The organism is Enterobacter sp. 03-F-07-AD-ECC (assembly GCF_047530935.1).
Taxonomy (GTDB): Bacteria; Pseudomonadota; Gammaproteobacteria; order Enterobacterales; family Enterobacteriaceae; genus Enterobacter; species Enterobacter cloacae.
In genome coordinates, this window is record NZ_JBLKBZ010000007.1 from 235,559 (window position 1) to 288,664 (window position 53,106).

The following is a 53,106-nucleotide window of genomic DNA, read 5'->3' on the forward strand; positions in this document are numbered from 1 at the left end:
GGGCTCTTCCGGTGCGATTCTGTCCTACATCATGTGTAAGGCGATGAACCGCTCATTCATCAGCGTTATCGCCGGTGGTTTTGGCTCTGACGGCTCCTCGACCGGTTCTGACGAAGAAGTGGGCGAGCACCGTGAGATCAGCGCAGAAGATACGGCAGAGATGCTGAAAAACTCGCACTCGGTCATCATCACCCCAGGCTATGGCATGGCGGTGGCGCAGGCGCAGTATCCGGTCGCTGAAATCACCGAGAAGCTGCGCGCGCGCGGCATCAAGGTGCGCTTTGGCATCCACCCGGTAGCGGGGCGTCTGCCAGGCCACATGAACGTGCTGCTGGCAGAAGCGAAAGTGCCTTACGACATCGTGCTGGAGATGGACGAGATCAACGATGATTTCGCCGACACCGACACCGTGCTGGTCATTGGCGCCAACGACACCGTTAACCCGGCGGCGCAGGACGATCCACGCAGCCCAATCGCCGGGATGCCGGTTCTGGAAGTGTGGAAGGCGCAGAACGTGATTGTCTTCAAACGTTCCATGAACACCGGCTACGCTGGCGTTCAGAACCCGCTGTTCTTCAAAGAGAACACCCACATGCTGTTTGGCGATGCCAAAGCCAGCGTGGATGCGATCCTGAAAGCACTGTAATTCGCGTTCTCCTCAAAAACCGCTCTTCGGGGCGGTTTTCTTATTTCTGCGGTCAGCGTTTCTCCTCTGTCTATACTTTACCCTTTGTGTACTACGAGGAGGTGAAATGCAATTTTTGTCCCGCTTCGACATCCTGGAGCTGATGATGACGCCGACATTCTGGGTAAGCGTCGCCACGGTTATCGTCGTGACGCTGCTGGTCTACTGGCTTCTGACGCGCCTGATCGCATTCGTTAAGAGAGGGATCACAACCTGGGGAGATAAGCACCCAACCACAAACAGGATGCGTTTTATCCTGACCGATATGCTTAACCGCACCAGTCGCTTCCTGCTTTTTGTCGTGGCGCTGCTCATCAGCCTGCGTTTTGTTGACTTACCCGACCGGCTCTTTAGCACCGTAAGCCACGCCTGGTTCCTGGTCTTCGCGATACAGGTGGCGCTCTGGCTGGATCAGGGCGTGGTGTCGTGGCTGCGACACGTTATGCTGGCCCCCGGCAGTCATAAAAATCCGGTTACCCTGGTGATCACCGGTCTTATCCTTCGCGCTATCGTCTGGTCTGTGATGCTGCTGTCGATTCTCGCTAACGCGGGCGTCAACATCACCGCGCTGGTGGCAAGCCTGGGGGTAGGGGGTATTGCTATCGCCCTCGCCGTACAAACCATTCTGAGCGACGTCTTCGCTTCGCTTTCTATCGGCTTTGATAAACCGTTTGAAATTGGTGATTTCGTGGTGTTCAACGACGTGGCGGGAACGGTGGAACACATAGGCTTAAAAACGACCCGTATTCGTAGCCTGAGTGGGGAGCAGATCGTTTGCGGTAACGCCATTTTGCTTCAGCAGACGCTCCACAACTATAAACGTATGCAGACCCGTCGCATCGTCTTCACGTTTGGCGTCGCCAGCGACACGCCGCCTGAAAAGCTGCGCTATGTGGGGGATATGGTCAGGCAGATCATCACCGATGTGGGTGAGACAAAGTTCGATCGCGCCCATTTCCTCGGGTTTGACCGTGACCGCCTGACGTTTGAAGTGGTTCATATTGTCAATACGGCGGATTACAACAAATACATGGATATCCAGCAGGAGATTAATATCCGTATTCTCGAAGGGCTGAACGCCCAGGAGATTAAGCTGGCGCTGCCCAGCATGGTGTTGCACGCACCGTGGATGCAGGATCGATCAACTGAAGAGACACAGACAGCGATCGAGAGCTGATAAGAAAAGCCCGCCGGGGAGGCGGGCGAGTAGATTGACGTTAATCGTCTTCCGGGTCATCCAGCTCAACCGGCGTCTGGTACTCATCCGGCTTAATGACCAGCAGGTCGCAGCGCAGATGGTCAATCACCTGTTCCGCGGTATTGCCCAGGAACGCGGCAGAAATACCGGTCCGTCCGATGGTGCCCAGCACCACAATCCCTGCCTGCAGATGTTCGGCTAAATCCGGGATCACCTCTTCAGGCAACCCTTTCTCGACATGCGTCATGTTCTCATCAATGCTGAACTTCTGGCGCAACGCTTTCATGGCCAGCAGGTGCTGTCCGCGGATCGCGTCGTTATATACGCTCGGGTCAAATTCAGGCAGTTCGATGGCAATATTGATAGGGGTAACCGGGTAAGCGCCGACCAGATGCACTTCGGTGTGGTTAACCTGCTCGGCAAGCAGCAGCGTCTCTTTGACCAGCTTTTCATTCAGCGAATTGTGATAATCCTCTTCGCTTGCCAGGTTTACTGCCACGACGGCTTTGCCGCCTTCAGGCCACGGCTGATCTTTCACCATCCAGACCGGGCACGGGCATTTACGCAGCAAGTGCCAGTCTGTCGGCGTGAAAATCACGGATTCCAGCTTGTCGTGCTGGTGCGCCATTTTCAGCAGCAGATCGTGCCCACCGGCGACGACTTCCTGGATAATCGCTTCAAAGGGGCGGTTATGCCAGACCACTTTAATATCGATAGGCACACCCGCTTCAAGGTAGTACTTCGCCTGTTCGCGGATCCACGCGGTACGTTGGCTGATCACTCCCTGACGCATAGCGGTACGCTCGTCAGGCGACAGAAGGGTGGTCATCTCATACGAGAAGTCATAGATCGGCAAAAACGCTTTGATTTTGCCACCAATCCGTTGATGTAAATACACAGCACGTCGTAATGCCGGCTGATCGTCCTGATTAGGATCGATAGCTACCAGCATGTTTTGATACTTTGCCATACAGGTCTCCTTACTACTGTCACCACAGTCTGTAATTAAAAGAGTAACCTATATATCCTGAATGAAACAGAGGTAAGGTTTTGCCAGATCAATAATTCATGAAAATATCTCAGAAGAATAGCACCGTCGTTGTCACCGCGATAAACGCGATCAACAGCAGCACCATCACCACGATGGCAAACGTGGTGGAGTCCTGAACGTAGGTTTTTTCCTCTCCCTTCATTGGGCCGACAAGCATGATCCAGATGAAGAGGAAGGTCACGGAGGCAATAACAACTGAAACGAAAAATAAACTTTCTCTCAATTTAACCTCAACGAGAACCTTTCAGGAGCGGGGGATGTCTGTCGCAGGGGCGGGAAGTGGTGTGCTTACCTGCCAGACCAATAAATCATAAAAATTTATCGGCCTGGCATCAATCATTCGTGGGGTTTATGCCACGTTGCGGGCGTGGCCGGCAAGAACAGCCAGCGCTTCACCGTTTTCGATGGTGATGTATTTACCTTTAACGGCCAGCATACCGCTTTTCTGGAAACGGCCCAGCAGACGGCTGATGGTTTCCACGGTCAGGCCCAGGTAGTTACCAATATCGCCACGGGTCATGGTGAGACGGAACTCACGTGGAGAGAAACCACGTTCGGCGAAACGGCGGGAGAGGTTATAGATAAATGCAGCCAGGCGCTCTTCCGCATTCTTTTTGGACAGCAGCAGGATCATGTCCTGATCGCCTTTGATCTCACCGCTCATCAGACGCATCATCTGCTGACGCAGGTTTGGCATTTTGCCTGACAGATCGTCCAGCGTTTCAAACGGGATTTCGCAGACCATTGAGGTTTCCAGCGCCTGCGCAAAGCTCGGGTGATGGCCAGTACCGATGGCGTCAAAGCCGACCAGATCACCTGCCAGATGGAAGCCGGTGATCTGCTCATCACCCTGTTCGGTGATGGTATAGCTTTTGATGGTGCCAGAACGGATAGCATAGAGCGATTTCAGTTCGTCTCCCGCTTTAAACAGCGTCTGCCCTTTCTGAATAGGCTTTTTGCGCTCGATGATGTTATCAAGCTGGTCAAGCTCATGCTCATTCAGGGTAAACGGGATACAGAGCTGGCTGATGCTGCAATCCTGGCAATGGATAGCACAACCGCCAGACTGAATGCGTCGTATAATTCGCTTTTCTGGGATCATAGGTTTGCTCAAGCCTTAATTGATATTGGTCAATTTTAACATCTTTTTGGTAAGTACGTAAGCCTGGCAAACCATCAATAAGGACAAGAGACGGCAACGTGTTGCCATCTTCTTGAAATTCCACAGCTTGATTATGGATTTTTAGCCTAACCGGTAGAAAATTAAGCACAAAAAGCCTGGGAACTACAGCAAAAGATACCCTTCGTGACGCAGTAACCACTCCTTGCGCTGCACACCGCCGGCATAGCCGGTCATGGTGCCGTTGCGGCCGATCACACGATGGCAGGGCACCACGATACTGACGGGGTTAGAACCGTTCGCGGCACCCACCGCCCGCGCCGCGCCCGCGCGGCCTAACTGTTCTGCGAGCTGGCCGTAGTGCATAACCTGACCACACGGAATATCGCGTAGCGCCTGCCAGACTTCACGCTGGAATGGCGTACCGGCCGTGGCGGTTGGCAGGTCATTGATGATGCTGAGATCGCCCTCGAAGTACGCCGCCAGCTTGTCGCTCAGCCCACCTGGATTGGTGGCACTGATGCGCTCAAAACCCTGGGCGCGGTAATGGATGTTGAGCAGCTCTTCCATGCGATCGCTGTGCTCTTCCCATTCCACGGCACGCAGATGGAACTGCTCGTCGGCGATAACCCACAGCGGCCCAAGCGGCGTTGCAATTTTATCTTCGAGTAATCTCAGCATCCTCTTTCCTTTAATTCAGCCTCGGGTAGATACCCGGTCCTATCGGCAGGCCGACAAGATACCATGCCACCAGCATCACCAGCCATACCCCTAAAAAGATAAGCGGATAGGGTAAAACCAGCGAATAGTAGGTACCCAGCTTCGCCTCCGGTTTATAGCGCTGCAGGAAGCCCAAAAACAGCGGTACGAATGGCGAAACCGGCGCCAGCGGGATCACCGAGGAGTCGGCGATACGGAACAGGATCTGCGCAAAGGCCGGATGGAAGCCCAGCATCATAAACATCGGCACGAAAATGGGGGCCAGAATCGACCAGATGGCGGATCCGCTGGCGATAAACATGCACAGCAGTGACGACAGCAGCGCCAGACCCACAAACGCCGGGACGCCGCTTAACCCGGCGGCTTCCAGCGCATCGGTCAGGCCAACGGCCATAAATTTGCCCATGTTGCTCCAGTTAAACATGGCGACGAACTGGGCCAGCGGGAAGACCATCACGATAAAGCCCGCCATCTCCTTCATCGGCTCAATCATCAGTTGCGGCAGATCGGCCTGGCGGCGGATTTTGCCGGTGGCGATGCCATACGCGAGCGACACGACAAAGAAAAACAGAATGATCAGCGGCACAATGCCCTGTATAAACGGCGAGGGCAGGACGGTATGTTTCACCGGGTCGCGCAGGATACCGTTCTCCGGCACTACCATCAGCGCCACCATCGCGATAAATACCAGCGAGACTATCCCGGCGACACGCAGGCCAAAGCGTTGCTCTTTGCTCAGCGTTTCCAGCTTTTCGTCACTACGGCCTTCCCATTTCCCTAACCGCGGCTCGATGATCTTATCGGTAATCAGCCCGCCAACAAGCGTCAGGACGATGACCGAACTGGCCATAAAGTACCAGTTGTCGATCACGCTGACGTGCATGGCCGCATCGATTGTTTTCGCCGCCTCGGTGCTAATCCCCGAAAGCAGGACATCGGTGGTGACGATCAGCAGATTGGCAGTGAAACCGCATCCCACACCGGCAATTGCCGACAACAGACCCGCCACGGGGTGACGCCCGACGGCAAGGAAGATCAGCGCCCCCATCGGCGGCATGATTACCAGCGCGGCATCAGAAGAGATGTGGCTGAAAAACGCAATAAACAGCACCATATAGCTGGCGTAGCGTGCGCTGACGTGAGAAGCCATTTTCACCATCAGCGCGGGGAGCAGGCCAACGCGCTCAGCCAGACCGGCCCCCAGCACCAGCGCCAGAATGGCGCCCAGCGGCGCAAAACCGCTGAAGTTTTTAATCACATTCGGTAAAAACCAGTGCAACCCTTCAATGCTCAGCAGGTTCTTTACGCTTACCATGCTGCCATCGGCCGGGCTGCGCACGCTCACCCCTAAGGCGGACAGCACGGCTGTCGCCACCATCAAAACCACGATCAACCAGATAAAAAGCAGGAAAGGGTGTGGCACTTTATTGCCGATCCTTTCAACCCAGCCATAGAGCTTACCGGATGGGGAATGCGAAGGTATGGATGACATACTCATGGGCGTTCCTCGGGACTGTTGTGTTGTGTTGTGTTGTGTTTTTTTATTTTAAAGGTGACGGTGTCACGCCTGCAGGGATCGGACACACGTACGGTTTTTCTTGTGTTTGTTGTTCGAACTCTTCACGACATTTTTTCAGCAGGTCTGCGTCCTGCAGCAGATGTAGCGCGGTGGCACCCATCACTTTCCCGGCCAGCAGCATGCCTTTATGGGCAATGGACGTTCGCCCCTGAGCCACCAGTTGCCAGGTGTGCAGCGGCGTGCCGACGGTAAAGCAGGGGCTGAAACACTGGGCGACGGGCATCTTCCAGCTAACATCACCCACGTCCGTGGAGCCAGCCAGCACGTTATCGGTGATAGCGTAAGGCGCGACCTCGTCCACCAGCAGGGTCTCCTGGTGGCGGCGGGCAAAGGCTTTACCTTCGTTCCCCCCGGTTGCAGCAATGTTTCTGAGGCTGTTTTGCAGATCGTTTGCCGTCAGGGTGGCGCGGATCTCCCGGGCAAAGGCGCGTTCCTCCTCCGTCCAGGCTGGCGTGCCGTAATGTTGCAGGGCGCGATACATCGCCGCTTCGAGCGTGCGGTTTGGCAGGTAGCTGGAGCAGGCTTTATCAAAGCGACACTCGACGGTAGTTTCGGTCATCAACGCCGCACCCTGAGCGATCTTCTCAATGCGCGCGTAGATTTGCTGCGCGTCGGCCATCTCCGGGGCGCGGATCAGGTACAGCACTTCGGCCTGCGCCTGCACCACGTTGGGGGAGATGCCGCCGGTATCGGTTATGGCGTAATGGACGCGTGCTTTCTCGATGATATGTTCGTTGAGGAAGTTGGTGCCGGTGGTCATCAGCGTCACCGCATCCAGCGCGCTGCGCCCCAGATGCGGCGAGTTTGCCGCATGCGCCGCCACGCCCTTAAAGCGCCAGGCGGCCTGGATATTGGCCAGCGTACTGACGTTAAACATGCCGGCAAACGCTTCCGGGTGCCAGGTGACCGCGGCGTCAACATCGTCAAACAAGCCCTCACGGACCATAAACGTTTTACCGGAACCGCCTTCTTCGCCGGGACAACCGTAAAAACGCACGGTTCCACTCCCGCCGTGCTGCTCCAGCCAGCTTTTCACCGCAACGGCACCTGCAAACGCCGCGGTGCCGAGCAGGTTATGCCCGCAGCCATGGCCGTTAGCACCGGGCGTGGTGGCGTGTGCCGTCGCGCAGTGTGCCTGCTGGCTTAATCCGGCCAGCGCGTCATATTCGCCGAGCAGGGCAATCACCGGTTTACCGCTACCGAAGCTGGCGATAAAGGCATTCGGAATGCCGCCAGCCTCACGGGTCAGGATGAAGCCTTCCGCTTCCAGCGCGCTGGCCAGCCGCTCTGCGGACCAGAACTCTTCAAAGCGGGTTTCCGGGTGATCCCAGATTTCGTCGGCAATGTCGGTGAACGTCTGACATCGCGTGTCGATTGCATCGGCAATAAAAGCGTAGTTCTCCTGCATTACACACCTCGCGTCCAGGGGAAATTCAGCGCAGTGCGCGCCAGCGTTTCGATAGCGACGGTCATGACGCGCTCATCAAAGTCGAATTTTTCATTGTGATGTCCGGCGCTCAAATCTGTGCCAAACACCATGTAGGAGGCCATGCCGCCGTTTTCTTGCACCCGGGCCATCATCAGCGTGGCGTCTTCGGAACCGGCCGGGGCTTTAACCTTATCAATGGCCTGTTCCACACCGGGCACCTGGCTTGCCTGCTGGCGCAGATAATCCACCCAGGCAGGTGTCGGAGCGCTGGCGGTGGCTGCCCCCATCAGGCGCATCTCAGCCGTCACGCCGTACAGCGCGGCGGCACCGGTAATGACGGACTGCGCGCGTTCGAACACATACTGATTGATCGCCTCGCTCTCGCCGCGGGTTTCGACCTTAAGCAGGGCATGGGCGGGTACCACGTTGCGTCCGCTGCCGGCCTGCATCACTCCCACATTCACCCGAGAAGCCCCTTCGCTGTGTGGCGCAGTGCTGTGCAGCGCGAGCGCGGCCTGGGCGGCGGCGAGCAGGGCGTTACGGCCTTCTTCCGGTTTACCGCCTGCGTGTGCGGCAACGCCGGTAAACGTTGCGTCAAACTTGGTTGTCGCCATAAAGTTATCGCTGCCGCAGATCACCGTCCCGGCAGGCACCCCGGTACCAATGTGAATGGCGGTGAAATAGTCCACCCCGTCCAGTGCCCCGGCGGCCACCATGGCGCGTGCGCCGCGAGTGCCTTCTTCGGCAGGCTGGAAGATCAGCCTGATGGTGCCGTTCAGCTGCGCTTTGTTGTGCATGAGCACGTGCGCCAGCCCAAGGCCAATCGTGGTGTGGCCGTCGTGCGCGCAGGCGTGCATCATGCCCGGATTGCAGGAGGCAAAGCCGTCGCGGAACGGGCGGTGGCTGTCGTCGAGCGCTTCGCTCAGGTCGAGAGCGTCCATGTCCACGCGAAACGCCAGCGTCGGGCCGGGACGGCCGGTGTTAAGCGTGGCAACCAGGCCGGTGAAGCCGCCTTCAAACGGCGCGAGCCATTTTTCGGGCGCGCCCTGCGCACGGGCGCGGGCAAATTCTCGCGTCAGGGTAGCGTTATCCGGCAACCCCATACGGCTTTCGGCATCCACCACGTCGCGGCCCATCGCCAGGTCATAACCCAGGCTATCCAGGATCTCCGCGACCTTCGCGGCAGTCCGAAATTCCACCCAGCCGGATTCGGCAAAATGGTGAAAATCGCGACGCCATGCGCTCAGTTGCGGGGCTAAGGTTTGGATGTACTGTGCCAGTGAGTCCATATCTGTTCCTGTCATCATTAAAATATGTGAACTGCTTCACGCTGTGATAGTTTTTACTTATCACTAACCGATTTTTCACAGTTTTAACCGTTCAGGAATTACCCTCGCACATCCCTTTCCATTAAAGTAGATGACAGTTTCTTTACTCTGATAAACAACGGTTATCGGTCGGGCTATGTCATTTCAGATTAAATTTCATCAAATTCGGGCGTTCGTTGAAGTGGCGCGTCAGGGCAGCATTCGCGGCGCCAGCAGGACGCTGAATCTTTCGCAACCGGCGTTGACCAAATCGATCAAAGAGCTGGAAGAGGGCATGGCGGCGCAGCTCTTTGTGCGCCGAAGCAAAGGCGTGGCGTTAACCGAGTGTGGCGAAGGCTTCTATCAGCGCGCCAGGCTGATTCTGGAAGAGCTGCGCGCGGCGCAGGATGACATTCGCCAGCGGCAGGGCGAGCTGGCCGGGCAGATCAATATCGGGATGGGAGCGAGTATTTCGCGAAGCCTTATGCCTGCGGTTATCACCCGCTTTCATGCGCAGCATCCGCAGGTTAAGGTGCGAATTATGGAAGGGCAGCTGGTATCGATGATCAATGAATTACGCCAGGGCGAACTGGACTTCACCATCAATACCTATTATCAGGGACCTTACGATCATGAATTTACGTTTGAAAAGCTATTAGAAAAACCGTTTGCCGTATTTTGCCGGGAGGGACATCCGGCGACGGGAGCAACCTCCATTAACGATCTGCTGCATTATAACTGGACCATGCCAACGCCCCGGGGAAGTTATTATAAGCAGTTAGAGGATGTATTTAGCCATCGCTCGCAAATACCCCGCATTGGCGTGGTCTGCGAAACATTTTCGTCGTGTATCAGCCTTGTCGCACAAAGCGATTTTTTAAGCATATTGCCGCAGGAGCTGGGTTGTGACCCCCTGTTGGCGGGGCGTCTGGTTATGCTGCCGGTTGTCGAATCACTTCCAAAAGCGACGTATTATTTAATTCAGCGTCGGGATTCACGCCAGACCCCGCTTACGGAGTCGTTAATTACGCAGTTCAGACGAGAGGCGCGGGCAATCGTCTCTGCGTGAAACATCATCCATAAAAAACAGGGCCTGTCCGACATCAGACAGACCCTTCAGTACACACAGCAGTGCATCCCTTCGCATATCCTGGATGTTATATCCATGAGGCAGGTTAATTAAGTTATAACAGCTTTCTCTCAAAATGAAAGGCGGTTGAGTGTTTGATTTTATGGATGTTTAAGCCAAATTGCGTGTTTTATTTACGCTGAAGTTTGAGTTAAGTGATGTTTAATTTTTCCCCGGCTGTCGATTGATATTCATCAGCTTGCTTTCAGCGCCACCCTGCCCGGGGGAACGGCTGTTGAGGCACACCCCCCGCGAAGGTATAGTACAGGCTCAGATGTAGCCGGAGGATTTCCATGAACCCTGACGACAAATCACTGTTTCTTGACGCCATGGAGGATGTCCAGCCCCTGAAGCGCTGCGCAGATATTCACTGGCAGCCGAGCCGCAACACGCGGGCGCGCCAGGAGATTGATACCGAGCAGCTGGATAACTTCCTCACCCTGGGCTTTCTGGAACTTCTGCCCCTGGATGAGCCGCTGGCATTTCAGCGTGAAGGGATACAACAGGGCGTAATGGATAAGCTGCGCTCGGGGAAATACTCCCGCGAAGCCAGCCTGAACCTGTTACGTCAGCCCGCCGAGCGTTGCCGCCAGATGCTGTACGCCTTTATTCGCCAGGCCGGACGCGACGGATTACGCAATCTGATTATCATTCATGGAAAAGGGCGCGAACAGAATGCTCATCCTAACGTGATACGTAGCTATCTGGCGCGCTGGTTAACAGAGTTTGAGGAAGTGCAGGCCTTCTGCGTGGCGCTGCCGCATCACGGCGGCAGCGGGGCCTGTTATGTTTCACTGCGAAAATCCAACGACGCGAAACAGGAGAACTGGGAACGGCACGCCAAGCGCAGCCGTTAACGGGATTAGCGCGGGGGAGGTGCTCGCCCGCGCTGAACTCAGAAGGTTTCCCAGTTGCTGTCGGTGGCGGTGCCTGCCGTGGCCGGGCGCAACAGCTGTGGTGTTTTCACATGCGTTGTACGGGGCGCGGTGGCCTGTTGTTTACCGTTCAGACGAAATGCCGCCACCGCCTGGCGCAGCTGTTCGGACTGATCTTCCAGCGCCGCTGCCGCCGTGGCGGACTGCTGCACCAGCGCGGCGTTTTGCTGGGTGACGCTGTCCATCTGCGAAACGGCCAGGCTCACCTGTTCAATACCGCGACTCTGCTCATCGGACGCAGATGAAATCTCGCCCATGATATCGGTCACGCGGGTGACCGCCGCCACAATTTCCTTCATCGTTGCACCGGCTTCGCTGACCTGCTCAGAGCCGGTATTCACGCGGCTGACAGAGTTCTCGATAAGGCCCTTGATCTCTTTTGCCGCCTGCGCGCTGCGGCTCGCCAGGGTACGAACTTCCCCGGCGACCACCGCAAAGCCACGACCCTGTTCCCCGGCGCGTGCGGCTTCTACCGCGGCATTCAGCGCCAGAATGTTGGTCTGGAAGGCAATGCTGTCAATCACGCCGGTGATGTGGGCAATTTGCTGCGAACTGTCGGCAATTTCCGTCATCGTGCGGACAACGTTATCCACCACATGACCGCCGCGCGCCGCGGTCTCAGACGCGTTCTTCGCCAGCAGGGTCGCCTGACGGGCGTTGTCGGAGTTCTGTTTCACCGTGGCGGTCAGCTCTTCCATGCTGGCTGCGGTCTCTTCCAGCGAGGCGGCCTGTTCTTCCGTACGGGCGGAAAGATCGTTGCTCCCGGCGGCAATTTCGCCTGCGCCGGTGTAGATGGAGTCGGTACTGCCGCGTACGGCGCTGACCGTGGTGACCAGAGATTGCTGCATCTCATGCAGACCGGCCGCCAGCTGGCCCATCTCATTGCGGCCAGAGAGGGTAATATCCTGCGTCAGGTCGCCCGCCGCAATGGTACGAATATGGTTCATAATGGTTTGCAGCGGTTTTAACAGCAGGTGCTGTAAACCCTGCCAGATCACCACCAGCACGGCGATAACGGCCAGGAATATAGCCGCCAGCGTCCATTGCATCTGGGTAAAGCTGCTCTGGTTCTCTTCGGCCGCGGCTTTCAGCAGCGTGTTGTTTTCGGCGCGCCAGCGGTTATAGACCGCTTCCATATCGTCCTGTGCCTGCTGCGCATCCAGATCGCCATAGGCCTGATAGTTGTCGGCACGCAGATACTCAATCGACAGACGCATCACTTCGTGCATCTGGTTCCAGGATTTCAGCATCTCGTCGGTTAGCGCCGCACTCTGGCCGTTAACCTGCGGCAGGGCCTGCCACTGTTTGTTATAGGCTTCTGCTTTAGCCAGAGAGTTACCCGCGGTGCCAAGCAGTTTGTTGATCGCCTCAAGGGACGCCGGATCGCGCTGATTTTTCAGATAGCGGATGGCCACGCGCGTCACGGTAACGCGCGTTTTGATGAGGGTGTTAACGCTGTCACTCAGGCTCTCCTGCTGGGCATTAAGCACCCCGGAGTTCTGGAAGTTATGGCGATCGTTGCTGACGGCAGAGTAGAACAACCCTCCCGTGACAACTTGTAGCAGGCAGAATATGGTGAGAGCAAAGATAATACCGGTAATCACGTGCAGATTTTTCAGCATAGCGGTCGTCCGTAAGAAAGTGCAGGGGTACACAAATACTATCGTCGTCTAAAATTTAAACTTTAATTTAACTCGCGCTTAACTATGGGTTCTGGTCGGGAACCTGTTGTAAATCCGGATCTTTTTTATGAGGAAGGTGAACATGAGCAGCATCGATAAAAGCGGGACATACGCGCTGGGCACACGCACGGTTAAACGGCTGGGTTACGGCGCAATGCAGCTGGCCGGGCCGGGCGTTTTTGGGCCACCGAAGGACAAAAATGCCGCGCTGGAAGTGCTCCGGGAAGCCGTGGCGGCGGGCGTGAATCATATCGATACCAGCGATTTTTATGGTCCGCATGTGACTAACCAGCTGATCCGCGAGGCGCTGCATCCGTACCGGGACGATCTTACCCTCGTCACCAAAATCGGTGCGCGCCGCGACGATAAAGGCGCCTGGCTGCCGGCCTTTTCCGCCCAGGAGCTGACCCAGGCGGTACACGACAACCTGCGCAATCTGCAGCTGGATGTGCTGGACGTGGTGAACCTGCGGATTATGTTTAGCGCACACGGACCGGCGGAAGGCTCGATCGCTGAACCGCTGTCCACCCTGGCAGAGCTACAGCAGCAAGGGCTGGTGCGACATATTGGTCTGAGCAATGTCACCGCCACGCAGGTTGCCGAGGCGCAGAAGATGGTGCCCGTGGTGTGTGTGCAAAACATGTACAACATCGTGAACCGTAGTGACGATGCGCTGGTGGATTCGCTTGCGCAGCAGGGGATTGCTTATGTGCCGTTCTTCCCGCTGGGCGGTTTTACGCCGCTGCAATCTTCCGGGCTGCAGGCGGTGGCGGACGACCTGGGGGCGACACCGATGCAGGTTGCGCTGGCCTGGCTGCTGCAACGTTCTCCGAACATTCTGCTGATCCCGGGAACCTCTTCCGTGGCGCATCTGCGGCAAAACCTCGCGGCAGGGGAGCTGGTGTTACCGCCTGACGCGCTGGCTACGCTGAATGCGCTGGTGTAATCACGTATAAACAGAGCCCGGAGGGATCCGGGCTTTGTTATTTAACGATCGGCAAATCGGAATAGCGCGTGGTGTAGCAGGGCGACAGCATATCCCGCTTCATCGCCCAGGATTTCACCGCCCCCTGGCCCGCAAACCACACAGACCCCCGGCCTGAACGGTTAAGGCGGTCGATAACCTGCATCAGGGCTGTACTGTCTGGCCGCGGTGGGTGTTCATCGAACAGGCTAAGTTGCGCCACGCCCTGACTGAAAAAGTCACTGAGCATGACGCCCGCTTTCATATAGCGATGCCCGTCTTTCCAGATTCGGTTTAATGACTCGATAGCTACCCTGATAATATCCCGCGTATCGTTGGTGGGGATCGTCAGCTTGCCGGAGGCCTGGTTACCATAAAAAACCTCGTCCTCCGCATGCGGGCTGGTGCGAATAAAGACGCTGATATAGCAGCAAAACTGTTTCTCTTCGCGCAGCTTCTCGGCGGCGCGTTCGGCATAGGCGCAGATCGCCTGGTGCATATCGTCATACCGGGTGATACGGCTGCCGAAGGAGCGGCTGCAGATGATTTGTTGCTTTGTTGGCGAAAACTCTTCCAGCGCCAGACACGGTTCACCGCGTAACTCGCGGGCGGTTCTTTCCAGCACGACATTAAAGTGTTTACGGATCACCCAGCTTGAACATTCCGCCAGATGCAGGGCAGTCTCGATCCCCATCAGATTCAGTTTTTTGCTGATCCTGCGCCCGACGCCCCACACTTCGCTGACCGGTACCAGTGACAGCAGTTTACGCTGACGATCGATATTCGATAAATCCACCACACCGTTGGTTTTCTTCCAGGTTTTGGCGGCATGGTTAGCCAGCTTGGCTAAGGTTTTGGTGGGCGCGATACCGACCCCGACCAGCAGGCCGGTCTCTTTGTACAGGCGCTGGCGGATAGCCTGACCGAACGCCTCCAGAGGCATACACTGGCTGACGCCCGTCAGATCCAGAAAGGCTTCATCAATCGAGTAGATCTCTACTCTCGGAGCCATCTCTTCGAGAATGGTCATCACCCGGCGGCTCATATCCGCATACAGCGCATAATTGGAGCTAAAGACGTGTACCTTCTGGCGTCTCAGCTCATCCTTCAGCTTGAAGTAGGGACCGGCCATGCCGATCCCCAATGCTTTTGCTTCTGCTGAACGTGAAATGATACAGCCGTCGTTATTTGAAACGACCACCACGGGTTTCCCCTTAAGGTCGGGCCGAAACGCCGTCTCGCAGGAGGTGTAAAAACTGTTTACGTCAACGAGCGCGAACATGGCGGTTAGCTTTCAGGGTAAACGTCACAACGCCGAAGATCTCCAGCTCGTCTTCTGCGGCAAAAACGACCGGCGCGTAGTCAGGATTATGGGGGATGAGCTGAAGACGCGGATGCGTTTGCAACTCCTTCACGGTAAATTCGCCCGCGACCGCCGCAATCACAATATCGCCATGAACGGCGTTTAACGAACGGTCAACCACCAGCAGGTCACCATGGCTGATGCCTGCGCCGATCATCGAATCACCGCTCACCCTGACAAAATAGGTCGCGCTGGGATGTTTGATCACCAGCTTGTTCAGATCAAGGCTATCCTCGACATAATCCTGAGCAGGGCTGGGGAAGCCACAGGGCACCCGCTCCATAAACAACGGAAGCAATAGCGTGGCATCAGGCCCCAAAGGAGAGATCAACTGCATAATGGTTAACTCATATTACTGTGTTTATATACAGTATTCATGATTAACCAGAACGATCAAGAGACGGGAGGGGAATTTTCCGGAACTCGTTGAAAGTCGAAAATTTTTAGTTCAACAAGGCGCGCTGGCGAGTATGCATCCTGGAAAGTTTAATTTTTCTTAATTATTTCAGGCAGTAGCTGTTCTATAACCCCCACAACGCTTCTGACCCTGTGTGGAATAAAGCGAGCGTCCGGATAAACCGCATAGAGAAAGCGGTCGGGTAACCGCCACGCGGGGAGTACCTGCACCAGCGTGCCGGTTTGCAACGCCCGTGCCGCGAGCGGTAACTGCATACCGCCAATACCCATGCCTGCCTCCAGCGCCTGTAACAGGGCGTCGCTGGTATTGGCGCGGAAAACGGTATTCACTGCAATATCAATCGTTTCGTCATCAGAAACCAGGCGTAAGGGAGCGTCCAGCGGAATACCGCTGAATCGCACGTGGGGAAGCGCCGCCAGCGCGTACACGGACTCTACCGGCGGGAATGACGGGGCGGCAAAGAGCGGCGTTTCAATGCGTGCCAGTACGCGTGCGGCATGGGTTTGCGGAGGCTCCGCGCTCAGCCGAAGCGCCACATCCACCCCTTCGGTGACCAGATCGGCGATGCGGTCATCAAGCGAAACCTGCAGATGTAATTCAGGATTCATGCGCTGTAGCGTCAGCAGGCGCGGCAACACGATCTGGCCCAGGCCGCTCGGCAACTGCACATGTACGGCCCCCTGATATTGATGCTCAACCGGGTTCAGGCGTCGCTCTGCTTCCTGCATGGCCTCCAGCACAAGCTGCATATCCCGCCGGTAACGCTCACCCTGCGCGGTGAGCTTCATCCTGCGCGTTGTACGATGCAGCAATACCACACCGAGCTCTTCCTCAAGGGCGGCGATCTGCTGGCTGACGGCGGACTGCTTGATCCCGGCCAGGCGAGCGGCAGCGGAAAAGGAGCCCGCTTCGGCGACGCGCAAAAAGGTGGAAATGGCGTTGAGCTTATTATTCATTTCGTGATTCTGCTTATAAATGCCATCGGATTTGGGGGATATATCAGGAAAAAATAATAGATCACACTGTGTCTGTCACCCCTTTCGGAGAAACACCATGAATACGACGCAGCAACACAGGGTCGCGCTGGTCGCTGGCGCCAGCGGGATTGTTGGCAACCAGCTGGTCAAAACGCTTTTGCGTAATCAGTGGGAGGTTATTGGCCTGAGCCGCCAGGCGGTATCTCACCCTGAAGGCATTGCGATGGTTAATGTTGATTTACTGGATGCACAGGACAGCGCGCGGGCACTGTCATCGCTCAGCGGGATCACTCATGTGTTTTACAGCGCCTGGGTCAATGCCGCGAACTGGACAGAGATGGTTGAACCGAACGTCACCATGCTGCGCCATCTGGTCAGTAACCTCGAAAACACGGCGCCCCTTGAGACGGTCAGCCTGATGCAGGGCTACAAAGTCTACGGCGCGCATCTTGGCCCGTTCAAAACCCCGGCACGTGAAAGCGATCCCGGCGTACCGGGCGCGGAGTTTAACGCGGCCCAGCTCAGGTGGCTTAGCGATTTTCAGCGGGGAAAAGCGTGGCACTGGAGCGCCATCCGGCCGGGCGTGGTGGGCAGCACGGTGCCGGGTAACGCCATGAATCTTGCCCTGAGCATCGCGCTGTACGCATCGCTGTGTAAGGCGCTGAATTTACCGCTGCGTTTTCCCGGCGCCGAACAGACCTGGCACAGCATTGTTGATCATACAGACGGCGAATTGCTGGCAGAGGCGACCGTGTGGGCCGCCACGTCGCCGGTAGCAGAGAACCAGGCATTCAATGTGAATAACGGTGACATCTGGCGCTGGAGCGAGCTGTGGCCACGCATTGCACACTGGTTTGAACTGGAGTCTGCCCCCCCGGTCCGGCTCTCATTTCAGCAGCTGTTTACGGACTACCGCGCGGTATGGCGCGAACTCGCCGCAGCTCGCGGGCTGGTGGAAAGCGATATTTTGCAGCTGAATGACGGACAGTTTGCCGACTTCGTGTTTGGCTGGGATTACGATATGTTTGGCGATGGCAGCAAGCTGCGTCGGGCCGGATTCACCGCCATGCGGGCCACCGACGAGATGTTTTTCAGCCTGTTTACGCAGCTCAGGGCGGCACGGATCATTCCCTGAAATGCATGGTGATAACCTGAAAAACAGCCCAAAGATAAAGCCTCTTTGGCTGTTTTTCATTATAAATCAGTGGATAAAAAATTATTTCTTCTTCGCCATCATCGCTTTCAAATCAGCAAACGGATTAAAGGTGGCCACACCCACATCTTTTTGCGCGTCTTCTCCCGCGACAACGGTGGTGCCGTACTGATCTGCTTCGGTGTACTTCGAGTGTTCATGATCGTGGCAAAACAGGCACAACAGCTCCCAGTTACTGCCATCTTCCGGGTTATTGGTATGGTCGTGATCGATATGGTGAACCGTCAGTTCCCGAAGGTTGGAATAGACAAATTCCCGTGAGCAGCGCCCACAGACCCATGGATAAATTTTTAATGCTTTTTCACGGTAGCCGCTTTCCAGCCGCGCGTAGTTTTTAGGGATCAGAGCCATTGCCGGTTTTACCTGCCAGGAAAAGAGTGAGCGAAATTATATCCCATTATGGAACGCAATAGCGATCTGCTCAGGTCAGTCAATTTATTTGACGCTTTCCGTTAAATAAACGGCATTTATTGTTGCCCGGTAATGCGTAGAGTAGAAGAAACGCAACACATTCTCAGGATTACCTCTTATGAAAAAGATCGGATTTTTATCATTTGGTCACTGGACACCGTCGCCACAGTCCGGTACCCGAACCGCAGCGGACACGCTGCTGCAGTCCATCGACCTGGCCGTGGCCGCTGAAGAACTGGGTGCCGATGGCGCTTATTTCCGTGTGCACCACTTTGCCCGGCAGCTCAGCTCGCCGTTCCCCTTGCTGGCGGCGATAGGCGCAAAAACCAAAACCATCGAAATCGGTACCGGCGTGATCGACATGCGGTATGAAAACCCAATGTACATGGCGGAGGATGCCGGGGCGGCGGATCTGATCTCTGGCGGGCGTTTGCAGCTGGGAATTAGCCGCGGCTCGCCGGAGCAGGTGATTGATGGCTGGCGTCACTTTGGCTATGTCCCGCAGGAAGGGGAAAACGAATCGGATATGGCGCGTCGTCATACCGAGGTGCTGCTTGAGGTGCTGCGCGGAGAAGGGTTTGCGAAACCAAACCCGCAACCGATGTTCCCGAACCCGCCGGGTCTGCTGCGCCTGGAGCCTCATTCCGAAGGTTTACGCGACCGCATCTGGTGGGGTGCCGGTTCAAATGCAACGGCGGTCTGGGCCGCCAGACTGGGCATGAACCTGCAAAGCTCAACGCTGAAAGACGATGAAACCGGCGAGCCGTTCCATATTCAGCAGGCAAAACAGATCCACGCGTATCGTCAGGCCTGGGCTGAGGCGGGCCATACCCGTCAGCCGCGCGTGTCGGTGAGCCGCAGCATCTTTGCCCTGATGGACGATCGTGACCGGATGTATTTCGGGGCCAGCCGCAACGACAGCGATAGCGTGGGCTATCTGGATGAAAAAACGCGGGCGATTTTCGGGCGCAGCTATGCGGCAGAGCCCGACAAGCTGGTTGAACAATTGAAGCAGGACGACGCGATAGCCGAAGCGGATACCCTGTTACTGACCGTACCGAATCAGCTTGGTGTGGACTACAACGCGCATGTGATTGAGTCGATCCTCAAACATGTGGCGCCAGCAATGGGCTGGCGCGAGTAGGTAAACTAACGGTTGCTCAGCCTCTGTGACTCATATCGCTCAGCAGTACGGCGATACTTTGCCCGCCCGCCGTCTGCTCAAGCGCAATCTTGACGATGATGGTCAGCGGAACGGAGAGCAGCATGCCAACGGGGCCGAGCAGCCAACCCCAGAATATCAGGGATAAAAACACCACCAGGGTCGAAAGCCCGAGCCCGCGTCCCATCATGCGCGGTTCAAGAATGTTTCCGAAGACCAGGTTAATCACCAGATAACCGGCCAGCAGAATCAGGGCATCATACAAACCACTGAAAACCAGCACCTGCAGAATAGGCGGGATGGCCGCCAGCACGGAACCGATGTTGGGAATATAGTTAAGCGCAAAGGCGAGCAGTCCCCAGACGAACGCAAACCGCACATCCAGCGCAACCAGCATGCCCCAGACAACGCACCCGGTGACGAGACTGATCGCCGTTTTCAGCACCAGATAGCGGGAAACACTGTCCAGTGCACGCTGAATCGCGCCCATGCCTTCCACCGGCCGAACCATTATATGCTGTAGTTTGGCAGGCAGTTGCGGCACCTCCAGCAGCATAAACACCACGGTTAAAAACAGCAGGAAAATAGAGGTCATGGCGTTGGAGAGTTGCGCCAGCAGGCTGGTGACGAGGGTCATGGCTGCGTTGGGGTCGATATACTTCAGCAGTTCCTCCACGGAGACCTCAATGCCCGCGCGCTGCAGCCAGGGTTCAATCTGCAACAGGGGGATCACCAGCGACGAGCGGTATTTCGGCAGCGTGCGCGCCAGTTCATTCAGGGACGTGCCCAGATAAGCGACCAGCAGCACCATCGCGATAATAATGATGCTGATGAGCAGGGTGATCGCCAGCACGCGCGGTATGCGTATCCGCACCATGCGCTGAACCAGCGGGTTAAGGATCACTGCAATAAACAGCGCCAGAATAAAAGGCACGATAATATCGGCGGCAAAACGAACGCCCGTCAGGATGATCACCAGCATACCGAGCATGATGACAATCTTGAGGCCGTTCAGGGTAATGATGGGTTTAGCCATGGCAATTCCTGCGTATTTTTTTATTTATAATAAAGGCGAAAGGCGTTTAATAAACTAACCAAAATCAAACGGCCTCGGTAAAGAATTGAAAAGACTTTGAGTAAAATCCTGGCTTATGGTACAAATTTAGCGTGTTTAACTACCGAGGACAATTTTGATCCGCAAAGACGAGAAGCAACACCGCGGATAATTGTAATTTTATGGACAATTTGTTCAGGACGTATTCTTCAAACCATACTGCTGTATTCTCCACCTCTTTCTTCCTTCTGTCCGGTGAGCAACACTGGCGCAACGCGCTATAGTCACGTCTTCTGCCTGAGCTGGCGCCATGCGCTTAGCTATCTGATTTAATTTCCTTTTTTGGGTTTGCTGTTCGCAGCGAGCCGCGATGGATTATATTCTCAAGCAGGAGAAAAACATGTTTTACTGGATTTTATTAGCCCTGGCTATTCTCGCTGAAATTACCGGCACGCTGTCTATGAAATGGGCAAGCGTCAGCGATGGCAACACCGGTTTTATTTTAATGCTGGTGATGATTTCGCTTTCCTATATTTTCCTCTCGTTTGCGGTGAAGAAAATCGCGCTGGGGGTGGCTTATGCCCTCTGGGAAGGTATCGGTATTTTGTTGATTACGCTGTTCAGCGTTTTGTTATTTGACGAAACCTTATCAACAATGAAGATCGCCGGATTGACGACGCTGGTAGTCGGGATTGTGCTGATTAAATCGGGTACACGTAAGCCGACAAAACCGCAGAAGGAGCAGACCCATGCAGCAGTTTGAATGGATCCACGCGGCCTGGCTGGGGTTCGCCATTGTTCTGGAAATTCTGGCGAACGTGTTTCTGAAATTCTCTGATGGTTTTCGCCGTAAAGTTTACGGTCTGATGTCGATTGCCGCTGTGCTGGGGGCGTTTAGCGCCCTGTCTCAGGCGGTCAAAGGTATCGATCTGTCTGTGGCCTATGCCCTGTGGGGCGGGTTTGGTATTGCCGCGACCCTGGCAGCAGGGTGGGTGCTCTTCGGCCAACGGTTAAATAATAAAGGCTGGATCGGCCTGGTATTGCTGCTGGCCGGTATGATTATGATAAAACTCGCCTGATGACGTCAGGCGAGGCGGCGCTGGCCTGTTATTGTGCCAGCGCTTCCAGCTTGTCGCGAAAACCGGTCACCGAGAGAGCACGGTTATCCGCGCGCCATCGGTCTTTGGCCGCCGGGGCTGAACTCTGCACACCAATCAACTGCCAGCCGTTATCCGTTTTCAGCATCAGCGGTGAGCCACTGTCGCCCGGTAACGTATCGCACTGGTGAGAGAGTACGCTGTTTTGCGCCCAGCCGGTCACAATGCAGTCGGTGTGGGTATACAGCGTATCCAAATGATCGACCGGATAACCGGATTGCGTCACCTTGCGATCGACGGCTTTCAGCGCGGCGGTCAGCGCGGCTTTATCGCCATCAAACAGGGGCAGAGGAGTGATACCAGAAGGCGGGTAGCGCAAAATGATGAGACCGAAATCCCAGGAGGCCGCAGCGGGCGGGACTATCCAGCCGTCGCCGTCCGGTTTCAGGCGCTTACCCAGCGAAGGGTCAACCCGGCCTTCAATCCCGTGAATTTCATAGCGCCACATCCCTTTCTGAGACACAAATCGCAGTACCACGGCTTTGTCGGGTTTGCCGTCCGGCGGCGTCAACAGGCAATGGCCTGCGGTCAGGGCAAGCTGAGGGGTAATCAGCGTGGCGGTGCATAAGTTACCGCTGGCGGTTTCCAGTTGCCCGATGGCATCCCACGGGGCCTGGGTAGGATCGGCGACACGCGTACGATCATCATGACCGAAAAACAGCGTTTTAAGCTCTTTCGCGCTAATGGTGTCATCATCGCCATCATCCGCATGCGCGAATCCAGAAAAAAGAGCAAACGTTCCCAGTAATAACACAACAGATTTACGCATATCACACTCTGGTGGGGGTAATTATGATTATTAAAAGTGAACCCTATGAAAATACTATAGACGGGACAGCGCTAAAGTGGGAGTAAAATCAGCGTGCTACGATCAGGAAAGATAAAACTGGCTTGCGATGAGCGCGCATAAAATAAGCAGGATAAGGATCAACTCAAACCGATAGCGTCGCAGCATACGCCCTCCGGATAAAAAAACGGCGCTGTATTGAAAGGTTCAGCGCCGGTTTACCAACGTGCCCCGAAGGGCACGGTTTAGCTTGTACTCTTACGCAGCTGGCTGAGCAGCTGGTTTAGCAGCTTCGTGTTTTACTGCTTTTTTGTGATGCTTTTTAGCGGCCTGAGCTTTCTGCTCTACAGCGGGTTTAGTCGCTTTTTTGTGGTGCTTTTTGGCGGCCTGTGCTTTCTGCTCAACAGCAGGTTTAGCGGCGTCTTGTTTTACGGCTTTTTTGTGGTGCTTTTTAGCCGCCTGCGCTTTTTGCTCAGCAGCAGGTTTAGCGGCTTTGTGATGTTTCTTGTGGTGTACCGTTTTTGCCGGTGCAGCGGTGGTTGCAGCAGGTGCAGCGGCAGCAGGAGCAGTTGCAGTAGTCTCAGCAGCGAACGCAGCAGAAGACAGACCCATAGCAGCGGCAACAACCAGAGCTAATACTTTATTCATGTTCATACCCTCGAATTTGGTTTTTCATTTAACCCCACTGCGGGGCCGTTGAAATAACTATATCCCTGTAAATTCGGGGTTTCCGTGAGTGATTGGTATCGGCGTGTAACCGTTTGTACAACGCCGGGGGCTTTCCCCGGCGTGGGTCATTACAGGTAACGCGAGGTCAGGTGTTCACGGAAGTAGCGGATATTCAGATCTTCTCCCGTCGCCTGGGTGATCAGCTGTGATGTGGTAAACCGGCTGCCGTGTTGCCAGACGTTCTGGCGCAGCCAGTCAAACAGGGCCGACAGATCCCCGTCAGCGATAGAGGCCTGCAGACCTGGCAGCGCCGTTTTCGCGGCATGGAACAGCTGCGCGGCGTACATCGCCCCCAGCGTATAAGACGGGAAGTAACCGAATCCGCCGTCGGTCCAGTGGATATCCTGCATACAGCCGTTGCGGTAGTTGTCTTTGGTGGATAACCCGAGCCAGGCCTGCATTTTCTCATCCCACAGGGCCGGGATGTCCTCCACCTCGATATCGCCATTGATCAGCGCCCGCTCAATCTCATAGCGCAGCACCACGTGTGCCGGGTAGCTCACCTCGTCAGCATCGACGCGGATATAGCCCGGCTTCACGCGCTGGTTCCAGGCGATAAAGTTCTCTTCGCTAAACGCCGCCTGGCTGCCAAAACGGGCATGAACGGCAGGGAGGAGATGTTTCAGGAACGCCTCGCTGCGGCCAAGCTGCATCTCAAAGAACAGACTCTGGGATTCGTGGATTGCCGTTGAACGTGCCAGGGCAACGGGCTGACCGGCCCACGCGCGCGGCAGGTTCTGTTCGTAGCGCGCGTGTCCGGTTTCGTGGATCACGCCAAACAGAGCGCTGAGGAGTTCATCTTCGTCATACCGCGTGGTAATGCGCACATCTTCCGGCACGCCGCCGCAGAACGGGTGCGCGCTCACGTCCAGACGACCGCCGTTGAAATCGAAGCCGAGCATCTTCATGGCTTCCAGCCCCAGCTCACGCTGCGTTGCCGTCGGGAAGGGGCCCTGAGGCGGAACAAAGGTCTGCCTGGCCTGCTTGTCGACCACGTTTGCCAGCAGATCCGGCAGCCACGACTTCATGTCGGCAAAGAGCACGTCCAGACGGGCGCTGGTCATGTCTGGTTCAAAAATATCCAGCAACGCGTCGTAAGGTGAGCAACCTTTTGCGTCCGCGCGCAGACGCGCCTCTTCACGGCTCAGTTTAACCACCTCTTTCAGATTGGCGGAAAAGCCTTGCCAGTCATTGGCCGGACGCTGGGTACGCCAGGCGTGCTCACATTTGCTGCCCGCCAGCGATTTGGCTTCCACCAGCGATTCCGGCAGCAGAGAGGCCTGCTGATATTGACGCGTCATTTCACGCAGGTTGGCCTGTTCGACGTCATTCAAATCTTCACCTGCCGCTGCAGCCAGCCATTCACCCACTTTTTTGTCGGTCAGGATCTGATGTTGCAGGACGCTCATCTCGGCCAGCGCTTCACCGCGCGCGGCGCTGCCGCCGGGCGGCATCATGGTGAACATGTCCCAACTGGCGATGGAGGAGAGGTGCGAGAAGCGGGAGAGACGCTGGAAGGTTTTCACAAGTGACTGATAGGCGGATGTTTTTTGCAATTCTTATTTCCTCTTGCCAGGGATGTGTTTCAGGGAGCATACAATGAAACAGACCAAATTCCCCAGCATTTCCCACACGGAGGAAATCTAAGCCGATCTCCTCCGTTGAAACCGTCTCCGGAATGCCGGGAGACGGTTTTCGGTGGTTACTTAGGTCTTATCACGCATAACCTGTTGCAAGATCGCCAGCGCCTGGGTGAACTGGGCATCCGGAATGGTCAGCGGATAAAGGAAGCGGATCACGTTGCCGTACTGGCCGCAGATCAATAACAGCAGGCCCTGGGCGAGAGCTTTTTGCTGGATCGCCTGCGCGATGGCGGCCGAAGGTGCACGGCTCTCGGGATCAAAAAACTCCGCCGCAATCATCGATCCTCTTCCCCTTATCGCCACGAGCGCAGGGAAGGTGCCCTGAATCTCTTCCAGGATGGCTTTCAGTCGATCGCCCAGATGCCGGGCGCGGGCGCACAGTGACTCGTTGTCGATAATATTCAGCACCGCGTGCGCGGCGGCCACCGCCAGCGGGTTGCCTGCATAGGTTCCCCCCAGACCGCCAGGCGCCGGCGCGTCCATGATTTCGGCGCGGCCCACCACGCCGGACAGCGGCATTCCGCCTGCCAGGCTTTTCGCCATCGTCATCAGGTCGGGCTTGTCGGCGTAGTGTTCCATGGCAAACAGTTTCCCCGTACGGGCGAAGCCGCTCTGTACTTCGTCGGCAATCATCACGATCCCGTGTTCATCACAGATACGGCGGATGGCGGCCACCAGCTCTGGCGGGGCGACGTTGAAGCCGCCTTCACCCTGAATGGGTTCAAAAATAATCGCCGCTACCTGTTTCGCCTCAATGTCTGCTTTGAACAGACGTTCTATCGCCGTGATGGCATCCTGCGTCGTGATGCCGTGCAGCTCCGAGGGATAGGGCACGTGATAAACCGACCCCGGGAAGGGGCCAAATCCCAGCTTATAAGGCGCGACCTTGCCGGTTAATGCCATGGTCATATAGGTTCGACCGTGAAAGCCTCCTCCGAAGGCAATCACGCCCGGTCTGCCGGTGTGGGCCCGGGCGATTTTAATGGCATTTTCCACCGCTTCCGCGCCCGTTGTGAAGAATGCCGTTTTGGCCGGGCTCTGCACCGGAGCCAGCTCGTTAAGTTTTTCGGCTAATGAAACGTAGCTTTCATACGGCACAATCTGGTAGGCCGTGTGGGTGAACTGGTGAAGCTGTTTTTCCACTGCAGCCACCAGTTCAGGATGCCGATGGCCGGTATTCAGTACCGCGATCCCGGCGGCGAAATCAATATAGTCGTTGCCTTCCACGTCGGTAAGCGTGGCATTCTCCGCCGTGCGGGCAAAGAAATCACACATTACGCCTACGCCGCGCGGGGTGGCAGAAAGTCTACGCTGATGAAATTCCTGGTTACTCATGTCAGATACCCTTTTGTCGAAACGCTCATACGCCAAGACGATCGCGCAGGCTGTAATACGCCGCGCCCATCGCCGTGAATGGAATCCGCAGGCTGCGACCGCCCGGGAAGGGGTAGTGCGGAAGGTTGGCAAACGCATCAAAGCGCTCAGCGTCACCGCGCAACAGTTCCGAAATCAGCCGTCCGGCCAGGTGGGTGCAGGTCACGCCGTGGCCGCTGTAGCCCTGCATGTAATAGATGTTTTTATCCAGACGACCAAACTGCGGCATGCGCGACAGGGTCAGCAGGAAGTTGCCCGTCCAGCGGTAGTCGATTTTGACGCCAGCCAGCTGTGGGAAGGTTTTCAGTAGCTTTGGCATCACCAGACGCTCGACATCGTCCGGATCGCGCGCGCCATAGACGACGCCACCGCCGTACAGCAGGCGGTTGTCGGCGGTAAGACGGTAGTAATCCAGCAGGTAGTTACAATCTTCCACGCAGTAGTTATTGGGGATCAGCGTGCGGACGACCGCTTCCGGCAGCGGGGCGGTGGTCACAACCTGAGTGCCGCAAGGCATGCTGCGTTTTGCCAGTTCCGGTTCTATCTTATCGCCCAGATAGGCATTCCCGGCGACGATCACGTAGCGGGCCGTCACCTGGCCATGCTGCGTGCTTACCACAGCCGGGCTGGTGTGCTGAATGGCGGTCACCGGGGACTGTTCATACACCCGCCCGCCGTTCAGGCGAATGGCGTCCGCTTCGCCGATCGCCAGGTTCAGTGGATGAATATGCCCCCCGCTGCGGTCCAGCAGCGCGCCGGTATAGCGTTCGCTGTCGACCTCCCGGCGGATGGCACTGGCGTCCAGCAACTCCAGCTGCGTATTGCCGTAGCGTTCCCAGTTGGCTTTTTGCTCCTCCAGCGTCTCGAGCTGCTTATGGTTTAGCGCCACAAACAGCCCGCCGGGACGATAGTCGCACTGGATCTGATAGCGCTGGATACGCTCCCGGATGATCTCCCCGCCTTCAAACATCATGCTCCCGAGGACTCTGGCGGCATCGGGTCCGTAGTTTTTCTCAATCACGTCGATATCGCGGCTGTAAGAGTTAACCAGCTGGCCGCCGTTGCGTCCGCTGGCGCCGAAGCCGATGCGCGCCCCTTCAAGGAGCACCACGTCGTAGCCCATTTCGGCGAGATGCAGCGCGGAGGAGAGGCCGGTATAGCCGCCGCCCACCACGCACACGTCACAGCTGATCGACTCGTTAAGCGTCGGGAAAGGTTCGTAAGCGTTCGCGCTGGCCGCGTAGTAGCTGGTGGTATGTTCGGTCATGATTGAGACTCCAGGGCAATCCAGATGGTTTTCAGTTCGGTAAATTTTTCCAGCGCGTGCAGGGACTTATCGCGACCGTTGCCGCTCTGCTTATAGCCGCCAAAGGGTACGGTCATATCGCCGTCGTTATAGTTATTGACGAAGACCGAGCCTGCTTTCAGACGGCGGCTCATGCGGTGCGCGCGGGAAAGATCGCGGGTCCATACCGCCGCGCCAAGCCCATATTCACTGTCGTTGGCCAGCGTTAAGGCTTCCTCTTCGGTTTTAAAACGGGTGACGACCAGCACCGGCCCGAAAATCTCTTCCCGGCACAGCGGGGAGGCAGGATCGATGTCGACAAAAACGGTGGGACCGACTGCACAAGGCCATGCTTGTTCCCGCCCGTCCAGCAGCAGCGTACCTTTTCGGGTTCCCTCGCGAATAAACGTGTGGACGGTATCGGCATGCGCAGCGTCGATGAGCATGCCCATCGTGCTGTCAGGGTCGAGCGGATCGCCCGGCTGCCAGTGACGGGCCTGCGCTTTTAGCTTTGCCAGAAAATCATCGGCGATGCTGTCTTCGAGTAGCAGGCGGGTACCGGCAATACAGACTTGCCCCTGGTTATAAAAAATCCCGGCGGCGGTTGCGCTCACGGCTTTGTCCAGGTCCGGACAGTCGGCAAAGATAATGTTGGCGCTCTTGCCGCCCGCCTCCAGCCAGACGCGCTTCATGTTGCTTTCTCCCGCGTCCTTCAACAACTGCTTGCCGGTACGGGTAGAGCCGGTAAAGGTCAGCACCTCGACTTCTGGATGCAGTGCCAGCGCCTGGCCCGCTTCGTGGCCGTAACCGCTTATCACATTCAGCACGCCGTCCGGCAGGCCCGCCTCTTTCGCCAGCCCGGCCAGCCGCAGGGCGGTGAGTGGCGATTTCTCCGAGGGTTTCAATACCACGCTATTGCCCGCAATCAGTGCCGGACCCAGCTTCCAGCAGGCCAGCAGCAGCGGGAAGTTCCAGGGAACGATGGCCGCAACCACCCCGATCGGCTCGCGCACGATCATCGCCAGTTCGCCCGGCCCCGTAGGCGCCACTTCGCCGTAGACTTTATCCGCCGCTTCGGCGTACCAGCGAATGGCGCGCGCCGCGCCGGGAATATCGTCGCGCAGGCTGTGGCGGATGGGTTTACCGGTGTCCAGTGTTTCCAGTAAGGCCAGCTCTTCGCCGTGGCGTTCCATTAAATCGGCGAGCTTATTGAGCACGGCCTTGCGCTGCGCCGGAGACGCCTGCGACCAGTCACCGCGCTCAAATACCTCACGCGCCGCCTGAACTGCACGGTCCACGTCCGCCTGCTTGCCCCGGGCCACGTTCGCCAGCGTCTGTTGTGTCGCGGGATTGACGGTTTCAAACGTGGCATTATCGGCGGCGTCACAATAGGCACCGTTAATAAATAACCGGGTCTCAATGGCGCTGTTTTTTGCTTTATCCTGCCAGTAAGTCAGGTGCTGAAAATGCATATTCACTCCTTTCTTTCGCAATCAGATAAATAAGGTCATGGCCGTTTCAGGCAATACGAAGCCGTGAGGCATCCCGGGAATTAACCCGTTGAATGCCGACATTGATCGTTTTTATTTGTCCCGGCGTAAGCGCACTTACGTCGGGACTGAGTGGTAATTAGAACGTGGTGGGGGTGTGGGCACTGATAATGCGGCAGATGCCTGCCGAGGTGTTGCTGAAGCTGTGCGGTATGCCGGTATTAATGGCATAGCTTTGCCCCGCAACCAGGTGATAAGGCTGGCCATTAATGGTCAGCACTATTTCACCTTCCAGTATCGTACCGATCTCCTCACCCTGGTGTTTGATCCTCTCTCCGGTCGTGGTTCCTGGCTGGTAAGTTTCAAAAATCATCGCCAGCGTACGGTTCGGATTTCCGTTATGAACCAGCTTCATCGAAACCCCCTGACTGCCTATTTCGATAAGGTCTTCCTGATTAATAACCACCTGCGGTTCATCAGGTTTTTCCGGTTCCGAAAAGAATTCCGAGAGCGACAGCCCATAAACTTTCAGCAGCTTTTGCAGCGTACTGATGGCAGGACTGACTTTGTCCTGCTCAATGATGCTGATGGCACTGTGTGTTAACCCAGACAGTTCGGCGGCACGCCGCTGCGAGAGACCCAATTGCTGGCGGATCTCAGACAGACGTTTCCCTGGCGCCAGTCCGTCATCGCTCATAGTTGCATTTCCTTTACGGTAGTGGTCAAAGCCGTTGCTTCTCGGCAATGTGGCTTTGACAGGCGGTGATAAAACCTTCAAACAACATGCGTGACAGGGCGTACTCGCTGCTGTTCCATTCGGGGTGCCATTGCACACCGAGGGCAAAAGGGTGGTCATGAACGCTGACCGCTTCGACGAGCCCGTCCGTCGAGCGGGCCTCCACGCGAAGCCGTGGTCCTAACGTTCGTGCACCTTGCCCGTGTAACGAGTTTACCCAAAATGTGTTACAGCCTGGTATTAATTGAGACAGCAGTCCTCCCTCCTGAACCTGAACTTCATGAGAAGGGGCGTATTGTAGCTCAACCGGCAGTTCAGGATCTTCCCGGTGCTCAAGCAGGTCGTTCTGCTCGAACAGGCGGCGATACAGCGTCCCTCCCGTGGCAACAACCATTTCCTGCAGCCCCCGGCAGATGGCGAAAATGGGGATGCGCCTTTCGAGCGCGGCAGCAATCAGCGCCATACTCAGAAGATCTCGCCCGGGATCGGCGTCAGGCTCATCGCCGTTTTCACCATAAAGGTGCGGCTGCACGTTACTTGGGCTGCCCGGCAGGTAAATTCCGTCCAGGGTTGGCAGCAGAGCGGTAATAAGCTCTGGCTCTGCCAGCGCATGCGGTAAGGCAACAGGTAAGCCCCCCGCGTTAATAATGGCATTCAGGTACTTTTCTTGCAGGGTCTGGGTCTCGTGACCCTTAAGCCTGTTTCTGCACATCACCACGCCAATAACTGGCTTGTTCATTATATTTTCCATGATCGCCCTCACAAAGTGGACTAAATTTAGGCCATTCTCGCCTGTGTAACGGCCTTTTCGTTCAATATTTTCTCAATCTAGCAACGAGATCTGCCTTTTGCAAACTTGATTTAACATTTGACAAACAATTTGTTTGCATACAGATTCGATAGTGTGGACATTATATTTGACAGTCCAGAGCAGCGAACGCAAATCCCAAAAACGGTGGTAAATCATGGAAACCAATATCGTAGAAGTTGAGAACTTTGTGCAGCACACGGATGAGAGGCGGGGCAGCGCCTTTACGCAGGAAGTGAAGAGCTATTTAGAAAAGTATCCTGACACCCAGTTTATTGATGTCCTCCTGACCGACCTGAACGGCTGTTTTCGCGGCAAACGCATCCCGGTTGCCGGACTGAGCAAACTTGAAAAAGGCTGCTATTTCCCGGCATCGGTTTTCGCCATGGACATTCTGGGTAACGTTGTGGAAGAGGCAGGGCTGGGGCAGGAGCTGGGCGAGCCGGACTGTATTTGTGTGCCGGTGCCGGGCACCCTGACACCCTCCGCCGCCGACCCGGAGTACATTGGTCAGGTGCAGCTCACCATGGTCGATGAAGATGGCGCTCCCTTTGACGTTGAGCCGCGGAACGTACTCAACCGACTCTGGCAGCAGCTGCGCCAGCGCGGTCTGTTCCCCGTGGTAGCGGTAGAGCTGGAGTTCTATTTACTTGACCGTAAACGCGATGCCGACGGCTATCTGCAGCCACCCTGCGCGCCGGGCACCGACGTGCGTAACACGCAGAGTCAGGTCTACTCGGTTGATAATCTCAACCACTTTGCTGACGTGCTGAATGACATTGACGAACTGGCGCAGCTGCAGTTGATCCCCGCCGACGGGGCAGTGGCTGAAGCCTCCCCGGGCCAGTTTGAGATTAACCTGCACCATACGGAAAACGTGCTGGATGCCTGCGATGATGCGCTGGCGTTAAAACGTCTCGTCAGGCAGATGGCGGAAAAACACAAGATGCACGCCACGTTTATGGCAAAGCCGTATGAAGAACATGCGGGCAGCGGGATGCATATCCACATCAGCATGCAAAACAACAGAGGCGAAAACGTGTTCGCAGACGCCAGCGGTGAGGATTCCACGCTGCTGAAACGCGCGCTGGCCGGGATGATCGATCTGATGCCAGCGTCCATGGCACTGCTGGCACCGAACGTCAACTCCTACCGCCGTTTCCAGCCGGGAATGTACGTGCCGACACAGGCGTCATGGGGACACAATAATCGCACGGTTGCCCTGCGTATCCCCTGCGGCGATCGCCATAACCATCGGGTCGAATACCGGGTGGCGGGAGCAGACGCGAATCCGTATCTGGTGATGGCGGCGATTTTTGCCGGCATTTTACACGGGCTGGATAACGATTTACCCCTGCAGGAAGAAGTTGAAGGCAATGGTCTGGAGCAGGACGGACTGCCGTTCCCGATTCGTCAGAGCGATGCGCTGTGGGAGTTTATGCAAAACGATCACCTTCGCGAGCGGCTGGGCGAACGGTTCTGCCACGTCTATCACGCCTGCAAAAATGATGAATTACTGCAGTTCGAACGCCTGATTACCGAAACTGAAATCGAGTGGATGCTGAAAAACGCCTGATGACGTGCCCCGGTCAGGGGCCGCTTTGTTTCATTGCATACGTATCACCAAACGGCCTGCGCGGAGCCTGGCCGAACTGTTCGCTGGCACGCCAGCTATCTCCCGGGAGTCGCGTTATGGAGCGCAGGCGGCACAGGGACTTTCTTAACGACACTGTGTGACGAGGTAGGAAATGATGCAGATGTTCAACTATCCGCAGGGCGAAGGGGGCCAGTCAGGCGCCTGCTGTGAGTGCGAGCGAGAGACGCTGCGCTGGTACGATCGCGTATGTTCTTTACAACTTCCCCCTTTGCTAAGCAGGTTTGCGTTAAGGTCAACGCGATTGCAAACCACGGTAAGCATGGGGGGGATGGTCTATGGCGACTAACACATCTCTTGATTCGCCGGGCATGGCCGGAAGAACCCGGCTGCGCAGTTCCCTCAAGCTCTGGCAGGTGGTGATGATGGGGCTGGCTTACCTCACCCCCATGACCGTGTTTGATACCTTCGGCATTGTGTCCGGTATCAGCAATGGCCACGTGCCCGCCTCGTATCTCCTGGCGCTGGCGGGCGTCATGTTTACCGCCATCAGCTATGGCAAACTGGTACGACAGTTCCCGGAAGCGGGCTCTGCGTACACCTATACGCAGAAATCGATCGGACCCCATCTGGGGTTTATGGTCGGCTGGTCCTCGCTACTGGACTATCTCTTCCTGCCGATGATCAACGTGCTGCTGGCGAAGATCTACCTTTCCGCATTGTTCCCGGAAGTCCCGCCGTGGGTCTGGGTGGTGGGGTTTGTGACCATCCTGACGCTGGCGAACCTGAAGAGTGTTAATTTGGTCGCCAACTTTAACACCCTGTTTGTGCTGGTGCAGATCGCCATCATGGTGGTGTTTGTCATACTCGTGGTGCATGGCCTGCACAAGGGGGAGGGCGTGGGCACCGTCTGGTCGTTGCAGCCGTTTATCAGCGAGAACGCACATCTGATCCCGATTATTACCGGCGCGACTATCGTCTGCTTCTCTTTCCTCGGGTTTGACGCGGTCACCACGCTGTCGGAAGAGACGCCAAACGCGGCGCGGGTTATTCCCAAAGCCATTTTCCTGACCGCACTGTATGGCGGGCTGATATTCATTGTTGCCTCGTTTTTCATGCAACTCTTCTTCCCGACGATTGCGCGCTTCAAGAACCCGGACGCCGCGCTGCCGGAAATTGCGCTGTACGTGGGTGGCAAGCTCTTCCAGTCGGTGTTTCTGTGTACCACGTTTGTGAATACGCTCGCTTCAGGCCTGGCCTCACACGCCAGCGTCTCACGCTTATTGTATGTGATGGGGCGTGACAACGTCTTTCCGGAGCGGGTGTTTGGCTACGTGCATCCGAAATGGCGTACTCCGGCCCTGAACGTCATTATGGTAGGGATAGTGGCGCTGTCGGCCCTGTACTTTGACCTCGTGACCGCGACGGCGCTGATCAACTTTGGCGCGCTGGTGGCGTTTACGTTTGTTAATCTCTCGGTGTACAACCATTTCTGGCGGCGTAAGGGGCTGAACAAAACGTGGAAAGATCGGTTCCACTATCTCCTGCTGCCACTCATTGGTGCCGTAACGGTCGGCGTGCTGTGGATAAACCTCGAAGCGACGTCCCTGACGCTTGGCCTCATCTGGGCGGCACTGGGGGTCCTTTATCTGACATGGCTGACGCGCCGTTTCCGAAAACCGCCTCCGCAGTTTGAAGCCGCTAAGATAGAGCAGGCCTGGGATTCCTGAATGTAAAAACGGCACCAGTACGCTGGTGCCGTTTATCTGGATCGCTCGTCTTACCGGATATCAGCCCGCAGGCGGATTATCTCAGACGTTTATGAAGACTGGCGCCCACCAGCAGTGCCCCGCAGAGCATCAGCGCGATAAACCCGCCCACGCCGTTCCAGCCGTAGTTGTGCCAGAACACACCGCCCAGCGTCCCGGCGAAGCTGGAGCCAAGATAATAGCTAAACAGATACAAAGAGGATGCCTGGCCTTTGGCACGACGGGCGCGCGGGCCAATCCAGCTGCTGGCAACGGAATGCGCGGCGAAGAAACCGGCAGAGAAGAGCAGCATGCCGGTGAAAATCAGCCACAGGGACGAGAAGAGCGTCAGCAACAGGCCCAGCAACATCACGGCGGTTGAGACCAGCATCACCGGCCCACGGCCATAGCGGGCGGTCATCGCTCCGGCTTTTGGCGAGCTCCAGGTCCCGGTGAGATACGCCACGGAGAGCAGGCCCACCACCGCCTGGCTCAGATGCCACGGCGAAAGCATCAGACGATAGCCAATATAGTTAAACAGCGTGACGAACGATCCCATCAGCAGGAAGCCGGTCAGGAACAGCCGCGGTAGCCCTTTATCCCGCCAGTGCAGGCGGAAGTTGATAAACAGCGTTTTCGGACGCAGGGAGGTGGGGCGGAAGTGGCGTGATTCCGGCAGAATTTTCCAGAACATCAGCGCAGAGGCCAGTGCAAAGCAGCCAATCACCGCCAGCGCAATGCGCCAGTTAAAGAAGTCTGTAAACACGCCGCTCAGCAGGCGTCCGCTCATACCGCCAATGGAGTTCCCGCTGATGTACAGCCCCATGGAGAACGCGACAAAGCTCGGGTGGATCTCTTCACTGAGATAAGTCATCCCGACCGCTGCCACGCCGCTCAGGGATAACCCGATGAGCGCGCGCATCATCAGGATCCCGTGCCAGCTGGTCATCATGGTGGAGAGCAACGTACAAACCGACGCCAGCATCAGCGCGGTTACCATCACCTGTTTACGCCCAATGGCATCAGAGAGAGGGCCGGTAAAAAGCAGGCCGACAGCCAGCATCCCGGTTGAAATAGAGAGAGAAATACTGCTGCTGGCCGGTGAGACGCCAAACTCATGTGACAGCACGGGAAGGATAGGCTGAACGCAGTAGAGCAGGGCAAAGGTTGCCAGACCGGCTGAGAACAGCGCCAGCGTGACGCGCATAAATTGGGAGGTACCACGTTTAATAAACTGCGCCGGCTGAGAAGCTGCGGGTAAATCATCGATATCGCGTGCCGGTTCGATATCAACGGTAGATGTACGACTCACACATGTTCCTTGCTTAAACATCCCCGTGGTTTCTGGTGACGGGTATGACCACCTCTTCAGGGTAGAAAAATGTAAATATTCTGTCTAATATATTAATAATCTCAAATGATACATGTAAAATATGAATATCGAACTGCGTCATTTACGCTACTTTGTCGCGGTGGCAGAAGAACTCCATTTTGGCCGCGCCGCCGCGCGCCTGAACATTTCGCAGCCGCCGCTCAGCCAGCAAATTCAGATCCTGGAGCAGCAGATTGGCGCCCGTCTTCTCGCCCGCACCAACCGTAGCGTGAGCCTGACGGCGGCAGGCAGGCAGTTTCTGGCCGACAGCCGACAAATTCTGAGCATGGTTGACGACGCCGCCGCCCGCGCAGAGCGGCTCTACCTGGGGGAAGCCGGTGAATTGCGCATCGGGTTTACCTCGTCTGCCCCGTTTATCAGCGCCGTCTCGCAAACCCTGTCGTCGTTTCGCCGTGACTTCCCGGACGTGCATATTCAGACGCGCGAAATTAATACCCGGGAACAAATTGCTCCGCTGAACGAAGGGGCGCTGGATTTAGGGCTGATGCGCAACACTCAACTGCCGGACTCGCTGGCGTGGCAGGTGATCCTGCGCGAGCCGCTGATGGCGATGATCCCGCGCGATCACCCCCTGGCGTCGAAACCTGCCATCACGCTGGCTGAGCTGGCGAAAGAGCCGTTTGTCTTTTTCGACCCGCAGGTGGGAACCGGTCTGTATGACGATATTCTGGGCCTGATGCGCCGCTACGATCTCGCCCCGGTCATTACCCAGGAGGTAGGAGAGGCGATGACGATAATAGGTCTGGTCGCCGCCGGGCTGGGGGTTTCTATTCTCCCGGCCTCCTTTAAACGGGTACAATTGCGTGAAATGTGCTGGGTTCCGCTTGCCGAAGACGATGCGGTATCGGAGATGTGGCTGGTGTGGTCCAGACATCATGAACAGAGCAATGCGGCACAGCGTTTTAAAAAGCAGCTTATCACCGCCTCTGCCGGGCGATATTTATAGGGAAAAATGGGCAAAAATGTGCAGTAAATCACATGGCTAAGTAAATATTTGACGGCGGCCATGCAAGTGCTTCACCATAGCCCAAAGTTTATTTCGAAGCTCGAAAATAAGGGAGTACGAGGTGGTTGCTGATAGTCAGCCAGGGCATATTGATCAGATTAAGCAGACCAACGCTGGCGCGGTATATCGCCTGATTGATCAGCTTGGTCCGGTTTCGCGTATCGATTTGTCGCGCCTGGCCCAACTGGCTCCCGCCAGTATTACCAAGATTGTTCGCGAAATGCTGGAAGCCCACCTGGTTCAGGAGACGGAGATTCAGGAGCCGGGGAGCCGGGGTCGTCCGGCGGTCGGGCTGGTGGTGGAGACGGAAGCGTGGCATTACCTGTCGCTGCGCATCAGCCGGGGTGAGATCTTTCTTGCGCTGCGCGATCTCAGCAGCAAGCTGGTGGTGGAAGACCGACTGGAGCTGCCGCTTAACGCTGATCAACCGCTTCTTGAGGCGATTGTCACGCATATCGATCATTTCTTTATTCGTCACCAGCAGAAGCTTGAACGCTTAACGGCGATTGCCATCACCATGCCGGGCATTATTGATACCGAGAACGGCATTGTGCACCGCATGCCGTTTTATGAAGACGTCAAAGAGATGCCGCTGGGTGAGGTCCTGAAAAACCATACCGGCGTACCGGTCTACATTCAGCATGACATCAGCGCCTGGACTATGGCGGAGGCGCTGTTTGGCGCGTCACGCGGGGCGCGGGATGTCATTCAGGTGGTGATCGACCATAACGTCGGGGCGGGCGTCATCACCGACGGACGCCTGTTGCATGCGGGCAGCAGTAGCCTGGTGGAGATCGGCCACACGCAGGTCGATCCCTACGGGAAACGCTGCTACTGCGGCAACCACGGCTGCCTGGAGACCATTGCCAGCGTGGAAAGCGTGCTTGAACTGGCGCAGGTGAGGCTCAGCCAGTCCATGAGCTCCTCGTTGCACGGGCAACCCCTGACGGTAGATTCCTTGTGCACAGCGGCGCGGCAGGGCGATCTGCTGGCTAAGGACATCATTACTGGCGTAGGGAATAACGTCGGGCGCATTCTCGCCATTATGGTGAATCTGTTTAACCCGCAAAAAATCCTGATCGGCTCCCCGCTCAGCCAGGCGGCGGATATCCTCTTCCCGGCGATCTCGGCCTGCATTAATCAGCAGGCGCTGCCCGCCTACAGCAAAAACATTGTGGTCGAAAGCACGCAGTTTTCGAACCAGGGCACCATGGCCGGTGCTGCGCTGGTGAAAGATGCAATGTATAACGGCTCCTTACTGATCCGCCTGCTGCAGGGCTAACTCTTTTCCACAGACTTACTAAAAATTGCGCTATCTCAAGCCGGATAGCGCACGCTTCCCGTAGACTTCCCCCACTGAATTATTTACCTGGTTTATATTTTCGAAGCATACCCAAGAGGTGGAATGAGTCATGCTTAAGCGTTTCTTTGTTACTGGTACAGATACCTCTGTCGGCAAGACTGTTGTATCGCGCGCGTTGCTACAGGCGCTGGCAGCAAGCGGTAAACGTGTTGCAGGGTACAAACCGGTCGCAAAAGGCAGTAAAGAGACGCCAGAGGGGCTGCGCAATAAAGATGCCCTGGTTTTACAAAGCGTCTCATCCCTGGAGCTGCCTTATGACGCGGTCAATCCTATAGCCCTGAGCGAAGAGGAGAGCAGCGTGGCGCACAGCGGGCTGATCAATTACACCCTGCTGTCGGATGGGCTGGCAAACCTGAGCGAGAAGGTTGATCACGTTGTGGTTGAAGGCACGGGCGGCTGGCGCAGCCTGATGAACGATTTGCGTCCACTTTCCGAGTGGGTGGTGCAGGAGCAACTGCCGGTGGTGATGGTGGTGGGCATCCAGGAAGGGTGTATCAACCATGCGCTGCTGACGGCGCAGGCGATCGCCAATGACGGCCTGCCGTTAGTGGGCTGGGTGGCAAACCGCATCAACCCAGGCCTTGCGCACTATGCAGAAATCATCGACGTGCTGAGCAAAAAACTGCCCGGCCCTCTGGTGGGCGAACTGCCTTATTTGCCGCGCGCCGAGCAGCGCGAACTAGCGCAGTACATCGATCTCTCTGCTCTCGGCAGTGTGCTGGCCGTAGATCGAGTCGTGGCGTAACGTTTGCGAGAGTACGGACGCAACAACGCAGGCAATCAGCAGGCCGGGTAGCAGAAAATACTGCCCGGTCATTTCACACACCATCAGCGCCGACATAATAGGCGCATGCGTCGTGGCAGCGAGCAACGTCGCCATCCCCGCCAGTCCCAGCAAAATCGCCGTTTCAGAACCCGGTAGCCACAGCGCAAAAAGCTGCGCAATCAGCATTCCTGTCGCCAGCCCGACAAACAGCGTCGGCGTGAAGACCCCGCCCGGTGCGCCCGAACCGCTGCTTGCCAGGACCGCCAGCAGCTTACAGATAAACACGCCCGCAATAACGGACAGCAGCGGCGGTGAGAGCAGAAAGGCCTGCACCACGCTATAGCCGTTACCCCACACTTTGGGCGTGAGAAGCGACAACATCCCGACGATCAGCCCCCCGAGCGCCAGCTGCCAGGGCGGTGAGAGTTTGAGACGCAGAAACAGCGCGTGGCTAACCGTCATCAGCCACATCAGCAGCGGGCCGCAGACGCCCGCCAGCAGACCGATGATAACGATCAATCCGTAATCGCCCGCAGTGAGCGTTTCGCTGAGATGCACCTCATACAGCGTGGTAGCGCCAGGGCTTAACAGACGCGTCGTCAGCAGCGCTACGACGGCCGCAATGACTACCGGGCCGAGCGAGGCCAGCATCAGCGTGCCGAACAGGATTTCCGCAATAAACAGGCTTCCGGCTAGCGGCGCGTGGTAGGCGCTGGCCATTCCCGCCGCCGCCCCGCAGGCTATCCATAATTTCCATTCGGACTTCGGCGTAAAGCGCTGCGCAAACAAGGAGGCGGCGAGGGCGGCGAGCAGGATCATCGCCCCTTCACGCCCGATGGCGCTTCCGCTGGAAACCACCAGCAGTGACGCCAGGGATTTGACCAGGCTGGCACCGTAATCGAACTGCCCGTCACCCGTTTCCAGCGCTTCCATATAATCTGTTGGCGCATGCGGGCGTTGCGCCGTCAGCCGCTGCCACCCCCATAGCAACAATCCGGCTGCCAGGCCGCCAAGAGCAGGCGTGAGCATGCGACGCCAGGGGGACAACGCCGCCGCGGCATTCACCAGGCTGCCGCTGTCGTTACTGAGAAACAGCCACTCCAGCAGATACATGCTGTGGCGAAACACGGCAACGGCCAGCGCGGCCAGTACGCCCGTGACGGTGGCAATCAGAAGCCGGCGAAACATCGCGCGGATATCGGGGTAAGTATGAAGACGTTGCATGGGTCGCGAGTAAACGAGATCGGTATTCTATTGTGATAGGAACTCAACCAGTATGCAAATGAGTGTTTATAGGGGTGTTCTAAATATTTAAGTTATTTATTTTTAGTGGTGATTTATTTGGTTGTTAAATATTAACCAAAAGTGCGGAATAAATCTGGTTAACTCATATTCATAGTAAAATTCCTTTTTTATTAACGAAAAGGAAAAGGGAATTCTTTATGAGTAATCAATTTACTAATTACCGGAGCGTAACGCATGGGTTACCGTACCGATAATTTTGGCCGGGGACAGGCGCTTGAGAATGATAAAACGACTACCGGTGCCAGGTGTATTGCGTCTATTACAGACAGCACCGAATTTGGACGCAGAATTCTCAGGGTAGGTGATAAAACCACTCCCTGTCCTAAATGTGGCAGGAAGGGCGTGATTGTATCAGGTGAGGAACGGGTGACATTTTACGGCGTACCCGTCGCCGTTCACGGTTCAAAAGTACACTGTGATTGCCCACCAGGTTCAAATCGGGTAATTGCTCCCGCAGGTCAGTGGCTGGGACGTGGCCGAGACCCGGTTGATGTTGCCAGGGAAGAACACGCCGCCAGGCTGGCAGCAGAAAAGCAGGCTGAAGAAAACCGCAGAGAGGAGGAAAGGGAGCGCAACCGCGTATTTGCAAAGTCCTGCCTGCGCGGTGAGGGCTGCAATGATGCCGGTGACCAGCGCGAGCCCCATACCAATTTTGCCGATATGGCATTTTTCCTGGCCATGCCCGCCAGCGACCCGGCAACCGATTCAGACACCCCGCAGCACGCGCAGACCGCCAGAAAGAAAAAGCCAGAGGATATCCCCAGACCGAAAAAACGCAGCGCCCTGTACCGCTGGTGGAACGGCAACCATGAGGAGATGGAATATCAGGCGGCCGTTGCAGCTGCTGCAGCTGCTGCGCGGGTGCAGACGGCCACCGCAGGCGCAAGCTTGCTGGAACTCATAAGCGGCAGGGCGCTGACCTATGGCACATGGGCAGTGCGTGGTGCCGTCGGGCTGGGTGAGATAGCCACCGCGGGAGTGGGTGCTCCTGTGGCCGGGCTGCTGGTGGGAATGATGCCCGGCAGGCTGAACGACGGCGAACAGGATTTTATCGACCGTATGCGCCTCGCGCAGATGCGTGAAGCCCCAAGCCGTGTTCGCTATACGTGGGAGAACGACAGCAGGGGGAACCCGGTGCCGCATGGCTGGCATACGCCGCCTGGCCGGGACAGTGTGCGCGTCAGAAAAATGGAGTACGACAGTAGCGCGCAGGCGTACACCTTCACCACGGAGGAAGAACCGCGCATCACCATCGTGTGGACGCCTGACCGAACAGACGAGAAAAAGCCGTGGAACACCGGCGACCAGGCGCGGCCAGTGCTGCCGAACCCGGTCGTTGTTGACCCGCTGCCCGTTAACACCGGCATAACGGCGACCACCAGCCCGGCACAGGGAGAAAAGAGTTTCGCGGATTACATTCTGATCCTGCCGTTCCCTGACCTGCCGCCGATTTATATCTACCTGAGCAAACCACCGGTGGAGTTTCTGGAGGTTGAGCTATACAGTGACTTTAAGCGCCGTTCACGGCAGGGGATGTATGAGGCGGATCACATGCCGTCGGCTGCGGCTGTTAAGGCCTATCTCCGTAGGGAGTATCCATATTTAAAAGAAACGGAAATTCAGGAGTTTTCATTACAGGTGGCGGCTATCGTTGTCCCTAAAGATGTGCATCAGAAAATCAGTGAAACTTATGGCGGACGTAATACTCTGGCACAGATTGATCTGGACTCGCAGAACTTACGGGCAGCAGCGGATCGTAATCTGGATACCATTAAGCCATCGTTAAAAAAGCAGGGTGCCACTGAAGAACAAATAGAAACTGCCAGAACCAAAATGCATGCTCTGAACAGCCAGCAAGGATTATACAAATGACAGTAAATGTAGAAGCACTTATCCATAATCTGGGCAAAAGCTATAAAGAGTTAGTTGATAATAGGTTAATCACCTACAAAAGTGAGCCTAAAGGGGCAGCAGGCGACCCCGTGTTACTTTTACCAATGGCGAACGAGGGTGTTTATTTAGCCTTTAATCGAGAAGGGAGAATACTGAAAGAAATTACGTTGTCTATTCAGCGTTATGATGTAAAGGGATGGGTCTTCCCAAATGTACTCCCTTCACCGTTGCAGCAAAACATGTCTCGTACATGGATTCATCAGGCGTTTGGTGAGCCCGAAGACACGATTGCCCCCAGAATGATAATGAATCGCTCTTTCGGTTGGGTTGAAAAATTTACCGTTGAAGATGTTCACACACCCACCACAATGCAGATAGATTACGATCTTAACGAGATAGTGAAAGAAGTCGCTTTTATTCTCACTTCTGACATTCGCTGGTAAAGCTTAGCATAAGCCCCGGAAGGGGCTTTTCTGGTATAATTTTCAGCTCTCACTGTGAATATTCAGCGCCCGGCGCGTACGCCCTGAGCTGAGGTACTCCGCGATATAGTCCTGCGAAATCTCGCCGTTATAGCGACCCTCTTCATCCACAATCGGCATCCAGCTGGTGTTGCTTTCATACAGGCGGGAGAGCACCACGCGCAGGTTATCTTCCGCTTTGCCGGTCATTCGGAACGGATGCAGGATATCGGCACAGGTGCCGCTTGCGTTGCGCGCTTCCCGGCGTTTCACAAATCCCAGCGGTTTACCGTGCTCGTCCACCACGGTGATGGCGCGGATATCGTTATCATCCATGGTGGCAAAGGCCTCTGGAAGCGGGGTAGAGCCGCGTACCGTGATAGTAGGCTGCTGGTCGGTGACGTCGCCTGCCGACACCAGCAGCAGGCGCTTCAGGGTGCGGTCCTGACCCACAAACGAGCCGACAAACTCGTTCGCCGGCTTCGCCAGGAGCTCGTCCGGGCTGGCGCACTGGACAATCTTCCCCTGACGGAAAACGGCGATACGATCGCCCAGCTTCAGGGCTTCATCGATATCGTGGCTGACCAGCATCACCGTTTTCTTCAGCTTGCGCTGCATCTCCAGAAACTGGTTCTGGATCACTTCACGGTTGATGGGGTCCACCGCGCCGAAGGGCTCATCCATCAGCAGTACCGGCGGATCGGCCGCCAGCGCGCGGATCACGCCGATACGCTGCTGCTGGCCGCCGGACATCTCGCGCGGATAGCGGTGAAGAAACTTACGCGGATCCAGCGCCACCATATCCATCAGCTCTTCGGCACGGGTTTTACACCGGGCTTTATCCCAGCCCAGCATGCGCGGCACCACGGTAATGTTCTCTTCGATGGTCATGTTCGGGAACAGGCCAATTTGCTGAATCACGTAGCCGATGTTGCGGCGCAGCGTCACCGTATCCATCCCGCTGGTGTCTTCACCGTTAATCAGGATCGTGCCGCTGCTTGGCGTAATCAGGCGGTTGATCATCTTAAGGGTGGTGGTTTTCCCGCAGCCGGACGGGCCGAGCAGGACGCACATTTCCCCTTCAGGCACGTTCAGGTTGACGTTGTCCACGGCCTTAAAGGTCTGGCCGTGCTTCTGTGAAAAATGTTTGGTGAGGTTTTCCAGTTTTATCATTATCGAATCCCCTTCGGAGTCAGTACCACCTGCAGACGGTGCAGCAGCCAGTCGAGCACAATCGCTAAAAGACAAATCATCAGCGCCCCTGCAATCAACATGCGGATATCGCTCCCGCCGATGCCGTTAAGCAGCAGCAGACCCAGGCCGCCCGCGCCAATCACGGCGGCAATCGCCATTACGCCGATGTTCATCACCACGGCGGTGCGGATGCCGCCGAAAATCACCGGTAGCGCCATGGGAATTTCAACCCAGCGCAGCCGCTGCCAGAAGGTCATGCCGATGCCGCGTCCGGCCTCACGCAGACCCGGTGGCAGGCTGTCCAGCGCGGTATGGGTGTTGCGTACAATCGGCAGCAGCGAGTAGAGAAACACCGCGGTAATGGCGGGCAGGGCGCCAATGCCCTGACCGATCAGCGAAAACAGCGGGATCATCAGGCCAAACAGGGCGATGGACGGAATGGTCAGCACGATGGTCGCGATGCCCAGCACCGGTGTCGCCAGCCATTTGTGACGGACAATTAGAATGCCGAGCGGAACGCCGATAATAATGGCCAGGCCAACCGCCAGCGCCACCAGCCACAGATGCTGCAGCGTCAGGGTTAACAGGTAATCCCAGTTATCCAGAATGTAGTGAATCGTCTCCATAGCGCCTCCTACAACAGCTTTTTGCTACGCAGGAAATCACGGGCGACCTGCTGCGGTGACTGATGATCGATATCCACCTTCTTGTTCAACTCGGTGATAACGTCGTTGTTGAGCTGGGCGGAGAGGGTGTTAAGCGCCTCTTCCAGCCCCGGGTTCGCCTCCAGCGTGTCTTTACGCACCACCGGGGTGACGGCATAGCTCGGGAAGAAGCCTTTATCATCTTCCAGTACTTTGAGGTCGAAACCTTTCACGCGGCCGTCGGTGGTGTAGATCAGCCCGGCATCAACAAAACCGTCGCGCACCGCGTTATACACCAGGCCGGGATCCATCTGGCGGATCTGCGGACGGTCCAGCTCCATGTTGTAGGCCTTCTGCAGCGGCTTCATCCCATCGCTGCGCCCGGCAAACTCAAGATCCAGTCCCAGCAGCCAGTTCTTGTCCGGGTTGGTTTTACGCACCTGCTCAATCTTCGCCACCATCTCAGACATGGTGTTGATATGTTCCGCTTCGGCGCGTTTACGCTGCATGGCGAAGGCATAGGTGTTGTTCATATCGGCGGGTTTGAGCCAGACCAGACCGTGCTTCGCGTCCAGACGCTTAACCGTCTCGTAAGACTCCTGCGGCGACATGCGTTTGTTGATGTGGTTAAAGATGATCAACGATGTACCGGTGTACTCCCAGGTCATATCAATCTGTTTGTTGATCATCGCGTTACGGGAGATAACGGTCGCAATATTGGTTTGCGGCTGCACCTGGAACCCTTTCTTTTGCAGGTACTGCACGGTCATGGCCGAGAGAATATGCTGCTCGGTAAAGCTCTTGGTCGCCAGAATCAGCGGGGCGGCTATCGCCTGGCTGGTGAAGAGCGCCGCGGCACACAGCGCCGTCAGGCTGGATATTAGTCTCATGAAAGCTCCTTGTTATTGTTATCGAGCGAGATGGGGACTCATCACGCGACCCAGCGCAGCCAGCAGGGTGTCGAGGATCAGGGCAAACAGCGCGGTGGCCGCCGCGCCCAGGATCAGTGTCGGGAAGTCGTTCAGGTAGATGCCGGGGAAAATCAGCTCGCCGTAGCTGCTGGCGCCAATCAGGAAGGCCAGCGGAGCTGTACCCACATTAATGGCGGTGGCGATGCGGATGCCCGAGAGCATCACCGGCCAGGCGTTAGGTAACTCCACCTGGCGCAGACGCTGCCATTTGGTCATCCCAATCCCGTTCGCCGCTTCCAGTAACGACGACGGCACCGAGCACAGCCCGGCGTAGGTATTGCGCACAATCGGCAGCAGCGAGGCAAGAAACAGGGCGATGATGGCTGGCGTATCGCCAATGCCAATCACCACCATCGCCAGTGCCAGAACGGCCAGCGGCGGCAGGGTGTTGCCGACGTTGAAGATTTGCATCACGTATTCGGCTACCCCACGCGCCGCCGGGCGGCTGAGCAGGATACCCGCCGGAATGCCAACCAGCAGTCCGAAGAACATCGAGGAAAATACGAGGATTAAATGCTGTTGCCCGAGGTAGATCAGGTCAACCTGGCGCGCCTTGATCGTCTCCAGCCCAATGCCCCAGGTGAGGAGGGCCAGAACCACGATAATGGCGCCGACAAACAGCAGCGAGCGTTTGAGTAATGGATGCATTGCGGTGTGTCTCCCTGTGCGCATGCGTTATCGCAACCAGCGGTTGCCTGTTGTTATGCCATGTTTCGGCAGGGGTAGTTGACCTATAGCAAGCGTTTGGGAAGGGTTCCAGCGAAGGGGGAAAATCAGTAACCCTATGAAACTAGTGACAACCTTGATTAAGCCTTATGAGGTAAGGGCTGGCTGTGAGAGGGCAGAATAGTCCTAAAGCGACTTCCTGAAAGTGACGGTGTCACAACTGTCGTGACATTCTGCCCTCTGCGTTTTGACTATCGGCCGAGGGCTGCGCGAACTTTGCGCACGCGCACCGCGATGGTAATCATGGAACAAACGGATACCAGCGCCAGTATGACACCCAGCGCCAGCATTGCATTAAAGCCAATCCACCTGAACAGGAGCAACCCTGCGATACCGCCCGTAATAAACGAGAACAGGGTGGTTAAGTGGGTTTTAAGCTGGCTTTTCTGCGCCGCAGTATCTTTGGAGTAGTCCCGGCGCAGCATCGCCACGACTACCGAGGCCAGCGATATCCCCGCGTCTGTCAGCGTGCCGGTGATGTGCGTTGATCTCACCCGGCCGCTGGAGAGCTGGGTGGAGGTGGAATTGTGGATCCCCATCAGACCACAGAGAAAGATAATAATTGTGCGGTTGCTGGTGAGGGCATGGAAATACATCTCGTAAACCGAAATACCGGTCAGTAATAACCCTTCGACAAACAGGATCTGGCAAAAAACCAGGCGGATATTATGGATAATGCCCCAGATAACAATAATGCGCGCAAGAATGGCACCCGTGACAAACGCCAGAATAATGGAGCCAAAGAAAATAATATCGTTCAGATCGGTGGAAGAGACTTCGCTGGATAATTGTGAGGTATTGCCGGTCATGTGAGAGGGGAAAAAGCCAAATGCCCCAAGGGCGATGGCGTTGAGCAAGCCAGCGGATGTCGCCAGCCAGAGGGCTAACCGGCGATCCTCCTGATGCGTTCGTTCTTTTTTGAGTTTAATCAGCAAGAATACCTCCGGGGTGAGCTTTGCCTGAAACGTCAGGCTAGCAAAGCGGTACAACGGACAGTCCAGGATATGGCTTAATTATTATTCCCTCTGACGAGATGCAGGGTTTTGTAATTAAATAAAATATCCTTGCTGAATATAGGGCCGTGGGGAATTCAGACCATGCCGTTATTTCCGTGTCGCAAAAATGCCGGGCGCTGATTAAGACGTTCAAACCAGGCATCAATGGCAGGCACAGCGGGTTTGTCAAAAGGCGTCATCCTCCAGCGGTTCACCGACAGCCCCAACACCACATCTGCAAGCGTAAACGTTTCGCCCGCAGTAAAGGCACCGGTGCGCTGCAACTGCTGCTCCAGAATGCCGATGCAGTGGTTCCACTCTTTTATCCCGGCGGCAATCCGCACGGGATCGTTATAGTCCGGGTTTTTGCGCCCCAGCGCCGGGAAGACATAGCGCCAGGCGTTGTTAAATTCGGTTGCCTGCCAGTCCATCCAGCGCTCGACGTTAGCGCAGGCCTGCGGCTGCGATGGCAGCAGGTCATCGCGTCCGGCTTTGCGCACCAGGTAGCGGCAGATTGAATTCGATTCCCACAGCACAAAATCGCCGTCGATCAACACCGGCACCATGGCGTTGGGGTTCAGGGCGCGGAAGGCGTCCGTTTCCGTCGAGGCAAATCCGCTGCCGTAATCTTCCTGCTGATATGCAATTCCGGCTTCTTCGCAGGTCCAGAGGACTTTACGCACGTTGATGGAGGTGGTTTTGCCAAGGATGGTGATCATGCTGTCGCGCCTCTTCACAGTGATTGTGGGTTCAAAAACAATACACCAGCGCCATAGAAAAGCGGCAATTAATCCTCTGCGGCGTTATCTGTTCAGACGTGCGAGCCGCCATGTCACTCCAGCCGCACTGAGAAGCAGCAGGCCGCTCATGAGAAAGGTGCTCTGCCAGCCCAAATAGTCAAACATCATGCCTCCGGTAGTTGATCCCAGCGCAATGGCAAGCTGGATCACCGCAACCATTAACCCACCGCCAGCCTCAGCATCTTCCGGAAGCGTACGGGCGATCCACGTCCACCACCCGGCAGGTGCCGCCGTCGCCAGCATTCCCCAGAGCCCTAACAGCGCGGCAACGGCCCATACGATGTGCCCGGTCAGAATCAACCCACCCGCAATGGTGGCCATCAGCAGGGGAATGGCCATTAACGTCAGGTAAAATGACGCGTTGAGCGCCATGGCAATCACGAGAGTACCTACAAAACCTGAAACGCCGATGGTTAACAATATCAACGACAACCCGGAGTCGCTAACGTGGGTAACGGTTTCAAGGAACGGACGCACATAGGTAAATAACGCAAACTGACCCATAAAGAACAGGCCGCAGGCAAGCATGCCTGCAATAACGGCCGTCTGACGAAACAACCGAAAGACCGTCCCACGCGATGTTGCCCGGTCATTCCCCTTCATATCAGGCAGGCTATAGCATTGCCAAATGAACGCGACTATTGCCACGGGCACCAGACACAGGAAGGCGCCACGCCAGCCAATAGTCGCGCCGAGATAACTGCCAAGTGGGGCGGCAACCACCGTCGCCAGCGCGTTGCCCCCGTTGAAAATAGCCAGCGCGCGCGATACCTGATGTTGTGGCACCAGGCGAATAGCCGTTGCCGCAGACATGGACCAGAATCCGCCGATGGCAATACCGATCAGGGCGCGGCCGGTTATATAGACCGGATAGTTCGGTGCAAAGGCAATAATCGTTCCCGACAGGGCCATCAGTAGCGTCATTCCCAGCAGGAGATATTTTCTGTTCATGCTGCCAGCCAGTTGAGAAAGCGTCAGGCTGGTCAGGACGGCCAGTGCGCCGGAGACAGCAATCCCCTGGCCCGCCAGCCCCTCGGTGACACTTAAATCTCGGGCGAGCGGGGTAAGCAGGCTAACGGGCATAAATTCAGAGGCGATCAAAACAAATACGCACAGGGTCAGGGCAAAAATGCCGCCCCAGTACGTATGTTCACGGTTCGATTGCGTGGTTTGGCTTAGTGCGGACATAGTCAGATTTCATCAAGGCGTAGAGAGGGCCACCCGTTTGGCTCGGGTGGCGTATGCTCGTCATGCTTCAGGCTAACGCGTATGCGGCCTGCAGGATCCCGGGCAGAACGGCTTATTTCAGGCTGGTTTTGAAGAATCGCTCAAACTGTGCAAACGGGATCTTTCCGGCGGCATTGTCGTAAAGATCGACATGGTTTGCGCCCGGGACAATGACCAGCTCTTTCTGTTTGCTGCCAACGGTTTTAAACTCGTCCTCGGCAAAATAGCGGGAGTGCGCTTTTTCACCCGTCACGATAAGCGTCGGGATGCTGATCTCCCCGGCGTAGCTTAACAGCGGCATGTTCATAAAAGACAACGGCATGGTTGCTGTCCATGCGCCGGTGGAGTTGACGGAGCGTGCATGGAATCCGCGCGACATCCGGTAGTAGTCATAAAACTCCTTCAGAACCGGATTCGGGTTGGCGGGTAATGCTTCTGGCAGAATACGCTCAGCCGCCGTTACGTTGCCGTTTTCATCGACATAGATATCATGGCCGCCGTGCGCGAAGGTGCCGTTTTCGGCATCTTTCCAGCGCTGCTCGTTCAGATACTGCAGTACGGCCCGACGATCGGCCGTGGAATAGCGATCTTTCCCGTCGCCAACGCCGTGGCCCATGGCACGGCTCATGTCATACATCACGCTGGTGGCAACCGCTTTTACGCGGGTGTCCATTGCTGCCGCGTTCAGTGCCATGCCGCCCCAGCCACAAATACCCAGAATGCCGATACGGTTTCGATCAACCTCTTGTTGCAGGCCCAGGAAATCGACCGCGGCGCTGAAGTCTTCGGTGTTGATGTCCGGCGAGGCCACGTTGCGTGGCTGGCCGCCGCTTTCGCCAGTGTAAGACGGGTCGAACGCCAGCGTGACAAACCCTTGTTCGGCCATCGTCTGCGCATAGAGCCCGCTGGATTGCTCCTTGACCGCGCCAAACGGCCCGCTAACGGCAATCGCCGCCAGCTTGCGGTCCCCACGGTTTTTAGGCAGATAAAGATCTCCCACCAGGGTAATGCCGTATCGGTTCTGGAATGTCACCTTTCGATGGTCAACCTTATCACTTTTGGCGAAGGTTTTATCCCAGGTGGTCACCATCGAAATGGGCGCGTTTGGGTTAGTCGTTTCTGCATAACTCATTGTTGTCACTCCACTTAAAGATGCACACAGCAGCATCGCCACTGACAGTTTTTGGGTGAATGTTTTCATTAGAGATCCCGTGCGTTGTTGTGATAAGGGGAGTATAGGGAGCAGAAATCGTGCTGATTAGAGGGTGAAAATTGCTAAGATTAATACCAATTTGTTATGAATCAGAGAGCAGGCGCGATGGCGAAACGGGAAAACTACAACGAGCTTTACTTGTTTATGCAGGTGGTACGCGAGGGAAGCTTCACGGCAGCCGCGCAGCGACTCGGACTGGCACAATCCGGGATCAGCCGCTCGGTACGTGAGTTGGAGGCGCGGTTGGGCGTTCAGCTTCTGGTGCGTACCACACGAAAATTGTCACTTACCCACGCCGGGGAGCAGCTTTATCAAACCACGGAGTCAGCATTCGATACGCTTGATACCGGGCTGGCCACCCTGGCCCATTACCGCCAGACGCCGTCCGGTACGGTGCGCATCAATGCCAGCCAGCACGCTATCGATAAATGCCTGCTGCCAAAGCTCGCCATCTTCAAGCAGCGTTACCCGGATATCCGCCTTGAACTGATGAATGAAAGCCGCTTCGTTGACATCATTGCCGAGCGGTTTGATGCGGGCGTCAGGCTGGGGCCTGAGGTCGGGCAGGGGATGATTGCGGTACGCATCACGGCTGACATGGAAATGGGCGTGGTTGCGGCACCAGAGCACTTCCGCCGCTATGGCTTTCCGCAAACACCTGAGGATTTGGTGAGGCACCCCTGCATTGCGTATCAGTTTGCCGACGGTAATCTTTATCACTGGGAACTGGTTCAGGACGGCAAGAAAATCTTTCACCGGCCAGAAGGACAATGGGCGCTATCGGACAGTTACATGGAAGCGGAAGCTGCCCGGCTGGGCCTGGGTCTAGCCTATATTCCGGTGGAGCTCGTGGCGGACGATCTGGAGCGCGGAACGCTTATCCGGGTCTTGCAACGCTACAGCCTGCGGATGGAGGGGTTGTTTCTCTATTATCCGCATCGCAATGTGTCGCCAGCCCTGAGAGCAGTGATCGATACGCTGAAAATGTAGGCGGGAAGACTGGCTTTCTGGAAGGAGCCTCGCAAACCTAAAAGTAACCCGGTGAAAATGAAGGTTAATGCTTTTATTCCGGTTACCTGGGTCGTAAAGTGACGGCGTTGCGGCACATCCGCAATCGGGTGTAGGAACCCGGATCTCACAGTGCGACTTTATTTTGTCGCAACAGTGCATATGCCGTTAAAATCACGGTGGCGCTGGCGGAGCAGCCATAAGGCTGGCCGTTTTCTCTGTGGGCGGTATTCCTACCTCCGTCAGCGCTGCCCCCTCGAGCGTAGGAACTCATCGGGTGGTTAATTCAATTTCATACACTGAGGATGCCTTATGGCTACTATCCCAACCCTGTCTTACCTGCAATCTGACGAAAACATTATTCAGCAGCTTATTACCCGACCCCTTCCGGTTGACACCGATCTTTTTGACGTTGCTGATAACTGCGCCGCGCTGGTGACCGTGCTGGTCGAAAGCGATGATAGCGTCATTAGCACTGCGCTCTGTGAGCGTCTGCTGCAAGCGCTTCATCCACTCCGCGAACTCTGCGATGCCGATCTCCCGCCGAACCTTATTGAACAGCTGATTGTGGGAGAGAAAATGACCTCCTGCGTGCCCGACTGCTGGCACGACACCGCTACCCAGATAGACTATGCGCTGGCACTTACCCAAGCCGTTAAAGGGGGGACATTGCCCGCGAACGTTGCAAAAGAGCTTACGGGGCTGCTGCACGATATGATCTGGCTACTGGCGGAGTTTGTGAAGGAGCCGCGAATTGTGGCGCACTGAGTGCGGGTAGGCTTGGTTAGCTGCTTAGAGGGTGTTGTGGGAAAGGGGCTGGGTGGGCCCCTTTGAGGTTCATATGGATGCTTATCTATTTAAAATTTTCGCTACCTAGCTGGAGATAAAGCTCCTGGGAACTATAAATTGAAATTTTAGAAATCTTCAACAACCCCTATAACAGCCATTGCGGAACCTGATTAGTGCTTTTTAGGTCATAATTAGTATAAACAAAATTCTTTTAGACTAGTTAGCAATAACATCAAGTTGATGTTAGGGAGAAAGCGAGATTTTTGTAAGAGAAATCGACAACTTGATTTTTCAGAAAAATCTTATTAGATTGATTATGTTTTGCCAGTTTTTACAATAGAGTAATACATTTTACAGGAGTTTTTATGTATATATCTTTCCTAAAAATAAACAACTTCAGGAAGTTTGGAGAGACTGAAAACATTATTGGTTTTGTTAAATCTCATAGTGAATCACCCAAAAAAGATTTAGTTGCTTCCTCAACAACTCTAGTGATTGGAAAAAATAACTCTGGTAAAACTACTGTAACCAAAGCCTTAGAACTTTTGCACTCGGACTCTGAGAAAATTACTGGGCATGATTTTAATTATAATTATTCAAAAAAAATTCTTGAGAAACATTTAAATGATGATTTTAGCATAGCACCAAAGATATCTTTTGAAATAGAGGTTATTTTAGATGATGAAGAGCATGATCTTATCGGCGAGTTTAGACCTTTTATCGATGCAAAAAAATTGTTAACTGATGGGGTGCGAAAGGCGAATGTTATCATTGAGTATGAAGTAAAAGTAATAGCTGATTATCAGTCTAAAATAGAAGCGCTTAAAAAAGACTGTTTAAGCTGTGAAGGTGATTTTGAAGTGACCTTTAGAAAATATCTCGATATATTATCTAAAACACAATTCAGGAGAAGGATAAAAAACTACCAGAACATAAGTATCGAGACCTTAACACCGAGGAATTTTATTGATTTGAGGGTTATTTCGGCTGCAAAAAATATCCATGATAAAAGATTACTTACAAAATCATTCAATAAAATAATTAAATATATGTACGAATGCGATGAGAGTGAATACAAAGGAATAATAAGTCTGGTTGATGGAAATAATGAAAGTCTGACTAAAAACATTAAAGTTAAACATCAGTCAGGAGTTGAAAGAATCCTAAAAAAAATAATATCAGACAAAGATATAGGAATCGAACTCCGATCCGAATTAACATTCGATAAGCTTATGTCTGACCTGATAATTTATGAACATAAAGATGGAGAGTTTCTTGTCCCTGAGAGTCAGTTTGGTCTGGGTTACGCAAGTTTAGTAAGTATTCTTGGTGAGTTAATTGATTACACGAATCAAAGCTTGAAGGAAATAGGTCAGAGTAGAATCAGATTATTATGTATTGAAGAGCCAGAAGTTTTTATGCATCCTCAGATGCAAATAAATTTTATTAGACATATCCAAGAGGCCTTAAATGAAATTCTATCTTCGCATGTTGCAGAACTAAATTCGCTGAAAAGCCAAATACTAATTACAACACACTCATCTCATATTTTAAATAGTGTGATTCACAGTAGTAATACTTTTGATGATATTAATTATATTTAC

50 protein-coding genes (1 of these 50 running past the window's edge) are annotated in these 53,106 nt (G+C 55.5%); 19 read left to right on the top strand and 31 right to left on the bottom strand.

The window, feature by feature from the left end; all coding sequences use genetic code 11:
• Positions 1-646, top strand: the end of a protein-coding gene (gene pntB / locus ACMWKA_RS13620) for a Re/Si-specific NAD(P)(+) transhydrogenase subunit beta (RefSeq protein ID WP_013096868.1). It extends 743 nt beyond the left edge of the window; 646 of the gene's 1,389 nt are visible here — the last part of the coding sequence; its start codon lies beyond the left edge, outside the window; the stop codon is at positions 644-646.
• 106 nt (positions 647-752) lie between these two features.
• A complete protein-coding gene (locus ACMWKA_RS13625; RefSeq protein WP_013096867.1) occupies positions 753-1,862 on the top strand; it encodes a mechanosensitive ion channel family protein in 1,110 nt (369 codons plus the stop codon).
• 40 nt (positions 1,863-1,902) lie between these two features.
• Here ACMWKA_RS13625 and uspE read toward each other — a convergent pair whose 3' ends face one another.
• The 7 genes from uspE to ACMWKA_RS13660 all read right to left on the bottom strand — a co-directional run bounded on the left by uspE (position 1,903) and on the right by ACMWKA_RS13660 (position 9,071).
• Positions 1,903-2,853 (bottom strand): universal stress protein UspE, encoded by a 951-nt coding sequence (gene uspE, locus ACMWKA_RS13630; RefSeq protein ID WP_013096866.1) that lies wholly within the window; start codon positions 2,851-2,853, stop codon positions 1,903-1,905.
• Positions 2,854-2,962: 109 nt separating this feature from the next.
• Positions 2,963-3,157, bottom strand: a complete 195-nt coding sequence (locus ACMWKA_RS13635) for a hypothetical protein (RefSeq protein WP_013096865.1) — start codon at positions 3,155-3,157, stop codon at positions 2,963-2,965.
• Between the two features lie 126 nt (positions 3,158-3,283).
• Complete coding sequence (fnr, locus tag ACMWKA_RS13640) at positions 3,284-4,036, bottom strand: fumarate/nitrate reduction transcriptional regulator Fnr (RefSeq protein WP_006174991.1); 753 nt, start codon at positions 4,034-4,036, stop codon at positions 3,284-3,286.
• Between the two features lie 183 nt (positions 4,037-4,219).
• Positions 4,220-4,735 carry a methylated-DNA--[protein]-cysteine S-methyltransferase gene (gene ogt, locus ACMWKA_RS13645; RefSeq protein ID WP_013096864.1) on the bottom strand — a complete coding sequence of 172 codons (516 nt, stop codon included), beginning with the start codon at positions 4,733-4,735 and terminating at the stop codon, positions 4,220-4,222.
• A gap of 10 nt (positions 4,736-4,745) precedes the next feature.
• Complete coding sequence (abgT, locus tag ACMWKA_RS13650; RefSeq protein ID WP_020688271.1) at positions 4,746-6,272, bottom strand: p-aminobenzoyl-glutamate transporter; 1,527 nt, start codon at positions 6,270-6,272, stop codon at positions 4,746-4,748.
• Positions 6,273-6,315: 43 nt separating this feature from the next.
• Positions 6,316-7,761: a M20 family metallopeptidase gene (locus ACMWKA_RS13655; RefSeq protein ID WP_048971258.1), complete on the bottom strand. Its 1,446-nt coding sequence runs from the start codon at positions 7,759-7,761 to the stop codon at positions 6,316-6,318.
• The gene (locus ACMWKA_RS13660; protein WP_414760327.1) at positions 7,761-9,071 is read right to left on the bottom strand and encodes a M20 family metallo-hydrolase; all 1,311 of its coding nucleotides are present in this window, start codon (positions 9,069-9,071) and stop codon (positions 7,761-7,763) included. Before ACMWKA_RS13660 ends, ACMWKA_RS13655 begins: the two co-directional genes overlap by 1 nt.
• 175 nt (positions 9,072-9,246) lie before the next feature.
• Between ACMWKA_RS13660 and ACMWKA_RS13665 the strand changes: the two genes are divergently transcribed.
• Positions 9,247-10,158 carry a LysR family transcriptional regulator gene (locus ACMWKA_RS13665; RefSeq protein ID WP_020688268.1) on the top strand — a complete coding sequence of 304 codons (912 nt, stop codon included), beginning with the start codon at positions 9,247-9,249 and terminating at the stop codon, positions 10,156-10,158.
• A 353-nt stretch (positions 10,159-10,511) separates the two neighbouring features.
• Positions 10,512-11,075 carry a DNA endonuclease SmrA gene (smrA, locus tag ACMWKA_RS13670; protein ID WP_013096859.1) on the top strand — a complete coding sequence of 188 codons (564 nt, stop codon included), beginning with the start codon at positions 10,512-10,514 and terminating at the stop codon, positions 11,073-11,075.
• Between the two features lie 38 nt (positions 11,076-11,113).
• Here smrA and tcp read toward each other — a convergent pair whose 3' ends face one another.
• Entirely contained in the window at positions 11,114-12,775 is a 1,662-nt protein-coding gene (gene tcp / locus ACMWKA_RS13675) for a methyl-accepting chemotaxis citrate transducer (protein ID WP_013096858.1), read from the bottom strand.
• Between the two features lie 142 nt (positions 12,776-12,917).
• On the opposite strand from tcp, the gene ACMWKA_RS13680 reads away from it, so the two are divergent.
• Positions 12,918-13,781, top strand: a complete 864-nt coding sequence (locus ACMWKA_RS13680) for an aldo/keto reductase family oxidoreductase (RefSeq protein WP_013096857.1) — start codon at positions 12,918-12,920, stop codon at positions 13,779-13,781.
• 37 nt (positions 13,782-13,818) lie between these two features.
• On the opposite strand, the gene umuC is transcribed toward ACMWKA_RS13680, so the two are convergent.
• The 3 genes from umuC to ACMWKA_RS13695 form a co-directional block, all read right to left on the bottom strand.
• Positions 13,819-15,081, bottom strand: coding sequence for a translesion error-prone DNA polymerase V subunit UmuC (gene umuC / locus ACMWKA_RS13685; RefSeq protein ID WP_414760328.1), 1,263 nt, complete (start codon positions 15,079-15,081; stop codon positions 13,819-13,821).
• A complete protein-coding gene (umuD, locus tag ACMWKA_RS13690) occupies positions 15,065-15,499 on the bottom strand; it encodes a translesion error-prone DNA polymerase V autoproteolytic subunit (protein WP_029882790.1) in 435 nt (144 codons plus the stop codon). Before umuD ends, umuC begins: the two co-directional genes overlap by 17 nt.
• A 149-nt stretch (positions 15,500-15,648) precedes the next feature.
• On the bottom strand, positions 15,649-16,536 hold the full coding sequence (locus tag ACMWKA_RS13695; protein ID WP_048971262.1) for a LysR family transcriptional regulator: 888 nt from the start codon (positions 16,534-16,536) through the stop codon (positions 15,649-15,651).
• A 97-nt stretch (positions 16,537-16,633) separates the two neighbouring features.
• Here ACMWKA_RS13695 and ACMWKA_RS13700 point away from each other — a divergent pair, with 97 nt between their 5' ends.
• A complete protein-coding gene (locus tag ACMWKA_RS13700; RefSeq protein ID WP_414760329.1) occupies positions 16,634-17,692 on the top strand; it encodes an SDR family oxidoreductase in 1,059 nt (352 codons plus the stop codon).
• An 81-nt stretch (positions 17,693-17,773) separates the two neighbouring features.
• On the opposite strand, the gene yajD is transcribed toward ACMWKA_RS13700, so the two are convergent.
• Positions 17,774-18,121, bottom strand: a complete 348-nt coding sequence (gene yajD / locus ACMWKA_RS13705) for an HNH nuclease YajD (protein ID WP_061772288.1) — start codon at positions 18,119-18,121, stop codon at positions 17,774-17,776.
• A gap of 178 nt (positions 18,122-18,299) precedes the next feature.
• On the opposite strand from yajD, the gene ACMWKA_RS13710 reads away from it, so the two are divergent.
• Entirely contained in the window at positions 18,300-19,325 is a 1,026-nt protein-coding gene (locus ACMWKA_RS13710) for an LLM class flavin-dependent oxidoreductase (protein WP_414760330.1), read from the top strand.
• A gap of 16 nt (positions 19,326-19,341) precedes the next feature.
• On the opposite strand, the gene ACMWKA_RS13715 is transcribed toward ACMWKA_RS13710, so the two are convergent.
• Positions 19,342-20,379 carry an AI-2E family transporter gene (locus ACMWKA_RS13715; RefSeq protein WP_020688252.1) on the bottom strand — a complete coding sequence of 346 codons (1,038 nt, stop codon included), beginning with the start codon at positions 20,377-20,379 and terminating at the stop codon, positions 19,342-19,344.
• Between the two features lie 418 nt (positions 20,380-20,797).
• On the opposite strand from ACMWKA_RS13715, the gene mdtJ reads away from it, so the two are divergent.
• Positions 20,798-21,160, top strand: a complete 363-nt coding sequence (gene mdtJ, locus ACMWKA_RS13720; protein WP_029882799.1) for a multidrug/spermidine efflux SMR transporter subunit MdtJ — start codon at positions 20,798-20,800, stop codon at positions 21,158-21,160.
• Positions 21,147-21,476 (top strand): multidrug/spermidine efflux SMR transporter subunit MdtI, encoded by a 330-nt coding sequence (gene mdtI, locus ACMWKA_RS13725; protein WP_013096842.1) that lies wholly within the window; start codon positions 21,147-21,149, stop codon positions 21,474-21,476. The genes mdtJ and mdtI overlap by 14 nt, the downstream gene beginning before the upstream one ends.
• A 28-nt stretch (positions 21,477-21,504) precedes the next feature.
• Here the strand turns inward: mdtI and ACMWKA_RS13730 are convergent, their stop codons facing one another.
• From ACMWKA_RS13730 to puuD, 8 genes are all read right to left on the bottom strand, one after another.
• Positions 21,505-22,323, bottom strand: a complete 819-nt coding sequence (locus ACMWKA_RS13730) for a trypsin-like serine peptidase (RefSeq protein WP_013096841.1) — start codon at positions 22,321-22,323, stop codon at positions 21,505-21,507.
• A gap of 276 nt (positions 22,324-22,599) precedes the next feature.
• Positions 22,600-22,989, bottom strand: a complete 390-nt coding sequence (gene asr / locus ACMWKA_RS13735) for an acid resistance repetitive basic protein Asr (protein WP_013096840.1) — start codon at positions 22,987-22,989, stop codon at positions 22,600-22,602.
• A 149-nt stretch (positions 22,990-23,138) separates the two neighbouring features.
• Positions 23,139-24,626 carry a carboxypeptidase M32 gene (locus ACMWKA_RS13740; RefSeq protein WP_369706628.1) on the bottom strand — a complete coding sequence of 496 codons (1,488 nt, stop codon included), beginning with the start codon at positions 24,624-24,626 and terminating at the stop codon, positions 23,139-23,141.
• Between the two features lie 150 nt (positions 24,627-24,776).
• The gene (gene puuE / locus ACMWKA_RS13745; protein WP_369706629.1) at positions 24,777-26,048 is read right to left on the bottom strand and encodes a 4-aminobutyrate transaminase; all 1,272 of its coding nucleotides are present in this window, start codon (positions 26,046-26,048) and stop codon (positions 24,777-24,779) included.
• Positions 26,049-26,073: 25 nt separating this feature from the next.
• Entirely contained in the window at positions 26,074-27,354 is a 1,281-nt protein-coding gene (locus tag ACMWKA_RS13750; protein ID WP_013096837.1) for an NAD(P)/FAD-dependent oxidoreductase, read from the bottom strand.
• Positions 27,351-28,844 (bottom strand): aldehyde dehydrogenase PuuC, encoded by a 1,494-nt coding sequence (gene puuC / locus ACMWKA_RS13755; protein WP_226836313.1) that lies wholly within the window; start codon positions 28,842-28,844, stop codon positions 27,351-27,353. The genes ACMWKA_RS13750 and puuC overlap by 4 nt, the downstream gene beginning before the upstream one ends.
• Positions 28,845-29,001: 157 nt before the next feature.
• The gene (gene puuR, locus ACMWKA_RS13760) at positions 29,002-29,559 is read right to left on the bottom strand and encodes an HTH-type transcriptional regulator PuuR (protein WP_414760331.1); all 558 of its coding nucleotides are present in this window, start codon (positions 29,557-29,559) and stop codon (positions 29,002-29,004) included.
• A gap of 25 nt (positions 29,560-29,584) precedes the next feature.
• A complete protein-coding gene (gene puuD, locus ACMWKA_RS13765) occupies positions 29,585-30,349 on the bottom strand; it encodes a gamma-glutamyl-gamma-aminobutyrate hydrolase (protein ID WP_014831700.1) in 765 nt (254 codons plus the stop codon).
• 214 nt (positions 30,350-30,563) lie between these two features.
• On the opposite strand from puuD, the gene ACMWKA_RS13770 reads away from it, so the two are divergent.
• The gene (locus tag ACMWKA_RS13770; protein WP_414760332.1) at positions 30,564-31,982 is read left to right on the top strand and encodes a glutamine synthetase family protein; all 1,419 of its coding nucleotides are present in this window, start codon (positions 30,564-30,566) and stop codon (positions 31,980-31,982) included.
• Between the two features lie 356 nt (positions 31,983-32,338).
• Positions 32,339-33,730, top strand: a complete 1,392-nt coding sequence (locus ACMWKA_RS13775) for an APC family permease (RefSeq protein WP_013096830.1) — start codon at positions 32,339-32,341, stop codon at positions 33,728-33,730.
• Between the two features lie 76 nt (positions 33,731-33,806).
• Here the strand turns inward: ACMWKA_RS13775 and ACMWKA_RS13780 are convergent, their stop codons facing one another.
• The gene (locus ACMWKA_RS13780) at positions 33,807-35,060 is read right to left on the bottom strand and encodes an MFS transporter (RefSeq protein WP_013096829.1); all 1,254 of its coding nucleotides are present in this window, start codon (positions 35,058-35,060) and stop codon (positions 33,807-33,809) included.
• 121 nt (positions 35,061-35,181) lie between these two features.
• Between ACMWKA_RS13780 and ACMWKA_RS13785 the strand changes: the two genes are divergently transcribed.
• The 3 genes from ACMWKA_RS13785 to bioD all read left to right on the top strand — a co-directional run bounded on the left by ACMWKA_RS13785 (position 35,182) and on the right by bioD (position 38,255).
• The gene (locus ACMWKA_RS13785) at positions 35,182-36,087 is read left to right on the top strand and encodes a LysR family transcriptional regulator (RefSeq protein WP_048971287.1); all 906 of its coding nucleotides are present in this window, start codon (positions 35,182-35,184) and stop codon (positions 36,085-36,087) included.
• 121 nt (positions 36,088-36,208) lie between these two features.
• Positions 36,209-37,429, top strand: coding sequence for a sugar metabolism global transcriptional regulator Mlc (gene mlc / locus ACMWKA_RS13790; protein WP_013096827.1), 1,221 nt, complete (start codon positions 36,209-36,211; stop codon positions 37,427-37,429).
• A gap of 130 nt (positions 37,430-37,559) precedes the next feature.
• Complete coding sequence (gene bioD / locus ACMWKA_RS13795; RefSeq protein WP_013096826.1) at positions 37,560-38,255, top strand: dethiobiotin synthase; 696 nt, start codon at positions 37,560-37,562, stop codon at positions 38,253-38,255.
• Here bioD and clcB read toward each other — a convergent pair.
• Entirely contained in the window at positions 38,190-39,500 is a 1,311-nt protein-coding gene (clcB, locus tag ACMWKA_RS13800; protein WP_414760333.1) for a voltage-gated ClC-type chloride channel ClcB, read from the bottom strand. The two genes, bioD and clcB, sit on opposite strands and share 66 nt — an antisense overlap.
• 255 nt (positions 39,501-39,755) lie before the next feature.
• Between clcB and ACMWKA_RS13805 the strand changes: the two genes are divergently transcribed.
• A complete protein-coding gene (locus tag ACMWKA_RS13805; protein WP_414760334.1) occupies positions 39,756-41,453 on the top strand; it encodes an S-type pyocin domain-containing protein in 1,698 nt (565 codons plus the stop codon).
• Positions 41,450-41,917: a DUF6392 family protein gene (locus tag ACMWKA_RS13810; RefSeq protein ID WP_414760335.1), complete on the top strand. Its 468-nt coding sequence runs from the start codon at positions 41,450-41,452 to the stop codon at positions 41,915-41,917. Before ACMWKA_RS13805 ends, ACMWKA_RS13810 begins: the two co-directional genes overlap by 4 nt.
• Before the next feature lie 42 nt (positions 41,918-41,959).
• Here ACMWKA_RS13810 and osmV read toward each other — a convergent pair whose 3' ends face one another.
• The 8 genes from osmV to ACMWKA_RS13850 form a co-directional block, all read right to left on the bottom strand.
• Positions 41,960-43,108: an osmoprotectant ABC transporter ATP-binding protein OsmV gene (gene osmV / locus ACMWKA_RS13815; RefSeq protein ID WP_029882806.1), complete on the bottom strand. Its 1,149-nt coding sequence runs from the start codon at positions 43,106-43,108 to the stop codon at positions 41,960-41,962.
• Positions 43,108-43,755 (bottom strand): osmoprotectant ABC transporter permease OsmW, encoded by a 648-nt coding sequence (gene osmW, locus ACMWKA_RS13820; RefSeq protein ID WP_006808875.1) that lies wholly within the window; start codon positions 43,753-43,755, stop codon positions 43,108-43,110. Before osmW ends, osmV begins: the two co-directional genes overlap by 1 nt.
• 8 nt (positions 43,756-43,763) lie before the next feature.
• Complete coding sequence (gene osmX, locus ACMWKA_RS13825) at positions 43,764-44,663, bottom strand: osmoprotectant ABC transporter substrate-binding protein OsmX (RefSeq protein ID WP_038980457.1); 900 nt, start codon at positions 44,661-44,663, stop codon at positions 43,764-43,766.
• 18 nt (positions 44,664-44,681) lie between these two features.
• A complete protein-coding gene (gene osmY, locus ACMWKA_RS13830) occupies positions 44,682-45,392 on the bottom strand; it encodes an osmoprotectant ABC transporter permease OsmY (RefSeq protein WP_414760336.1) in 711 nt (236 codons plus the stop codon).
• Positions 45,393-45,661: 269 nt separating this feature from the next.
• A complete protein-coding gene (locus tag ACMWKA_RS13835) occupies positions 45,662-46,405 on the bottom strand; it encodes a YoaK family protein (RefSeq protein ID WP_014831711.1) in 744 nt (247 codons plus the stop codon).
• A gap of 155 nt (positions 46,406-46,560) precedes the next feature.
• Positions 46,561-47,184: a glutathione S-transferase family protein gene (locus ACMWKA_RS13840; protein WP_414760337.1), complete on the bottom strand. Its 624-nt coding sequence runs from the start codon at positions 47,182-47,184 to the stop codon at positions 46,561-46,563.
• Between the two features lie 84 nt (positions 47,185-47,268).
• Positions 47,269-48,453, bottom strand: coding sequence for an MFS transporter (locus ACMWKA_RS13845; protein ID WP_414760338.1), 1,185 nt, complete (start codon positions 48,451-48,453; stop codon positions 47,269-47,271).
• A gap of 112 nt (positions 48,454-48,565) precedes the next feature.
• Positions 48,566-49,693, bottom strand: coding sequence for an alpha/beta hydrolase (locus tag ACMWKA_RS13850; protein ID WP_129317860.1), 1,128 nt, complete (start codon positions 49,691-49,693; stop codon positions 48,566-48,568).
• A 117-nt stretch (positions 49,694-49,810) separates the two neighbouring features.
• Here ACMWKA_RS13850 and ACMWKA_RS13855 point away from each other — a divergent pair, with 117 nt between their 5' ends.
• From ACMWKA_RS13855 to ACMWKA_RS13865, 3 genes are all read left to right on the top strand, one after another.
• Positions 49,811-50,695, top strand: coding sequence for a LysR family transcriptional regulator (locus tag ACMWKA_RS13855; protein ID WP_414760342.1), 885 nt, complete (start codon positions 49,811-49,813; stop codon positions 50,693-50,695).
• A gap of 330 nt (positions 50,696-51,025) precedes the next feature.
• Positions 51,026-51,481 carry a hypothetical protein gene (locus tag ACMWKA_RS13860; protein ID WP_414760339.1) on the top strand — a complete coding sequence of 152 codons (456 nt, stop codon included), beginning with the start codon at positions 51,026-51,028 and terminating at the stop codon, positions 51,479-51,481.
• A 386-nt stretch (positions 51,482-51,867) separates the two neighbouring features.
• Positions 51,868-53,106 (top strand): AAA family ATPase (locus ACMWKA_RS13865; RefSeq protein WP_414760340.1); only part of this gene is annotated, 1,239 nt, incomplete at its 3' end.

Coding starts and splice junctions, on each gene's coding strand:
- ACMWKA_RS13625 (WP_013096867.1), top strand. CDS start 753: ATGCAATTTTTGTCCCGCTTCGACATCCTGGAGCTGATGATGACGCCG.
- uspE (WP_013096866.1), bottom strand. CDS start 2,853: ATGGCAAAGTATCAAAACATGCTGGTAGCTATCGATCCTAATCAGGAC.
- fnr (WP_006174991.1), bottom strand. CDS start 4,036: ATGATCCCAGAAAAGCGAATTATACGACGCATTCAGTCTGGCGGTTGT.
- ogt (WP_013096864.1), bottom strand. CDS start 4,735: ATGCTGAGATTACTCGAAGATAAAATTGCAACGCCGCTTGGGCCGCTG.
- abgT (WP_020688271.1), bottom strand. CDS start 6,272: ATGAGTATGTCATCCATACCTTCGCATTCCCCATCCGGTAAGCTCTAT.
- ACMWKA_RS13655 (WP_048971258.1), bottom strand. CDS start 7,761: ATGCAGGAGAACTACGCTTTTATTGCCGATGCAATCGACACGCGATGT.
- ACMWKA_RS13660 (WP_414760327.1), bottom strand. CDS start 9,071: ATGGACTCACTGGCACAGTACATCCAAACCTTAGCCCCGCAACTGAGC.
- ACMWKA_RS13665 (WP_020688268.1), top strand. CDS start 9,247: ATGTCATTTCAGATTAAATTTCATCAAATTCGGGCGTTCGTTGAAGTG.
- smrA (WP_013096859.1), top strand. CDS start 10,512: ATGAACCCTGACGACAAATCACTGTTTCTTGACGCCATGGAGGATGTC.
- tcp (WP_013096858.1), bottom strand. CDS start 12,775: ATGCTGAAAAATCTGCACGTGATTACCGGTATTATCTTTGCTCTCACC.
- ACMWKA_RS13680 (WP_013096857.1), top strand. CDS start 12,918: ATGAGCAGCATCGATAAAAGCGGGACATACGCGCTGGGCACACGCACG.
- umuC (WP_414760328.1), bottom strand. CDS start 15,081: ATGTTCGCGCTCGTTGACGTAAACAGTTTTTACACCTCCTGCGAGACG.
- umuD (WP_029882790.1), bottom strand. CDS start 15,499: ATGCAGTTGATCTCTCCTTTGGGGCCTGATGCCACGCTATTGCTTCCG.
- ACMWKA_RS13695 (WP_048971262.1), bottom strand. CDS start 16,536: ATGAATAATAAGCTCAACGCCATTTCCACCTTTTTGCGCGTCGCCGAA.
- ACMWKA_RS13700 (WP_414760329.1), top strand. CDS start 16,634: ATGAATACGACGCAGCAACACAGGGTCGCGCTGGTCGCTGGCGCCAGC.
- yajD (WP_061772288.1), bottom strand. CDS start 18,121: ATGGCTCTGATCCCTAAAAACTACGCGCGGCTGGAAAGCGGCTACCGT.
- ACMWKA_RS13710 (WP_414760330.1), top strand. CDS start 18,300: ATGAAAAAGATCGGATTTTTATCATTTGGTCACTGGACACCGTCGCCA.
- ACMWKA_RS13715 (WP_020688252.1), bottom strand. CDS start 20,379: ATGGCTAAACCCATCATTACCCTGAACGGCCTCAAGATTGTCATCATG.
- mdtJ (WP_029882799.1), top strand. CDS start 20,798: ATGTTTTACTGGATTTTATTAGCCCTGGCTATTCTCGCTGAAATTACC.
- mdtI (WP_013096842.1), top strand. CDS start 21,147: ATGCAGCAGTTTGAATGGATCCACGCGGCCTGGCTGGGGTTCGCCATT.
- ACMWKA_RS13730 (WP_013096841.1), bottom strand. CDS start 22,323: ATGCGTAAATCTGTTGTGTTATTACTGGGAACGTTTGCTCTTTTTTCT.
- asr (WP_013096840.1), bottom strand. CDS start 22,989: ATGAATAAAGTATTAGCTCTGGTTGTTGCCGCTGCTATGGGTCTGTCT.
- puuE (WP_369706629.1), bottom strand. CDS start 26,048: ATGAGTAACCAGGAATTTCATCAGCGTAGACTTTCTGCCACCCCGCGC.
- ACMWKA_RS13750 (WP_013096837.1), bottom strand. CDS start 27,354: ATGACCGAACATACCACCAGCTACTACGCGGCCAGCGCGAACGCTTAC.
- puuC (WP_226836313.1), bottom strand. CDS start 28,844: ATGCATTTTCAGCACCTGACTTACTGGCAGGATAAAGCAAAAAACAGC.
- puuR (WP_414760331.1), bottom strand. CDS start 29,559: ATGAGCGATGACGGACTGGCGCCAGGGAAACGTCTGTCTGAGATCCGC.
- puuD (WP_014831700.1), bottom strand. CDS start 30,349: ATGGAAAATATAATGAACAAGCCAGTTATTGGCGTGGTGATGTGCAGA.
- ACMWKA_RS13770 (WP_414760332.1), top strand. CDS start 30,564: ATGGAAACCAATATCGTAGAAGTTGAGAACTTTGTGCAGCACACGGAT.
- ACMWKA_RS13775 (WP_013096830.1), top strand. CDS start 32,339: ATGGCGACTAACACATCTCTTGATTCGCCGGGCATGGCCGGAAGAACC.
- ACMWKA_RS13785 (WP_048971287.1), top strand. CDS start 35,182: ATGAATATCGAACTGCGTCATTTACGCTACTTTGTCGCGGTGGCAGAA.
- bioD (WP_013096826.1), top strand. CDS start 37,560: ATGCTTAAGCGTTTCTTTGTTACTGGTACAGATACCTCTGTCGGCAAG.
- clcB (WP_414760333.1), bottom strand. CDS start 39,500: ATGCAACGTCTTCATACTTACCCCGATATCCGCGCGATGTTTCGCCGG.
- ACMWKA_RS13805 (WP_414760334.1), top strand. CDS start 39,756: ATGGGTTACCGTACCGATAATTTTGGCCGGGGACAGGCGCTTGAGAAT.
- ACMWKA_RS13810 (WP_414760335.1), top strand. CDS start 41,450: ATGACAGTAAATGTAGAAGCACTTATCCATAATCTGGGCAAAAGCTAT.
- osmV (WP_029882806.1), bottom strand. CDS start 43,108: ATGATAAAACTGGAAAACCTCACCAAACATTTTTCACAGAAGCACGGC.
- osmW (WP_006808875.1), bottom strand. CDS start 43,755: ATGGAGACGATTCACTACATTCTGGATAACTGGGATTACCTGTTAACC.
- osmX (WP_038980457.1), bottom strand. CDS start 44,663: ATGAGACTAATATCCAGCCTGACGGCGCTGTGTGCCGCGGCGCTCTTC.
- osmY (WP_414760336.1), bottom strand. CDS start 45,392: ATGCATCCATTACTCAAACGCTCGCTGCTGTTTGTCGGCGCCATTATC.
- ACMWKA_RS13840 (WP_414760337.1), bottom strand. CDS start 47,184: ATGATCACCATCCTTGGCAAAACCACCTCCATCAACGTGCGTAAAGTC.
- ACMWKA_RS13845 (WP_414760338.1), bottom strand. CDS start 48,453: ATGTCCGCACTAAGCCAAACCACGCAATCGAACCGTGAACATACGTAC.
- ACMWKA_RS13850 (WP_129317860.1), bottom strand. CDS start 49,693: ATGAAAACATTCACCCAAAAACTGTCAGTGGCGATGCTGCTGTGTGCA.
- ACMWKA_RS13855 (WP_414760342.1), top strand. CDS start 49,811: ATGGCGAAACGGGAAAACTACAACGAGCTTTACTTGTTTATGCAGGTG.
- ACMWKA_RS13860 (WP_414760339.1), top strand. CDS start 51,026: ATGGCTACTATCCCAACCCTGTCTTACCTGCAATCTGACGAAAACATT.